35 protein-coding genes and 1 pseudogene (1 of these 36 running past the window's edge) are annotated in these 46,334 nt (G+C 61.3%); 29 read left to right on the top strand and 7 right to left on the bottom strand.

Features of this window, described 5'->3' with window-relative positions:
* Nucleotides 1–1,494: retention module-containing protein (locus AC1DIG_RS15335; RefSeq protein ID WP_477767973.1), on the bottom strand; the 1,494-nt coding region annotated here is incomplete at its 3' end.
* Between the two features lie 356 nt (nucleotides 1,495–1,850).
* Here AC1DIG_RS15335 and AC1DIG_RS15330 point away from each other — a divergent pair.
* From AC1DIG_RS15330 to AC1DIG_RS15300, 7 genes are all read left to right on the top strand, one after another.
* On the top strand, nucleotides 1,851–3,203 hold the full coding sequence (locus tag AC1DIG_RS15330; RefSeq protein ID WP_477767972.1) for a TolC family outer membrane protein: 1,353 nt from the start codon (nucleotides 1,851–1,853) through the stop codon (nucleotides 3,201–3,203).
* Nucleotides 3,204–3,240: 37 nt separating this feature from the next.
* On the top strand, nucleotides 3,241–5,397 hold the full coding sequence (locus tag AC1DIG_RS15325) for a type I secretion system permease/ATPase (RefSeq protein WP_477767971.1): 2,157 nt from the start codon (nucleotides 3,241–3,243) through the stop codon (nucleotides 5,395–5,397).
* On the top strand, nucleotides 5,387–6,754 hold the full coding sequence (locus AC1DIG_RS15320) for an HlyD family type I secretion periplasmic adaptor subunit (protein ID WP_477767970.1): 1,368 nt from the start codon (nucleotides 5,387–5,389) through the stop codon (nucleotides 6,752–6,754). Before AC1DIG_RS15325 ends, AC1DIG_RS15320 begins: the two co-directional genes overlap by 11 nt.
* A gap of 318 nt (nucleotides 6,755–7,072) precedes the next feature.
* Nucleotides 7,073–7,969, top strand: coding sequence for a TauD/TfdA dioxygenase family protein (locus AC1DIG_RS15315; protein ID WP_477767969.1), 897 nt, complete (start codon nucleotides 7,073–7,075; stop codon nucleotides 7,967–7,969).
* Nucleotides 7,970–7,995: 26 nt separating this feature from the next.
* Entirely contained in the window at nucleotides 7,996–9,021 is a 1,026-nt protein-coding gene (locus AC1DIG_RS15310) for an ABC transporter substrate-binding protein (protein ID WP_477767968.1), read from the top strand.
* 5 nt (nucleotides 9,022–9,026) lie between these two features.
* Complete coding sequence (locus tag AC1DIG_RS15305) at nucleotides 9,027–9,887, top strand: ABC transporter ATP-binding protein (protein ID WP_477767967.1); 861 nt, start codon at nucleotides 9,027–9,029, stop codon at nucleotides 9,885–9,887.
* Nucleotides 9,888–9,906: 19 nt separating this feature from the next.
* Nucleotides 9,907–10,773, top strand: a complete 867-nt coding sequence (locus tag AC1DIG_RS15300; RefSeq protein ID WP_477767966.1) for an ABC transporter permease — start codon at nucleotides 9,907–9,909, stop codon at nucleotides 10,771–10,773.
* 1 nt (nucleotide 10,774) lies between these two features.
* Here AC1DIG_RS15300 and AC1DIG_RS15295 read toward each other — a convergent pair.
* Together AC1DIG_RS15295 and AC1DIG_RS15290 are read right to left on the bottom strand one after the other, a co-directional pair.
* Nucleotides 10,775–11,479: pseudogene (locus AC1DIG_RS15295) on the bottom strand (DUF3142 domain-containing protein); the annotation flags it as partial.
* Between the two features lie 15 nt (nucleotides 11,480–11,494).
* Entirely contained in the window at nucleotides 11,495–13,663 is a 2,169-nt protein-coding gene (locus tag AC1DIG_RS15290; RefSeq protein WP_477767965.1) for a PA5441 family protein, read from the bottom strand.
* A gap of 163 nt (nucleotides 13,664–13,826) precedes the next feature.
* On the opposite strand from AC1DIG_RS15290, the gene AC1DIG_RS15285 reads away from it, so the two are divergent.
* From AC1DIG_RS15285 to AC1DIG_RS15270, 4 genes are read left to right on the top strand one after another with little or no spacing between them, the layout of a single operon-like run.
* On the top strand, nucleotides 13,827–14,609 hold the full coding sequence (locus AC1DIG_RS15285) for an efflux RND transporter periplasmic adaptor subunit (RefSeq protein WP_477767964.1): 783 nt from the start codon (nucleotides 13,827–13,829) through the stop codon (nucleotides 14,607–14,609).
* On the top strand, nucleotides 14,606–15,925 hold the full coding sequence (locus tag AC1DIG_RS15280; RefSeq protein WP_477767963.1) for an efflux RND transporter periplasmic adaptor subunit: 1,320 nt from the start codon (nucleotides 14,606–14,608) through the stop codon (nucleotides 15,923–15,925). The genes AC1DIG_RS15285 and AC1DIG_RS15280 overlap by 4 nt, the downstream gene beginning before the upstream one ends.
* A complete protein-coding gene (locus tag AC1DIG_RS15275) occupies nucleotides 15,926–18,022 on the top strand; it encodes an efflux RND transporter periplasmic adaptor subunit (protein WP_477767962.1) in 2,097 nt (698 codons plus the stop codon). It begins immediately after the preceding gene.
* A gap of 16 nt (nucleotides 18,023–18,038) precedes the next feature.
* A complete protein-coding gene (locus AC1DIG_RS15270) occupies nucleotides 18,039–18,554 on the top strand; it encodes a GNAT family N-acetyltransferase (RefSeq protein WP_477767961.1) in 516 nt (171 codons plus the stop codon).
* Here the strand turns inward: AC1DIG_RS15270 and AC1DIG_RS15265 are convergent.
* Together AC1DIG_RS15265 and AC1DIG_RS15260 are read right to left on the bottom strand one after the other, a co-directional pair.
* Entirely contained in the window at nucleotides 18,547–18,858 is a 312-nt protein-coding gene (locus tag AC1DIG_RS15265) for a DUF6916 family protein (protein WP_477767960.1), read from the bottom strand. The two genes, AC1DIG_RS15270 and AC1DIG_RS15265, sit on opposite strands and share 8 nt — an antisense overlap.
* Nucleotides 18,859–18,910: 52 nt before the next feature.
* Complete coding sequence (locus AC1DIG_RS15260; protein ID WP_477767959.1) at nucleotides 18,911–19,531, bottom strand: phage tail protein; 621 nt, start codon at nucleotides 19,529–19,531, stop codon at nucleotides 18,911–18,913.
* Nucleotides 19,532–19,703: 172 nt separating this feature from the next.
* Between AC1DIG_RS15260 and AC1DIG_RS15255 the strand changes: the two genes are divergently transcribed.
* From AC1DIG_RS15255 to AC1DIG_RS15225, 7 genes are all read left to right on the top strand, one after another.
* Nucleotides 19,704–21,296, top strand: coding sequence for a glycosyltransferase family 39 protein (locus AC1DIG_RS15255; RefSeq protein ID WP_477767958.1), 1,593 nt, complete (start codon nucleotides 19,704–19,706; stop codon nucleotides 21,294–21,296).
* 437 nt (nucleotides 21,297–21,733) lie between these two features.
* Nucleotides 21,734–22,579, top strand: a complete 846-nt coding sequence (locus tag AC1DIG_RS15250) for a sulfotransferase family protein (RefSeq protein WP_477767957.1) — start codon at nucleotides 21,734–21,736, stop codon at nucleotides 22,577–22,579.
* Nucleotides 22,580–22,632: 53 nt separating this feature from the next.
* Complete coding sequence (locus AC1DIG_RS15245; RefSeq protein ID WP_477767956.1) at nucleotides 22,633–30,840, top strand: Ig-like domain-containing protein; 8,208 nt, start codon at nucleotides 22,633–22,635, stop codon at nucleotides 30,838–30,840.
* Nucleotides 30,841–30,882: 42 nt separating this feature from the next.
* Nucleotides 30,883–32,397, top strand: a complete 1,515-nt coding sequence (locus AC1DIG_RS15240) for a TolC family protein (protein WP_477767955.1) — start codon at nucleotides 30,883–30,885, stop codon at nucleotides 32,395–32,397.
* Nucleotides 32,381–32,986: an adenylyl-sulfate kinase gene (gene cysC / locus AC1DIG_RS15235; RefSeq protein ID WP_477767954.1), complete on the top strand. Its 606-nt coding sequence runs from the start codon at nucleotides 32,381–32,383 to the stop codon at nucleotides 32,984–32,986. The genes AC1DIG_RS15240 and cysC overlap by 17 nt, the downstream gene beginning before the upstream one ends.
* A complete protein-coding gene (locus AC1DIG_RS15230; RefSeq protein ID WP_477767953.1) occupies nucleotides 32,983–33,774 on the top strand; it encodes an aspartyl/asparaginyl beta-hydroxylase domain-containing protein in 792 nt (263 codons plus the stop codon). The genes cysC and AC1DIG_RS15230 overlap by 4 nt, the downstream gene beginning before the upstream one ends.
* The gene (locus AC1DIG_RS15225) at nucleotides 33,762–34,718 is read left to right on the top strand and encodes a sulfotransferase family protein (RefSeq protein ID WP_477767952.1); all 957 of its coding nucleotides are present in this window, start codon (nucleotides 33,762–33,764) and stop codon (nucleotides 34,716–34,718) included. Before AC1DIG_RS15230 ends, AC1DIG_RS15225 begins: the two co-directional genes overlap by 13 nt.
* 150 nt (nucleotides 34,719–34,868) lie before the next feature.
* On the opposite strand, the gene AC1DIG_RS15220 is transcribed toward AC1DIG_RS15225, so the two are convergent.
* On the bottom strand, nucleotides 34,869–35,627 hold the full coding sequence (locus AC1DIG_RS15220; RefSeq protein WP_019691145.1) for a slipin family protein: 759 nt from the start codon (nucleotides 35,625–35,627) through the stop codon (nucleotides 34,869–34,871).
* A gap of 2 nt (nucleotides 35,628–35,629) precedes the next feature.
* Nucleotides 35,630–36,166, bottom strand: a complete 537-nt coding sequence (locus tag AC1DIG_RS15215) for an NfeD family protein (protein WP_477767951.1) — start codon at nucleotides 36,164–36,166, stop codon at nucleotides 35,630–35,632.
* 214 nt (nucleotides 36,167–36,380) lie between these two features.
* On the opposite strand from AC1DIG_RS15215, the gene AC1DIG_RS15210 reads away from it, so the two are divergent.
* From AC1DIG_RS15210 to pgaA, 11 genes are all read left to right on the top strand, one after another.
* Nucleotides 36,381–36,842: an aminoacyl-tRNA deacylase gene (locus tag AC1DIG_RS15210; RefSeq protein ID WP_054595018.1), complete on the top strand. Its 462-nt coding sequence runs from the start codon at nucleotides 36,381–36,383 to the stop codon at nucleotides 36,840–36,842.
* A 143-nt stretch (nucleotides 36,843–36,985) separates the two neighbouring features.
* On the top strand, nucleotides 36,986–37,231 hold the full coding sequence (locus AC1DIG_RS15205) for a DUF2789 domain-containing protein (RefSeq protein ID WP_477767950.1): 246 nt from the start codon (nucleotides 36,986–36,988) through the stop codon (nucleotides 37,229–37,231).
* A gap of 224 nt (nucleotides 37,232–37,455) precedes the next feature.
* Complete coding sequence (locus tag AC1DIG_RS15200; RefSeq protein WP_477767949.1) at nucleotides 37,456–37,716, top strand: hypothetical protein; 261 nt, start codon at nucleotides 37,456–37,458, stop codon at nucleotides 37,714–37,716.
* Between the two features lie 543 nt (nucleotides 37,717–38,259).
* Complete coding sequence (locus AC1DIG_RS15195) at nucleotides 38,260–38,691, top strand: MarR family winged helix-turn-helix transcriptional regulator (RefSeq protein WP_477767978.1); 432 nt, start codon at nucleotides 38,260–38,262, stop codon at nucleotides 38,689–38,691.
* Nucleotides 38,688–40,769: an FUSC family protein gene (locus tag AC1DIG_RS15190; protein WP_477767948.1), complete on the top strand. Its 2,082-nt coding sequence runs from the start codon at nucleotides 38,688–38,690 to the stop codon at nucleotides 40,767–40,769. The genes AC1DIG_RS15195 and AC1DIG_RS15190 overlap by 4 nt, the downstream gene beginning before the upstream one ends.
* Nucleotides 40,766–40,975, top strand: a complete 210-nt coding sequence (locus AC1DIG_RS15185; RefSeq protein ID WP_017478036.1) for a DUF1656 domain-containing protein — start codon at nucleotides 40,766–40,768, stop codon at nucleotides 40,973–40,975. Before AC1DIG_RS15190 ends, AC1DIG_RS15185 begins: the two co-directional genes overlap by 4 nt.
* Nucleotides 40,972–41,862 (top strand): efflux RND transporter periplasmic adaptor subunit, encoded by an 891-nt coding sequence (locus AC1DIG_RS15180; protein ID WP_477767947.1) that lies wholly within the window; start codon nucleotides 40,972–40,974, stop codon nucleotides 41,860–41,862. The genes AC1DIG_RS15185 and AC1DIG_RS15180 overlap by 4 nt, the downstream gene beginning before the upstream one ends.
* Entirely contained in the window at nucleotides 41,859–43,307 is a 1,449-nt protein-coding gene (locus tag AC1DIG_RS15175) for an efflux transporter outer membrane subunit (RefSeq protein WP_477767946.1), read from the top strand. Before AC1DIG_RS15180 ends, AC1DIG_RS15175 begins: the two co-directional genes overlap by 4 nt.
* 83 nt (nucleotides 43,308–43,390) lie before the next feature.
* On the top strand, nucleotides 43,391–44,026 hold the full coding sequence (locus AC1DIG_RS15170) for an NADH:ubiquinone oxidoreductase subunit N (RefSeq protein WP_477767945.1): 636 nt from the start codon (nucleotides 43,391–43,393) through the stop codon (nucleotides 44,024–44,026).
* A gap of 286 nt (nucleotides 44,027–44,312) precedes the next feature.
* Nucleotides 44,313–45,824 (top strand): YdgA family protein, encoded by a 1,512-nt coding sequence (locus tag AC1DIG_RS15165; protein ID WP_477767944.1) that lies wholly within the window; start codon nucleotides 44,313–44,315, stop codon nucleotides 45,822–45,824.
* Between the two features lie 259 nt (nucleotides 45,825–46,083).
* A protein-coding gene (gene pgaA / locus AC1DIG_RS15160) for a poly-beta-1,6 N-acetyl-D-glucosamine export porin PgaA (protein WP_477767943.1) crosses the window boundary here: on the top strand, nucleotides 46,084–46,334 show its start. The gene runs 2,218 nt beyond the window's last position; only the first 251 of its 2,469 coding nucleotides appear in the window; its start codon is at nucleotides 46,084–46,086; the stop codon falls past the right edge of the window.

Raw genomic sequence — 46,334 nt, 5'->3', positions numbered from 1 at the left:
GCTCAGGGTGGCGGTGTAGGTAATCTGCCCACCTTCAACCACCGAACCCGTCGCGGTCAGGCTCAACCCAGTGTTATCGATCGAGTCGGTGATCGTCGTAACGGCCGGGGTGCTGCTTGGAGTCAGCTGCTCGAAGTTGCCACCGGTGGTGCTTTCGATGGTGGTGCTGACGGTGCTGCCGTTTTTGTAAACGTCATTGGCCGGGGTGTCGACCACCACCGAGCCGGAAGTCTTGCCAGCTTCGATGTTGATCACCGCGCCGTTGCTCAGCGTCACGCTCATGGCGGTGCCGGCTGGATTGGTCAGGGTCGCGGTGTAAGTGATCTGCCCACCTTCAACCGCCGAACCCGTCGCCGTCAGGCTCAGGCCGGTGTTATCGATCGAATCGGTAATCGTCGTAACGGCTGGCGTGGTGCTTGGTACCAGGTTTTCAAAGTTGCCACCGGTAGCCCCGGTGATGGTGGTGCTGACCGTACTGCCGTTTTTGTAAACATCGTTCGCTGGGGTGTCGACGTTCACCGTACCGGTGGTTTTGCCGGCTTCGATGGTGATGGTCGAGCCGTTGGACAGGGTCACGGTGACCGGCGTTTGTGCTGGGTTGGTCAAGGTGGCGGTGTAGGTAATCTGACCGCCTTCGGTGACGGTCGAGCCCGCCGTCAGGGTGACGGTGGTGGTATCAATCGTGTCAGTGACCTGTGTGACGGCGGGCGTCGGGTCAACGGTCAGCACCAGACCGGCACCCCCGGTGGTGCCGGTGACATTGACGGTGATCTGGTGCGGGTCGTTGTAGACGCTGTCATTCGGTGCCAACGGAACATTGACGCTGCCACTGACCTGGCCGGCCGGAATGACGATGACCGAGCCATTGGACAGGGTGATGCTCAGGTCTGTCAGCGGTGCCCGGGTGACGTTCGCGGTGTAAACCAGCACACCACCGGCTTCGGTGATGGTCGATGTAGCGCTCAAGCTCAGGGTCGAGCCAACCAGCACGTTGGTGCCGTTATTGGTGTTCTGGCCACCCGTAGTGACGTCGGTGGCAGAAGTACTTATGCCAATGCCTGCGGTCGGGAAACCAATGGTCGGGGCTACGCGGGCAGCTGTTTCGTCCAGAGCCACGAAACTGTGGCCTCCGCCAGCAGCACCGCCCGAGCCTGTTGCAGTAGGGCCCGCAGCGGCGGCTTCCATATCAGTGGTCGGGTCGGCGCCCGCGAGGATGGCTTGTTGCAGTTCTGCTACCGAAGGTGCGGCTTGCGCAGTGGCCTCAGCCAGGTCAGTACTGGAGTCCGGAGCGCTGCCGCTCCACTGGGTATCGCGGCCCAGGTCCAGCGTGCGGCCGTCGGCCAGTTCAAGCGTCACCGCGCCCGCCGGTCCGGTATCGAGCTGGTCGCCCGTGAACAGTCGGTCACCCTCAATCAGCACACGTCTGATGCCCTCCGGGGACACCGCGAAAACTTGACCAACAATGCTTTTGACGATGGCAACAACACTGCTCATTGAGGACTCTCCAGGTGTTCCGTTCAGTAGGCTTCCATAGACCTGAAGAGGCTGTCTGCCAATTCAGTCTGGACGTACTTTCAAAGTGGGGGCACATTAACTTGACGCTAGCTCGTCAATAATTTGGCTGATTTTTTTCGCTATTAACTTTATGCCAAACTATTGACCTTCTGGGTGCCATCCTAAACAATCGTCCCAGTAATGTCACATTGATATTTGTGTGGCGACCTGCCGGCAGTGTGTGACCCAGTTCTGGTTTTTAACTTTCCGACATACGGTCATTCCGGTTGCCATTTTTCCGTCGCAGCACTGCGATCTGCTGTGATTTGAGACAAGAAGTCCAGGGAAATTCTTATATGCGCTCACACCTGTTCAAGGCTCTACCCTTTGTCCTTGCCGCCAGTTTTGTACAAGCCCAAACCCTGCCCCAAGCCATGCAACAAGCACTGGATGTCCACCCGGAAGTCCAGGCTGGCGTGAACAGTCGTCTTTCTGCGGATTACCAGTTAAGAGCCGCGCAAGGCGGCTACTTGCCAAAGGTCGATCTGCTAGGGGGGTATGGTCGTGAAGGCACTGACAACCCGAGCACTCGTGCTGGCGCCGGCAACAATCATTGGGAGACCTTGAACCGCGGCGAGTCGAGCGTGCGCTTGCAGCAGATGGTGTTTGACGGTTTTGCGACATCCAGCGAAGTCGGGCGTCAACAAGCCACCGTCAACTCCCGCGCCTACTCGTTGCTGGGGACTTCCGAGCGCACCGCGCTGACCGTGGCCCAAGTTTACCTCGACGTGCTGACCCGTCGCGAGTTCGTGCACCTGGCCGAAGAGAACCTGAAGAGCCACGAACGGATCTTTGACCAGATCAAACTGCGCACCTCGCGTGGCGTGGGCAGCGGTGCTGACCTCGATCAGGCCGAAGCGCGTATGGCCCAGGCCCGCAACAACCTGATCACCGAGCAGACCAATCTTGCGGACGCCGAGACCAACTTCCTCAGCGCAGTGGGTCAGATGCCGGATCAACTGGAGCGTCCGGCACCCTTCCTTGCGCTGCTGCCGGCGAACCTGAATGAAGCCCGCCAGCAAATGCTTGAGAACAGCCCGGTGCTGCGTTCTGCAGAGTCTGATATTGCCGCGGCCGAGAAACAGTACGATGCTGCCAAGTCGACGTTCTACCCACGTTTCGATGCCGAACTGGGCCGCACCGCCGACAATAATCTGGATGGCATGGCCGGTCATAACAATGAATGGCAGGCCATGCTGCGCATGCGCTTCAACCTGTATTCCGGCGGCAGCAACAAAGCTGATCTGGAATCCAAGTCTTATCTGTCGAACCAGGCGCTGGATATCCGCAACAACGCCTTGCGCGTGTTGAACGAAGAGTTGGGACTGGCATGGAATGCGCTGAATAACGCGAACGCCCAAGTGCCGATCGCCCAGCAATATGTCGATCGCAGCAGTGCCGTACGCACCGCGTATCAGCAGCAGTTCAGCTTGGGTCAACGTACTTTGCTCGACTTGCTCGACAGCGAGAACGAACTGTTTACGGCTTCCCGTCGTCTGGCGGAAATCAAAAATATTCAGTTATTTACTCAATATCGAATCAAGGCGACCATGGGCGAATTGCTCAAAAGTCAGGGCGTGGTTGCACCCATGGCCTCCGTCGTGTCGAACGATGTGAAGCCCAAGGTCCAACTGCCCGGCATGAATTGAGCAGATCCTTCTAGTTAGTTAGCCAAGAGTGCCAAGCGTGGAATCAGAAGCCAGTCGAGTTCATCTCCGTCATGATCCACGCGCGTTGCACGACGATCCGTTACTGGACGGCCTGCTAGCCCTCTGCATGCTGCACCAGAAACCGGCGAGCGCGGCGATGCTGACCACCGGTCTGCCATTGCCCAAGCAGCGCCTGAGCGTCGAGTTGCTGCCGCGTGCTGCGGCCCGCGCCGGCCTGCAAGGGCGGGTGCTGCAACGCAAGCTGGCGCAAATTCCGGCGATTGCCATGCCGGCACTGTTGCTGCTCAAGGACGGTCGCAGTGCCGTGCTGCTGGGCTGGCTCGGCGATGACCAGGCGCGTCTGCTGCTCAGTGAAAGCGATGGCGGTGAAGTTCACGTCAACCGCGAACTGCTGGATGACGATTACACCGGGCAAGCATTTTTCGCCCAGCCTCAACATAAATTCGATGTGAACCACGGCACGCTGATCCCGCGTGCGCGTTCCTGGTTCCGCGACACCCTCAAGCGCTCGCGCTGGTTGTACGCCGACGCCATCGCCGCGAGTTTCCTGATCAACATCATCGCTATGGCCGCGCCGCTGTTCGTGATGAACGTCTACGACCGCGTGGTACCGAACCAGGCCGAAGCGACCCTGTGGGTGCTGGCTCTCGGCATCACCGGGGCTTACCTGTTCGACCTGATCCTAAAAAGCCTGCGCAGTCTGTGCCTGGACCTGGCCGGCAAAAAAACCGACCTGATTATCTCCGCGACGCTGTTCGAGCGGATCGTCGGCATGGCCATGAAGTACCGCCCGGCGCGGGTCGGCAGCTTTGCCCAGAACATCCACGAGTTTCAAAGCCTGCGTGACTTCCTCGCCTCGCTGACCCTGACCAGCCTGATCGACCTGCCGTTCACTTTGCTGATTTTCCTGGTGATCGCCCTGCTGGGCGGGCACCTGGTGTGGATTCCGGTGTTGGCGTTCCCGATTGCCCTGCTGATCGGCTACGCGTTGCAGAAGCCGCTGGTGGCGACCATGGAACGAACCATGGCGCTGGGGGCCGAGCGGCAGTCGAGCCTGATCGAAACCCTCGCCGGGCTTGATGCGGTAAAGGTCAACAACGCTGAAAGCGAGCGTCAGTATCAGTGGGAGCAGACCATTGGCACCCTCAGCCGCCTCGAGCTGCGGGTGAAAATGCTCTCCGGCCTTGCGATGAACATCACCCTGCTGATCCAGCAACTGGCCGGGGTGATCATGATCGTCTTCGGCGTTTACCAGATCATTGCCGGCAACCTCAGCATGGGCGGCCTGATCGCCTGCTACATGCTCAGTGGTCGGGCCCTCAGCCCGCTGGCGTCGTTGTCCGGCCTGCTGACCCGTTATCAGCAGGCGCGGGTCACCATGACCTCGGTCGACCAGATGATGGAGCTGCCGCAAGAGCGCAACTTCGAAGAGCGCCCGCTGAGCCGTAAAGTCCTGCAGGGTGGCATCGAGTGCCGTCAGTTGAACTTCACCTACCCGGGTCAGCAGAACCCGGCGCTGAAGAACATCAACCTGATCATCAAGCCGGGTGAAAAGATCGGCATCATCGGCCGTAGCGGCTCGGGCAAGAGCTCGCTGGCCAAACTGCTGGTCGGCCTGTATCAGCCGGACGATGGTGCGTTGCTGGTGGATGGTGTGGATATTCGTCAGATCGACGTCAGTGAATTGCGCCACAACATCGGTTATGTGCCGCAAGACATCCAGTTGCTCGCCGGTACGTTGCGCGACAACCTGGTGTCCGGTGCCCGCTACATGGAAGACGAACTGGTACTGCAATCCGCCGAACTGGCCGGCGTGCACGAATTCGCCCGTTTGCACCCGCAAGGCTACGAATTGCAAGTCGGCGAGCGCGGGCAAAATCTCTCGGGCGGTCAGCGTCAGAACGTGGCCCTGGCGCGCGCCCTGCTGCTCAATCCGCCGATCCTGCTGCTCGACGAACCGACCAGCGCCATGGATAACACCGGTGAAGAACGCTTGAAACAACGCCTGCAAGCCGTCGTAGAAAACAAGACCGTGGTGCTGGTGACGCACCGGGCATCGTTGTTGTCGCTGGTCGATCGGTTGCTGGTGATCGATCGCGGGCAAATATTGGCTGATGGTCCAAAAGCCTCGGTGATGGAAGCGTTGAAAAAGGGGCAGATCAGTGTTGCTTAAGTCCGGAATGCGCGACTCGATCCGCCGCTACTTCAAAGGCTCCGACTCGCTGCAAGGCCAGCCCTTGCCCGAGGTGAACAAGGCGTTGATCGAAGACGCCCCGCGGGTGGTTCGCTTGACCATCTGGGCCATCATCGGCTTCTTCCTGTTCCTGCTGTTGTGGGCCAACTTTGCGGTGATCGATGAGGTCACCAAAGGCGATGGCAAGGCGATTCCATCCTCCAAACTTCAGAAAATCCAGAACCTGGAGGGCGGTATCGTCGCTGAACTCTTCGTTCGCGAAGGGCAAATCGTCGAAGCCGGTGCGCCGTTGATTCGTCTGGACGACACACGCTTTCAGTCCAACGTCGGCGAAACCGAAGCCGACCGTTTGTCGATGTTGCTGCGTGTAGAACGCTTGAGCGCGGAAGTCGACGACCGCCCGCTGAGCTTTCCTGACGACGCAATGAAAGCTGTGCCCGGTCAGGCCGCCAGCGAAAAATCACTCTATGAGAGCCGTCGCCAGCAATTGCACGATGAAGTCGGCGGCCTGCAGGAGCAACTCATCCAGAAACAACAGGAGCTGCGCGAATTCACCTCCAAGCAGGCGCAGTACCGCAGCGGTCTGGCGTTGCAACGTCAGGAAATCAACATGTCGGAGCCGCTGGTGGCTCAAGGCGCGGTGTCGCCGGTGGAAGTGCTGCGACTCAAGCGCGCCGAAGTCGAAACCCGTGGCCAACTGGACGCTACTACCCTGGCAATCCCCCGTGCCGAATCGGCGATCAAGGAAGTGCAGCGCAAGATCGACGAAACCCGTGGCAAGTTCCGCAGTGAGGCGCTGACCCAGCTCAACGAGGCTCGCACGGACCTGAACAAGGCGAAGGCGACCGGCAAGGCCCTGGAAGACCGCGTCAGCCGGACGCTGGTGACCTCGCCGGTACGCGGCATCGTCAAGCAGTTGCTGGTCAACACCATCGGTGGCGTGATCCAGCCCGGCAGTGACATGGTCGAAATCGTGCCGCTGGACGACACCTTGTTGGTGGAAGCGAAGATCCGTCCGCAAGACATCGCGTTTTTGCACCCGGGCCAGGAAGCCATCGTCAAGTTCACGGCCTATGACTACACCATCTATGGCGGGCTGAAAGCCAAGCTCGAACAGATCGGCGCCGACACCATCACCGACGAAGACAAGAAAACCACCTACTACATGATCAAACTGCGCACTGACCGCAGCCACTTGGGCACCGATGAGAAGCCCTTGCTGATCATTCCGGGCATGGTCGCCTCGGTGGACATCATTACCGGCAAGAAGACCATCCTCAGCTACCTGCTCAAGCCGATCATCAAGGCGCGGGCAGAGGCGTTGCACGAGCGCTAGTTTTCGGGTGGAACAGATGGCCTCATCGCGAGCAAGCTCGCTCCCACAGGGGATCTGCTGCGCACACAACATATGTGCCTGGCACGATCCAGTGTGGGAGCGAGCTTGCTCGCGATGACGGCCTCAGAAGCACAGCATTTCAAAAGCCATATCGTTATTCACTAACGGTATTTAAATTCGTGTTCTTATATCTATAAAGTCAAACCCTGCGTACCCACCGACCAATCGGCGTGCCGCACGAAATGAACCCACACGGGACCTCCGTGAGTTTCTGATCGACGCGCACGCCATTGAGCGTGCTCTGCGTGGGAGTGATGTATGCCTGTACTGTCCGCTTCGCCCAGCGCCGCGACCCTCGCGCCGCAATCCTTCGAGATCCGCCCGTTCAGCGGTGCTGTTGGCGCCGAAATCATCGGCCTGAACCTGGCCTTGCCCATCAACGACCAGGACTTCGCACGGATCCACCGCGCGCACCTGGACCACCACGTCGTGGTGTTTCGCGACCAGCGCATCAGCCCCGAACAACAGATCGCCTTCAGCCGCCGTTTTGGCGTGTTGCAGATCCATGTGCTCAAGCAATTTCTGTTGGCCCATCACCCGGAAATCCTCATCGTTTCCAACATCATCGAGAACGGCCAGGCCATCGGCCTCGGTGACGCCGGCAAGTTCTGGCACTCCGACCTGTCCTATAAAGAACTGCCGAGCCTGGGCTCGATGCTCCATGCCCAGGAGCTGCCATCCGAAGGTGGCGACACGCTATTCGCCGACCAGCACAAAGCCTGGGACACCCTGCCCGAAGCGTTGCGTAAAGCGGTCGAAGGACGCTCTGCCGCGCACTCCTATACCGCGCGTTACAGCGAGAACAAATTCGAAGGCAACTGGCGCCCGACCCTGACCCCGGAGCAACTGGCTCAGGTCAATGAAGTGGTGCACCCAGTGGTTCGCACTCACCCGGAGAACGGCCGCAAGGCGCTGTTCGTCAGCGAAGGCTTCACCACCCGCATTGTCGGTCTGCCGGAAGACGAAAGCCGGCAACTGCTGGCCGAACTCTACGCCCACAGCGTGTTGCCGGAAAACATCTACCGCCATCAATGGCAGCCCCACGACCTGGTGTTCTGGGACAACCGCTCGCTGATTCACCTGGCCGCCGGTTGCCCGAGCCATCTGCGCCGCAAGCTCTACCGCACCACCATCCAGGGCGACGCGCCTTTCTGATCGGCTGCATTTCGGAGATACCTGCCATGTCCAAACGTATTTCATTCGCGCCGCTGGCTGCTGCCATCGGTCTGGGGTTCAGCCTGCTCGCCGGGAGTCTGCTCGCACCGACTGTGGCGCACGCCGAAGGCGAAATCCGCATCGCCGAACAGTTCGGCATCGTTTACCTGCTGCTCAATGTGGTCCGCGACCAGAACCTGATCGAGAAGCACGGCAAAGAAGAGGGCATCGACATCAAGGTCGACTGGACCCAGCTCTCCGGTGGTGCGGCAGTCAACGACGCGTTGCTCTCGGGCTCCATCGATATTGCGGGTGCTGGTGTTGGCCCGTTACTGACCATCTGGGACCGCACTCACGGCAAGCAGAACGTCAAGGCCGTGGCCTCGCTCGGCAACTTCCCGTACTACCTGGTGAGCAACAATCCGAAGGTCAAAACCATCGCCGATTTCACCGAGCAGGACCGTATTGCGGTGCCGGCGGTCGGGGTTTCCGTGCAGTCACGGTTCCTCCAGTACGCCGCCGCCAAGCAGTGGGGCGACAAGGAATTCAATCGCCTCGACAAGTACACCATCGCCGTCCCGCACCCGGATGCCACGGCGGCGTTGATCGCCGGTGGCACTGAATTGACCGGGCACTTCTCCAACCCGCCGTTCCAGGATCAGGCGCTGGAAAACCCCAACGTCCATGTCGTGCTCAACACCTATGACCTACTGGGCCCGAACTCGCCGACCGTGCTGTTCGCCACCGAGAAATTCCGCAACGAGAACCCGAAAACCTACAAAGCCTTCATTGAAGCCCTGACCGAAGCCGCCGCGTTCGCTCAGAACGACAAGGGCGCGGCGGCGGACACTTACCTGCGGGTGACCAAAGCGAAAATCGACCGCGCCGCGTTGCTGAAAATCATCGACAACCCGCAGTTCGAGTTCAGCGTCACGCCGAAAAACACGTATCCATTGGCCGAATTCCTCTACCGCGTCGGCGCGATCAAAAACAAACCGGACTCGTGGAAGGACTACTTCTTCCAGGACGCCAAACCGCTGCAAGGGAGCTGATTGCCATGAACGCTCTCTTGCAAGGCCACGCGGCCAGCAATCCGATCGCCAGCACACAGGCGTTGCTGGCGGTCGATCACGTCAGCCTCGAATACCGCACGCCGCAACGAGTGGTGCGGGCAACGCATCAGGTCAGCTTCGAGGTCGACCCCGCCGATCGTTTTGTGCTGCTTGGCCCGTCCGGCTGTGGAAAATCGACCTTGCTCAAGGCCGTCGCGGGGTTCATTGCACCCTGTGAAGGGCAGATCCGCCTGCAAGGGCAGGCCGTCAGTGCGCCGGGGCCTGACCGGATTGTGGTGTTTCAGGAGTTCGATCAACTGCCACCGTGGAAAACCGTCAAACAGAACGTGATGTTCCCGCTGCTGGCTTCGAAAACCCTCAAGCGTCGCGAGGCTGAAGAACGGGCGTTGCACTACCTCGACAAGGTCGGGCTGGCGGCATTTGCCGATGCCTATCCACACACCTTGTCCGGTGGCATGAAGGCGCGGGTGGCGATTGCCCGGGCCTTGGCCATGCAGCCGAAAATTTTGCTGATGGATGAGCCATTCGCCGCGCTCGACGCGCTGACCCGACGCAAGATGCAGGAGGAATTATTGCTGCTCTGGGAGGAGGTGCGTTTCACCCTGTTGTTCGTCACCCACTCCATCGAAGAGGCGCTGGTGGTGGGGAACCGGATCCTGTTGCTGTCACCTCATCCTGGTCGGGTGCGGGCGGAAATCCACAGCCATCAATACGATTTGCAGAGCCTTGGCGGCGTGGCGTTTCAACAGTCGGCACGACGTATTCATCGGCTGTTGTTCGATGAAGGCCAGTCTGCCGAGAGCGATCTCGAACTGGATTTTAACGATATCCGCATCGCTTATTGAGCGGCTGGAGGAGTGCCCGATGAGCCATTCATCGACTGTACGTCAAGAATACGAAGTTGAGTTGCAACCCCTGTCGAGCGTTGCGCTGGAGCGCGAATTGCCCCTTGGCCAGCGTCTCTGGCAGCAGGGCTGGTTGCGTAAGAGCCTGATCCTGATTCTGCTGGCGGTATTGTGGGAAGCCGTCGCCCGCTATCAGAACAATGACCTGTTGCTGCCGAGCTTCCTGCAAACCAGCAGTGCGCTGTATGACGGACTGCTCAGCGGAGAGTTGTTGGGCAAGGTCGGGATTTCGCTGGTGGTGCTGCTCAAGGGGTATCTGATCGGTATCGTCCTGGCGTTTGCCTTGACCACGCTGGCCGTGTCGACCCAGTTCGGCCGCGACTTGCTGAGCACCCTGACCTCGATGTTCAACCCATTGCCGGCGATTGCCTTGTTGCCGTTGGCACTGCTGTGGTTCGGGTTGGGGCAGAACAGTCTGATTTTCGTGCTGGTGCATTCGGTGCTCTGGGCCTTGGCCCTGAACACTTATGCGGGGTTTCTCGGGGTCTCGGAAACCCTGCGTATGGCCGGCCGCAACTACGGCCTGAAGGGCATCCGGTTTGTGCTGTTCATCCTGATTCCCGCCGCGTTGCCGTCGATCCTCGCCGGGCTGAAAATCGGCTGGGCCTTCGCCTGGCGCACGCTGATCGCCGCCGAGCTGGTGTTCGGCGCCACCAGCGGCAAGGGCGGCCTGGGCTGGTACATCTTCCAGAACCGCAACGAGCTGTACACCGACAAGGTGTTCGCCGGGCTGGCGGTGGTGATCCTTATCGGTTTGCTGGTGGAGAACCTGGTGTTCGACACTCTGGAGCGAGTGACGGTGAAGCGCTGGGGGATGCAGCGTTAGGCTACCGATTCTGCAAAAACACCACATACCCACGAAACCACTCACTGTCCTTCAAATACCCCGGTTCCTCCCATTCGCCGCCCTGAATCAGTCCGACCTTGAACGGCAAGCCGAGTCTGTTCAGCCTCGGCAGGTAGGCGGCGTAGTTGGGGATGCTGTGGCGGCCCTGGTAGGTTTGCACCACCACTTCGTCGACCACGCCTTTGAGTTGGCCGATCACCTGCGGATCGGCGTGGCTGCTCCAGTCCATCAGGCCGGTGATGCTCAGGCGATACTGGGCGGGCAGGCGTTGGCGCAGGTCTTTGAGGAAGCTGACGTATTCGTCGAGATAGCGGGTGCGGGCGTCGAAGTCGATCTGGATGCCGACCACCGGGTTACCCGCTTGCTGCCAGCGCTGCACCTGTCCCAGCAATTGCTGATAGACCGGCTCCGGCCAGTGCAGGGTGTGGGCGCGGTAGGTGACCCAGACTTCGCCCTGGGTCAGGCGCGGGATGGCGATGCCTTGGGCGATGAAGCGCACGCCGCGCTGTGGCGTGCGGCGTGATTCGCTGATCTGCCCTTGCAGGACGTACAGGGTTTTGGCCTGGGCCAGCACTGGTTGCGTGTTGACCCCGCTCCACAGCCAAAAAGCGTCGTACTCGCGGGCGTCGACGGCCGCAAAGGCCGGGGCGCTGACCAGCAGTGCGAGCAGCGCCAGGCCTTTGAGGAAATCCCTCATGGCTTACCAGTAGTACTGCAGCGACTTGCCCCACTGGGTGTCGGCAAAACCGCTTTTCAACTGGCGGAACCAGGCCTTGCGCACAGCCGGTTCGACATCCTTGCCGCCACAGCTGTTATTGCCCGAGGGCGCATAGCAGTTGATGGCGCGGAACAGAGCGTAAGCGCGGTCTTCCTTCGGCGCTTTGGCGTTGTCGATGACTTGGCGATAACCTTCGTGCCGAGAGTAGATCTCGCCTTTGAATGCCGACCCCGTGGCGCCGAGTTCGGATTTGTTGGGTTTGGCTTCCAGCGGTGAACTGTCGAGGTCATTGCGCAGGATGAACTCACCCAGGCAGTTCAGGCCTTTGGGGTTCTTGCCGTCCGCCTGAAGGGTCGCGGCAATCTCGGCGATGCTCGGGCAGTGGTAACCCGACTCAGCCTTGTCACCCTGCCAGCGGAACATCGTCAGCGGCTGACCGGTGCGGTAGAAATAGCCAATGCTCACACCGAGTTTGTCCGTCGACGGCTCGGCCGGCAGGTGTTTGAAGTCTTCGGCAAACTCGGCGTATTGATTGCGCAGCAACTCTTTGTAGAGCAGCACGAACAGCGCGCTGTTGCGCTCGGTGGCGTCTGCGCCCTGGCTGAATTGCTGACGCAGCAGTGGGGCGTCGGCCACTAGCCGTTGCAGGCGATAACGCACGGCAGGTGTCTTGATCGGTGAGTCGGCGGCGAACACTTTGCCCAGCCGCTGGCTGAGCTCGTAGTTGAAGGCCAGCGCCAGTTCGACCTGCTCACGCTGCAACGGCTGTTTGACCTTGCCCAGCAACTCCAGCCACAGTGCTTCGGCTTCCGACCATTTGTGCTGTTCATGCAGGGCAATGCCGCGCAGTACTTGCTGGCTGAAGGCAAGGTAATCGAGCTTGTCCGGGACGCTGCCCGGGAGGATGTTCAGTGCCTGCTCGGGACTTTTCTCGAGGTACACCAGCACCGCGGCTTGCAGGTAGTCGTAGAGCGCCGGTTGCTCGGCGAACGAGGCTTTCTGCGCTTGCAGAGCCTTGAGGTTGAAAGGCGTCTGGTAGGTGCCGATGCTCAGCAAGTCTTTGACCGCCAACAGCAGTGGCGCCTGAATACCGTTATCCGGCTGGGTCAGCAGTTTACTGTCGACCTCTTCCACCAGTTCCGGCAGGGTTTTGTTGCGCTGGGCGTCAGTGGCCTGGGTGAGTTGCCAGGCGTAGTCATCGGCGAGTTTCTGATCTTCGCCAGCCAGCCAGTGCACGCGGCGGATCAGGCCTTTGGCCGACGCGCTGTATTCGCCCTGTGGATAAGTTTTCAGATAGGTCTCGAAACCGCTTTCGGCCAATTGCAGGTTCGCGTTATCCACATGCTCGAGCGTCGGCAGGCCCATCTCGTCGAAAGCGTTTTGCTGGGCCGCGTTGAGCGCAATGCGCGCGGCCATGTACAGCGCGGTTTCCTTGAGCCAAGGCTGTTCGCTGGTGTTCAGGCTGGCGAAGGTTTGTGTGGCCTCGGCGAACTGGCCGCCATAGAACTGCGCCGCGCCGCGCAGGTACGTGAGGAAGGCTTTACCCGGTTCCGAAGTGATTGAAGCGGGCAGCAGGCTGTTCAGTTGATCGGCTTCCCAACTGCATGCGGCGAGCATCTGGAGGCGGCTTTGCGCCAGGCTTTGGCGTTCTTCGGCCGGCAGTTGAGTGGTTTTCAGCAGTTGTGTGAGGAACGCGGCGGCGCTCTCTTCACTGTTGCTGCGGCAGCGGCTGCCTTCGCCTTCGATGAACTGATTGCCGGCAATGGTCGAGGCTTCGTGGCTGATGCCGAGTTGGCGCAGTGGCTCATCGAGCACTGAAACCGGGGCCGATTCAGGGGGTGGCGTCGGTGCAGGAGCTGACGGTGAGTCGAGACGTCCGAGATCGAACGGCACCAGGCCGTAGCCGGCCTCGCGGTCAAAATCACTCAATGGCGCCGGGTTCAGCGCTAGCGCGCCCTGATCGGAGAGCAACAAGCGCAAATTGGCGCGGCTGTCGTTGCCAGGGTTGAGGAAAGCCACATTGTTGCAGCGCCCATCACCGCCGAGCGACAGTTCAGGCGTGCAGGCGTCCTGATCGTAGCTGGCGTGGGCCGGGAGTGCGCAGGTTGTGGCAAGTGCCAGAGCGAGGGGCGACAGAAGACCGATACGCATGAATTGTCCTTAATCCGCAAACGCTGAAATCGAGGCCGCGATCATACCTCGCGCTGATCTCGATTTAGCAGTGCCGAGCCGCAATTTCGGGCAGTGATGGCTAATTGCTTGACGCTTGTTGAAGCTGTCGTAGACTCCGACCATCTGTCAGGGAGACACGGCTATGCAGCGTTTTCGTGGTTTGGCGTTAGGTTTGATCGGGCTGGCAGGCGTGGCACAGGCGCAAACGCCCGTGCCAGACGATCCGCTGCTGGAAAACAGCAGCACAGGCAGTCATGCCACAACCAGCAGCGAAGCTCGCGGTGTGTTGCGCGCTCGCGATCAAGCGGTGCTTGCCAGTGAACTGCCCGGCAGAATTGTCGAGTTGCCGTTCAGTGAAGGCGAGTCCTTCAAGAAGGGTGACACCCTGGCGCGTTTCGACTGCTCGGCCTTTCAGGCGCAGCTCAACGCCGCGCAGGCCGCCAGCCGTGGTGCCGGCGAAGAGTTGGCGCACAACAAACAACTCGCTTCGCTGAACTCGGTCGGACGTTTCGAAGTGGCGCGAGCCGAAGCCAAACTCAGCGAAACCCAGGCGCAATCTCAGGTTTATCAGGTTCAGGTCAAACGCTGCAGCGTCGTTGCGCCGTTTGACGGCCAGGTCGTCGAACGCAAGGTTCAGCGTTATGAAAGCGTCGCTGCCGGTGCGCCGCTGCTGGACATCGTCGACAACCGCAGCCTGGAAATCCACCTGCTGGTGCCGTCGCGCTGGATGGGCAAACTCAAGCCCGGACAGACCTTCAGCTTCGTTCCCGATGAAACCGGCCAGCCCATCGACGCCACGGTGAAACGCCTCGGTGCGCGAATCGACGAAGGTAGTCAGACCTTGCTGCTGGTCGCAACGGTGCCCAACGCCAGCGGCTTGCTGGCCGGGATGAGCGGCACGGCGCGCTTCGCGGAGCTCAAATGAACGCGCCCGTCACGGGTGGCGCCGAGCAGGTCTTCGCGCGCTTTCTGGAGCTGGAGCGCCAGACCCGCGCCGCGCGCACTACTGAACAACTGGCTTACAGCCTGGCCAATGACGGTCAATCCTTGTTCGGTTTTCGTCACGCGGCGCTGATGATTGCCGGCAAGGTGCGGGCGATCACCGGTGTCAGTGCCGTGGAGCCGAATGCGCCGTTTGTAGCGTTCGTCGAGCAAGCGGTGGCGCAGTTGTTCAAGCTCGAGCTGGTGAAACAGGCGCGGGTTATACCGGCCTCTGCGTTAAGCGGTCCGATTCAGGCTGACTGGCAAAGCCTTTCTGCCGCACAAGTTTTTTGGCTGCCGCTGATTGATCGCCAGGGCCAGGTATTCGGCGGTGTGTGGCTGGCTCGCGATGTGCCGTGGAATCCGTCCGAGCAAGTGCTGTTGTCGCAACTGGGCGACACCTACAGTCACGCCTGGCTGGCGCTGCAACCGCGTCAACCGTGGCGCTTGCGCTGGACTCGCAAGCGTCAGGTTGCCTTGGCGGCGGTGCTGGTGCTGGGGTTGTTGATTCCGGTACGCCAGTCGGTGCTGGCGCCGGCCGAAGTCGTGCCGCTCGGCGGTCGAGTGGTGGCGGCACCGTTGGACGGGGTGATCGCCGAGTTCCTGGTCAAACCCAACCAGAATGTTAAAACTGGCGACCTGTTGCTGCGCTTCGAAGGCACCACGCTCAAAGCCCAGGCCGATGTCGCCGACCGGGCCTTGGGCGTGGCGGAAGCCGAGCTCAAGGCCAACGCCCAGCGCGCCTTTGCCGACGCCGAATCGAGTTCGAAAATTGATTTGCTGGCCGCGCGGGTCGAGCAGAAACGCGCTGAACGCGATTACGCCCGTGAACTGCTCAAACGCAGTGAAGTACGTGCCGAGCGCGACGGCATTGCAGTGTTCGCCGACGCCGAACGCTGGACCGGCAAACCGGTGCAGACCGGCGAACGACTGATGGAAATCGCCGACCCGAGCCAGGCGGAATTGCGCATCGAACTGGCGGTCGGTGATGCGATTGCACTGGAACCGGGGGCGCAGGTGGCGCTGTTTCTCGACAGTGATCCGTTGCAACGGCATTCGGCCAGGCTCGAACGCTCGGCCTATGAAGCGCAACCGACGGCCGGCGGCCAGTTGGCGTATCGGCTCGATGCCAGTTTCGAGGCCGCGCCGCCGCGTATCGGCTTGCGCGGTACGGCGAAAATCTTCGGCGATCGCGCGCCGCTGGCGCTGTACCTGTTGCGCAAGCCGCTGGCCGGCTTGCGCCAAAGCGTAGGTCTCTAGATGACATTACCCAGCCTACGCGCCGATTTACAGTTGCAGATGGCCGCCCCGGCGCTGGACGGGTCGCCGCGCTGGACCTTGGCCGACCCGCTGCGCGGGCGCTACTTCAAGCTCGGTGCCGCGGCCATGCGCTTGCTGCGTCATTGGTCGTTGGGCGATCCCGAGCAAGTGCTGCGCGCCGCCAATCGCGAACCGGGTTTACCGCTGGACGTCACGGAGCTTGAGCAGTTGCTGAGTTTTCTGCGCGCCCACGACCTGATTTCCGCCCTCGACCCGCAACAGCGCGACAGTTATGGCCTCAAGGCCGCGGCGCAACGTCAGAGTGTGTGGCAGATCTTGCTGCACCAATACCTGTTCTTCCGGATTCCACTGTGGCGCCCTGACGCGTTCCTCAATCGCGCCTGGCCGTGGCTTGCGCGCTTTGGCCCCGGGGCGCTGCGCTATGGCTTGCCGCTGACCCTGGGCCTGGGGGTATTTCTGGTGTCGCGGGACTGGCAGCGCTTTATCGCGACCTTCCCGCACTTGTTCAGTCTCGGCGGTGCGTTGGCGTTCGGGGTGGCGTTGTTCTTCGCCAAGCTCTGTCACGAGTTTGGCCATGCCTTCATGGCCAAACGCGCTGGTTGTCGGGTGCAGAGCATGGGGGTGGCGTTCATGGTGCTGCTGCCGATGTTTTACACCGACGTCAGTGACGCCTGGCGGGTCAATGATCGGCGCGCGCGGTTGCTGATCGGCGCGGGTGGGGTGCTCGCCGAGTTGTTGCTGGCGTGTATCGCGTTGCTCGCCTGGTCGCTGTTGCCGGACGGGCCGGCGCGGACGGCGGCGTTCATGCTCGCCAGCGCCACCTGGCTCACCACGCTTGCGGTCAACCTGAACCCGTTCATGCGCTTCGATGGTTATTTTTTGCTCAGCGACTTCTGGGAAGTGGACAACCTTCAGGGCCGGGCATTTGCCTTGTGTCGTTGGCGATTGCGCGAGGTGCTGTTCGGTTATGGCGCGCCGGCACCGGAGCCTTGGTCGCCATCGATGCAGCGGCGTTTGCTGTGGTGGGGATACGGCTCGTGGCTGTGGCGCGCGGTGCTGTTTTTCGGGATTGCGCTGGCGGTGTATCACCTGTTCTTCAAATTGTTGGGGATCTTCCTGATGATGGTCGAGCTGGTGTGGTTCATCTTCTTGCCGATTGCGCGTGAATGGCGCGAATGGTGGAGCCGCCGCGAACAGGCCCATGCACCGCGGGCGTTACTCAGCGGTTTGGGATTGTTGGCGGTGATTGCCGTGCTGGTGCTGCCGTGGCGCAGCGCGGTGGAATTGCCGAGCATGCTGGAAGCTGGCCGGGTCAGTGCCTTGCATGCGCCGGTGGCGGCACGGGTCAAGCAGTTGAATGTTCGCGACGGGCAGATCGTCGCCCAGGGCGATGTGTTGATTGAGCTGGAGTCGCCGGACCTGGATTCGCGTCAGGCCATCGCGCGCCGGGAAATCGAGATCCAGCAATTGCAGATGCGCCGTCAGGCCGGACGTAGCGAAACCGCCGCCGATGCCGGCATCGTCGAACAGCGGCTGGCAGAGGCGGTGGCCGAGTATCGCGGTTTGGCGGCGCAGCGCGAACGCCTGCTGCTGCGGGCGCCCCAGGCCGGTCAGGTGCGCGATCTGCTGCCGCAATTGGCCGTTGGCCGCTGGTTGTCGCCCAAGGAGACGCTGGCCCGGGTTGTCGAAGAGGGCGCGCGACTGCGCGGTTATCTGGTCGAAGCCGAGCTGTGGCGGGTTGCACCCGGTGCGACGGGACGGTTTATTGCCGAGGACCCGATGCACCCGGCGGTGACGGTCGAGTTGACTGAAATCGATACCAACGGCGCGGCGGTTGTCGATCAGGAAGCGCTGACCTCCGACCACCACGGGCCGATCGCCGTGCGCCGCGATCAGAGCCAGCGCGCCGAGCCTGTGCAAGCGCAATACGCGGTGCGGCTCAAGGTGCTCGACGGCATTGTCACTCCGGTGCAGCCATTGCGCGGCGTGGTGGTGTTACAGGGTCGCAGTGAATCATTGCTGGGCACCGCCTGGCGCCGATTGGCGGCGTTGGGCGTGAGGGAGAGTGGTTTTTAGCGCAAGGAGAATCACGATGCTGAACAACAATGCCAATGCCGCAGACGGTTTGGTGGTGCGCCCGTCGCGGGCGACCGACGGGCCGTTTCTGGAAAGCCTCTATCACGCGGCGCGCCCCGATCTGCAATGGATCGATGGCGAACGCGAGCTGGTCGAGGAGGTCATCGCCCAGCAGTTTCGGGTGCAGGAGCAGGGGACCGGGGAGCGTTTCCCCAACGCGATGCACTATGTGGTCGAGAAGCTCGACACTCCGATTGGCGCATTGACTACCGAGTTTGGCAGCAACGAAATCCGCGTTCTGTACCTGGCATTCATTCCAGCGGCCCGTGGCAAGGGCTATGGCCGCACGGTGTTGCAAGGTGTGCAAAAAGCCGCCGAACAGGTCCGCTGCCCGGTGAGCACGGTGGTCTGGGCCAGCAACCCCCATGCGCGCCAGCATTACCTGGCGTTGGGCTTTCAGGTAGAAGAACAAAATCCGGCGGCCGAGCGGCTGGTCTGGTATCCCGGCCAGCCGCAGATTCTGGTCAGTTGAAGGTAATGTAGAAATACGCCCGGCTTGCGTCGCGCCCCAGGGCCAGGGTGCGCGATACGAATATGCCTTCGATACGACCCAGCTCAGGCAAGTCGATGGCACAGAGTCCATCGACGAACGAGGTGGGCTGCCCACTGCTCAAGGTCACGCCAAAAGGCATTCGGCTGCCCTCTGACAAGCGTGCCCTTGGTACGTCCTCTACCGATTCGACGATCACCGGCAGTTCGCTGCCGTCCTCCAGATACAACGTGCTGGGTTTTTCCACCAGCTGTCGAAAATGATCGCTGTTGATCTGTTGCTGCATGGCCTGGCTCCAGAAAAGTAAAGAGCCGGGGCCTTGGGCCCCGGCAGCACATTCAGTTGCGAGACGGGAAAAGACCGTTGAGGCACATGCTGAAATTCAGCACCAGGAACGGGTTCATCGTGTCCATGGGCACGCCACCGCCGATGGGCGCCACGGAGACGGCGACGTTGACTGAGCCGCCAACGCTGGTGCTGACACCTTGCAGTGGCACGGGCGCAGTGCCCTGTGCGGTGGAGTAAATATTGGCCGTGCCCGGGCCGCCGCTGGAGGCACCGATAAAGGCATTGGTTGTTGAGGGCACGCTCGCGGGGGTGGCAGCGACACTGGCCAGGTTGACGGTCGTGGTGGCGGTCAGGTTCGGGGTGCCGACGGCGGTCGCCGTGGGTGTGTGGATGGGCAGGTTGCTCACCGTGGCGGCGGTTTTTTCGGCGCCGGAGGCGGTGCCGATCACCCGTGGGGTGAGGTTCAGGCCCAAGCCCTGACACAGGGGCAGGCGCCCGCGCAGGTCCGGCAGCATGAAATTTGTCGTGCCGTTGCCGCCGTAATTGGTGCCGAGCAAGGCGAACAGCGCCTGGAACTGGCCGACTTGCATGGTCTGCCCGTTACACAGCGCCCAGCCGCTGGGTGGATAGTTGAAAGCAAAGGTCTGGATGGTTCCGGTAAACACTTCCATGGTTGTTATCCCTGTGTTTTTTGGAGGAGGCCGGCGTGTCCGCCGACCACCGATCAGCGTAGCCGCTAAGACGAATGCCGCTACATTGCGTGCGTGCAGGGAATGGGGCAGCATCCACACCCAAATCAAGGTCCAAGCCTTATAGGACCTTTTCGATCACCCAGGGGGACAGATGGAATACCGAAGAGAAACAGAGCTTGCCGGCAAGCCTGATGCGTGTGCTGCGCGCACTCGGCTGACGGCCTCGGCGCGTCTGTTTCAATGGCTGACCGATTACGGGATCTGGCCAATTTTGCTGTTGGCGGCGTTCGTGCGGTTTTACGACCTGACAGCGGCCGCGATTTGGGGCGATGAAGGCTCCAGCCTGCTGATGAGCCAGTACGACCTGGCCGGGATCTGGTTTCACGCGGCCCGTGATGTGCATCCACCGCTCTACTTCATGGTGCTGCACGGCTGGATCGAATTGTTTGGCGACAGCATGCTCTCGATCCGCGGCCTCAGTGCCCTGCCGGGGATCGCCACGGTCGCAATGGGTGTCTGGTTGGTACGGTTGATCGCCAACCCGCGGGTGGCGTTGCTGGCCGGGTTGTTGCTGGCGCTATTCCCCTCGGCGGTGCGTTACAGCCAGGAAGTGCGGATGTATTCGCTGCTGGGCGTGTTGCTGCTCGGCGCAACGATTGCACTGGTGTATTGGATCAAGCAGCCCCAGCGCGCACGGTATCTGGTGATCTATGCGCTGTTGATGGCGGCGGCGTTTTACACCCACTACTTCACGGCCCTGTGCGTGATTGCCCATTGGTTGTACCTGCTGGTACTGCGGGTGCAGCCAGGTGAGCGGTTGCGGCACATCAACCGCCCGGGCTGGTGGCTGACGAATGCGGCGATCGTGCTGCTGTTTCTGCCGTGGGTCCCGCAGTTGCTGAGCCTGGTTCAGCACATGCCGGAACTCAAGGCCAGCGGCGATGTGGGCTGGGAAGATCCGGTCACTCTCAGCTCCCTGCCGTCCATGGTCTGGACCTTCATGATCCAGAGCGATGATGACTTCCTGCCCAGGTCGGTGTTTTTCGCACTGCCGGTGCTGTTGCTGGCTGTGATCGTGTTGACGGTGCTGCGTGATCGTAGCGTCTACCGCTGGAGTGCCTTGCTGGCGATTTATGCGGTGGTGCCGCTGGTGCTGGTTTTCCTGGTGTCGTTCATTTCGCCGGTGTTTATCGAACGCTACGTGACAGCCTTCGCGCTGGGGTTGCCATTGATCATGGCCCTGAGCGTCGATGGCCTGAAAAAAGGGGCTCGGATGCTGGCCCTGGCATTTCTCATGCTGTTTATCGGTATTGAAGGGGTGGGCCTGAAAAACAACGCGACGGCCGATCCAAATGACCAGCTCAATCTGACGGTGGAGTTCATCAATCAGCATTACGAGCAGGGTGATCAGGTCGTCATCAGTGATCTGCTCTGGTACATGCCGTACGTCTACTACGATCGCACCGTCGTCCAGCCACGGCTCTTTACTCCGCCCTTGGCCAACGGCACGTCCAGCCGCCCGAATGCCTACGGTTTCGGTACGCTGGTAGAGGAAGCCGCCGACAAGATTTACCTCGATCGGCTCACCGACCTGCCGCCCGAAACGCACCGTGTGTGGTTGTTCAGCACCGCTGACCAACCTGATGAATTCGCACCATTGCCCGCCGATTGGCAGAAGATCAGCGAAAAAGTCGCCGGAAATGCGCGGGCGCGGTTGTTTGTCATCAACAGCCCTAAAAAATAACGGGTTAGAGCACGCTTATAGCTGAAGACCATACTCGATCGGCTAGATCAGGTATTTGTTGTCCAGCGCCAGGTTGCGATGCTTGCGCCCACGTCCGTAGCAGCTGCCGAGCCTGCGAGGCTGCGTTCGAGGACGAAGTCCTCGCAAATCCTGCATATGTGGTTTGCTGGAAGGAACGCATTGCCTGATTCACGACCGCTTCGCGGCCGAACGCAGCCTCGCAGGCTCGACAGCTGCTACGGGCGTGGTGATACCCACGGTCATCGCCGGTAAGGCGGCATTTGCAAGGCAGTTACCAGCTTAAACGTTTCACTCTGTCCGCTTTCGTTACAACCACACCTTCCACAAGGTTTTAGTTCCAATTTGATATCAAAACACCACTAGTCGGATCCAAAATCGTAGGCTACGCTTTGTCCTACAAAGGACTGACGACTACGGTGAAGGGATTGCAAAAGTTCCACTTTATCTCCGGTTTGCCCCGCTCAGGCTCGACCCTGCTTTCTGCGATTCTGTTGCAGAACCCGCGTTTTCATGCCGGCATGACCAGCCCCGTCGGATCGCTGTTCACCAGCGTTCTGGAGCAATGCAGTGCCGGCAGCGAATTTGGCGCGGTGATCGATACCCCGCTCCGCCGTCGTCTATTGCGCGGTCTGTTCGACTCCTTCTATGCCGATCAGGCAGATACACCCGTTATCTTCGATACCAATCGCCAATGGTGCTCGCGTCAGCCTGCGCTACGGGAGCTGTTTCCCGAGGCCAAAACCATTGCCTGTGTGCGCAATGTCGCCTGGGTGATGGACAGCCTCGAGCGTCTGTACCGCGCCAATCCGTTCGAGAACACCAAGCTGTTCAATGACGAAATCGAGCGCAATACCGTTTACAGCCGTTGCGAAACCCTGGCGCAGCGCAATCGTCTGGTGGGGTTTGCCTGGACGGCGTTGAAAGAGGCTTATTACGGCGAAAACGCCGACTCGCTGCTGATCGTCGATTACGACCTGCTGAGCCAGGCCCCTGACCGGGTCATGCGGTTGATCTACGACTTCATCGGTGAACCCTGGTTCGAGCACGATTTCAACAACCTCGCCTATGACGCGCCGGAATTCGATCAGGCGCTCGGGGTATCGGGGCTGCACAAGGTCAAGCGCACCGTCGCACTGGAGCCTCGGCGCACGATCCTGCCGCCGGACCTGTTCGAAAAATACGCAGAATTGTCCTTTTGGCACGATGGCTCAGCCAGTGCTGCCAATGTTATTCGCATGAAAGCCGACGCCGCGATCAGTTGATCACGGCGTTTTTTATTTGCGCGGTAATAAAAGTTCGAGTCCGGGTGAGCAGCATGTGGTGGAGCAAAGGCAAGTCGCAGGTCACGGAGGGCGTACGCGTCCTGGCATCGCCAATGATCATGTCCCTGGAACCGCGAATGCTGTTCGACGGCGCAGTGGCGGCCACGGTTGCCGATACCGCCGCCCAAGCTGACAGCCACGCCACGGCGGACGCTGCCAAGGCACCGGTTGCCGACCACCCGGTGGCCAGCAAGGACACCCACGGCCAGGCCGACAACACGTCAGCGGCCACGCCCGCGCCCGCTGCAACGCCCACCGCCGTGCCCGGTCAGAGCGTGGTGTTCGTCGATTCGCGCATCAAGGACGCCGATAGCCTGCTCAAAGGCGTGGCGCCCGGCACCCAGGTGGTCCAGCTCGACGCAACCAAGGACGGCTTGCAACAGATCGCCGATTATCTGGATACCCACCACGGCGTGAGTACCGTGGAAATCATCGCCCACGGCAATAGCGGCGACTTGTGGCTGGGCGACACTTACCTGTCGGCCGATAACGTGGCGGCTCGCAGCGCGGTGCTGGCGCGCATCGGCAATGACATGAACGTCGGCGGCGACATTCTGATCTACGCCTGCAACACCGCCGCAGGTGACAAGGGCATCAGCTTTGTCGACTCGCTGGCGCAACTTACCGGGCGCGATATCGCCGCGTCGAACAACCGTACCGGCGTGAGCGGTGACTGGGATCTGGAAATCGCCACCGGAACCATCGAGAGCCATAACGTGCTGTCGGCCCAGTCCATGGCTGCGTATCAGTACAGCCTGGCGACCCTGACGGTCACCAACAACGGTGACAGTGGGGTCGGCTCATTGCGTCAGGCGCTGAGCGATGCCACGGGGGGTGACACGGTGACGTTCAGCACCACCATGACGGTCAATCTGAATTCGCAACTGACCATCACCAAGAACGTCACGCTGGAAGGTGACCTGAACCACGACGGCATTGCCGATGTGACCCTCAACGGTCAGTACAAGACCCGGGTGGTTCAGGTCGCTTCCGGGGTCACTGCGACCTTCGACGGGCTGATCATCAAGCAAGGCCTGGTGACCGGCAATGGTGCTGCCGCCGGTACGGACGGCACGGCGTCCATGGGCGGCGGTATTTTCAACTCCGGCAACCTGACTCTCAAGAATGTCACCGTGACCAGCAACGCCGCTTCGGGCGGCGGTGGCGGTGGCGGGGTTACCTCACCTTACGTCGGTGGCGCGGTCGGTGGCGGTGGCGGCGGTGGCGGTGCATTGGGCGGGCAATCCGGCGGTCATGGTGGCACCTCCGGTTTCGGCACGGGTGTGTACGGCGGTACGAGCGGTAGTGCCAACACGGGCGGTAACGGTGGCGGCTACAACCCCAACTACATGGGCGGTCGCGGCGGCAGCAGCAGCGGTGGCGCGGGCGGCGTGGGAGCTGCCAACTACAGCAGCGGTGGTGCGGGCGGTACGGCGAACAACGGCACGATTTCCATCGGCGGTGGCGGTGGCGGCTCCGGTTGGGACAAGCCCGGCAGGGCCGGGGCTTCGGCTGCCGGTGGTATTTACAACGCCAGTAGCGGCACCCTGACGGTCATCGGCACCTCGGTGATTTCCGGCAACATCGCCGCCGGTGGTGGCGGTGGTGGCGGTGGTGGCCTGGGCGGTTCCGCCGACTCCGGTGGTGCGGCCGGTAAAGGCGTCGGTGCGATCTGGAACAAAGGTACGGTATTGATGACCGCCGCCAACTTCGCGGCGCTGTCCGGTAACGTCGGTGGCAGTGGCTCCGGCGGTCCGGCGCTGGGCGGCGGTAGTACCGGTGCCAGCGTGGCGGCCGTGAACAATATCTTCAACGACGGCGGCACCGTGAACACCGCCTATGCACCGGCACCGAGCGCTACCATCGTGGTGGCGAACAGCGCCCTGCACATCGGCCAGACTTCGCTGGTGACCATTACCTTCACTGAGGCGGTGACCGGTTTCACCAACGCCGACCTGACGATTGCCAACGGCACGCTGAGCGCGGTGAGCAGCAGCGATGGCGGGGTGACCTGGACGGCGACTCTCACCCCGACCAACGCCATTACTGACACCACTAACCTGATCACCCTGGATAACACCGGGGTCCAGAGTGTGTCGCTGGGCACAGCCGGGGTTGGCACCAGCACGTCCAACAATTACACCATCGACACCGTACGGCCGACGGCGACCATTGCGTTCACCGACACCGCACTGAAAATCGGCGACACCTCACTGGTCACCTTCACGTTCTCTGAAGCTGTGAGCGGTTTCACCAACGCCGACCTGACGATTGCCAACGGCACGCTGACGGCAGTCAGCAGCAGTGATGGCGGCATCACCTGGACCGGGACTTTCACCCCGACCGCGAGCATCACCGACACCACTAACCTGATCACGCTCGACAACACAGGGATCGCCGATCTGGCCGGTAATACGGGCAGCGGCACCACCGATTCGAACAACTATGCCATCGACACCGTGCGCCCGACCGCGACCATCGTGGTCGCCGACAGCACCCTCACGGCCGGTGAAACGTCGTTGGTGACCATCACCTTCAGCGAGGCGGTGACCGGCTTCACCAACGCCGACCTGAGCATCGCCAATGGCACCTTGAGCGCGGTGAGCAGCAGTGACGGCGGGATCACCTGGACCGCAACGTTCACCCCGACTGACGGAGTGTCGGATGCCACCAACCTGATCACCCTGACCAACTCGGGTGTCAGTGACCTGGCGGGCAACGCCGGCAGCGGCACCACCGATTCGGGCAATTACGTGATCAACACCGCGCACCCGACGGCGACCATCGTGGTCGCCGACAATGCCTTGAAAATCGGTGAAACGTCGCTGGTGACCATCACCTTTACCGAGGCGGTGACCGGTTTCACCAACGCCGACCTGACGATTGCCAACGGCACCCTGACCGCCGTGAGCAGCAGCGATGGCGGTGTGACCTGGACGGCGACTTTTACCCCGACCAACGCCATTACCGACGCGACGAACCTGATTACCCTGGACAACACCGGTGTGCAAAACACGGTGGGCAATATTGGCCTGGGTACGTCCAGTTCCAATAACTATGCGATCGACACTGTTCGGCCGACGGCGACTATCGTGGTCGCGGACAACGCCCTGAAAATTGGTGATACCTCGCTGGTGACCATCACCTTCAGCGAGGCGGTGACCGGCTTCACCAACGCCGATTTGACGATTGCCAACGGCACCTTGACCGCGGTCAGCAGCAGTGATGGCGGGATCACCTGGACGGCGACCTTTACGCCGAGCGCCAGCACCACCGACGCCACTAACCTGATTACCCTGGACAACACCGGGATCGCCGATCTGGCCGGCAACGCCGGCAGCGGGACCACCGACTCCAACAACTACGCCATCGACACTGTGCGGCCAACGGCTACCATTGTGGTCGCTGACAACGCCTTGAAAATCGGTGAAACCTCGTTGGTGACCATCACCTTCTCCGAGGCGGTGACCGGTTTCACCAATGCCGACCTGACGGTCGCCGACGGCACATTGAGCGCGGTCAGCAGCAGCGACGGTGGCATCACCTGGACCGCAACCCTGACCCCGACTTCGTCGATTTCCAACACCGGTGACGTGATTACCCTGGCCAACGCCGGCGTGGCTGACCTGGCGGGCAATGCCGGTAGTGGCACGACCAGCTCGAATACCTATAGCGTCGACACCGAGCGTCCGACCGCGACCATCATCGTTGCCACGACCACCTTGGGCATCGGCCAGACCGCCCCCGTGACGATTACCTTCAGCGAAGCGGTGACCGGTTTCACCAACGCCGACCTGACCGTTACCAACGGCACCCTGAGCGCGGTCAGCAGCAGCGATGGCGGCATCACCTGGACGGCGACCTTTACCCCGACCAGCGCCATTACCGACGCGACCAACCTGATCACCCTGGACAACACCGGCGTACAGGACCTGGCGGGCAACGCCGGCAGCGGCACCACCGACTCCAACAACTATGCCATCGACACCCAGCGCCCGACCGCGACCATCGTAGTCGCGGACACGACTTTAGCCATCGGCCAAACCTCGCTGGTGACCATCACCTTCAGCGAGGCCGTGACCGGTTTCACCAACGCCGACCTGACGATTGCCAATGGCACACTGACCGCCGTCAGCAGCAGCGATGGCGGGATCACCTGGACCGCGACCTTTACCCCTAGCGCCAGCACCGCCGACGCGACCAACCTGATCACCCTGGACAACACCGGGATCGCCGATCTGACCGGCAACGCCGGTAGCGGGACCACCGACTCGAACAACTTTGCCATCGACACCCAGCGCCCGACCGCCACCATTGTGCTGGCCGACTCGACGCTGGCCGCCGGTGAAACCTCGCTGGTGACCATCACCTTCAGCGAGGCGGTGACCGGTTTCACCAACGCCGACCTGACGATTCCCAACGGCACGCTGACCGCGGTCAGCAGCAGTGACGGCGGCATCACCTGGACCGCCACGTTCACCCCGACTGCGGGCATCCACGACACGACCAACCTGATCAGCCTGGCCAACGCCGGCGTGGCTGACCTGGCCGGCAACGCGGGCAGCGGCACCACCAGCTCCGCCAACTTCACCATCGATACCGTGCGGCCGACGGCGACCATCATCGTTGCCGACAACGCACTGAAGATCGGCGACACCTCACTGGTGACCATTACCTTCAGCGAGGCCGTGACCGGCTTTACCAACGCCGACCTGACGATTGCCAACGGCACGCTGACGGCGGTCAGCAGCAGCGATGGCGGTGTGACCTGGACAGCGACCTTCACCCCGACCAGCGCCATTACCGATGCCACCAACCTGATCACCCTGGACAACACCGGCGTGCAGAACGGTTCCGGCAACGTCGGCGCGGGCACCACCGACTCGAACAACTTCGCCATCGACACCCAGCGTCCGACGGCAACCATCGTGGTGACGGACACTGCGCTGGGGATCGGCCAAACCTCGCTGGTGACCATCACTTTCAGCGAGGCGGTGACCGGTTTCACCAACGCCGATCTGACGATCGACAACGGTACGCTGAGCGCGGTGAGCAGCAGCGATGGCGGCATCACCTGGACCGCCACACTGACGCCGGTGAACGGCGTCACCCACAGCGGCAACGTGATCACCTTGGACAACACCGGGATTGCCGACCTGGCCGGTAATGCCGGTGCCGCGACCACCGATTCCAATACTTACGCTATCGATAGTCAGCGCCCGACCGCCAGCATCGTGTTTGCCGACCCGACGCTGGCCGCCGGTGAAACCTCTTTGGTGACCTTCACCTTCAGCGAGGCGGTGACCGGCTTCACCAACGCCGACCTGACGATCCCCAACGGCACGCTGACCGCGGTCAGCAGCAGCGATGGCGGCATCACCTGGACGGCCACCTTCACCCCGACTGCCGGCATAAAAGACACCACCAACCTGATCACCCTGGCCAACACCGGCGTGGCCGACCTGGCCGGCAACGCGGGCAGCGGCACCACCGATTCCGCCAACTTCACCATCGACACCGTGCGTCCAACGGCGACGATCGTGGTGGCGGACAATGCCTTGAAAATCGGTGACACCTCGCTGGTGACCATCACCTTCAGCGAGGCGGTGACCGGCTTCACCAACGCCGACCTGACGATTGCCAACGGCACGCTGAGCGCGGTGAGCAGCAGCGATGGCGGCATCACCTGGACGGCGACCTTTACCCCGACCAGCGCCATTACCGACGCGACCAACCTGATCACTCTGGACAATACCGGCGTGCAGAACGGCTCCGGTAACATCGGCAGCGGCACCACCGACTCGAACAACTACGCGATCGACACCCAGCGCCCGACCGCGACTATCGTGGTCGCCGACAACGCCTTGAAAATCGGTGACACCTCGCTGGTGACCATCACCTTCAGCGAGGCGGTGACCGGTTTCACCAACGCCGACCTGACGATCGCCAACGGCACCCTCAGCGCCGTGAGCAGCAGTGACGGTGGGATCACCTGGACGGCGACCTTTACGCCGAGCGCCAGCATCACCGACGCGACGAACCTGATCACTCTGGACAACACCGGCGTGGCCGACCTGTCTGGCAACGCCGGGAGCGGAAGCACCGACTCGAACAACTTCACCATCGACACCCAGCGGCCGACCGCGACCATCGTCATCGCCGATCCGACCCTGGTCGTGGGCGAGACTTCGCTGGTGACCATTACCTTCTCCGAAGCGGTGACGGGGTTCGACAACAGCGACCTGAGCGTGCCCAACGGCACCCTGACCAACGTCAGCAGCAGCGACGGCGGCATCACCTGGACCGCTACGTTCACCCCGACCGATGGCATAAAAGACACCACCAACCTGATCACCCTGGCCAACACCGGCGTGGCTGACCTGGCCGGCAACGCGGGCAGCGGCACCACCGACTCGGGCAACTTCACCATCGACACCCAGCGTCCGACTGCAACCATCGTCGTCGCCGACAACGCCTTGAAAATCGGTGAGACCTCGCTGGTGACCATCACCTTCAGCGAGGCGGTGAGCGGTTTCACCAACGCCGACCTGACCATTGCCAACGGTACATTGAGCGCGGTCAGTTCAAGCGATGGTGGCATTACCTGGACAGCGACCTTCACCCCGACCAATGCGATCACCGACACCACCAACCTGATCACCCTGGACAACACGGGGGTGCAGAACGCCTCTGGCAACGTTGGTGTGGGCACCACGGACTCGAACAACTACGCCATCGACACGCAACGTCCAACGGCAAGCATTGTGGTGGCCAACCCGCTACTGGGCATTGGCCAGACCTCGCAGGTGACTATCACCTTCAGTGAGGCGGTCAGTGGTTTCGATCTGTCCGACCTCAGCGTGGCCAATGGCACGCTGTCCAATCTGCTGAGCGGCGACGGTGGCAAGACCTGGACCGCGACCCTGACGCCGACCGCGAATATCAACGATGCCACCAACCAGATCGTGCTCGATACCGCCAATGTGCAGGACAGCGCCGGTAACGCAGGCAGTACCGTCACCCTGTCCAACAACTACGTGCTCGATGCCGATCGGCCCACCGGGACCATTGTTGTTGCCAAGCCGCTGCTGGGCATCGGCCAGACCTCGCTGGTGACCATCACCTTCAGCGAAGCGGTAAGCGGTTTTGACCTGTCCGATCTGAGCGTGACCAACGGCACGTTGTCCCACCTGGCCAGCAGTGACGGCGGCAAGACCTGGACCGCGACGTTCACGCCGACGGCGAATGTGACCGACCCCACCAACCTGATTGTGCTCGACAACAGTAATGTCAACGACGCTGCAGGCAATGCCGGGACGGGGCTGGCCATCTCCAACAACTACGCCCTGGACAGTGATCGTCCCACCGCGACCATCGTCATCGCCAACCCGAACCTGGGCGTTGGCCAGACCTCGCAGGTGACCTTCGCCTTCAGCGAGGCGGTGAAGCATTTCGATTTGTCCGACCTCAGCGTGGCCAATGGCACCCTCACCAACCTGAGCAGCAGCAATGGCGGCAAGACCTGGACCGCCACCCTGACCCCGGCGGCCAACATCAACGATGCGACCAACTTCATCGGGCTGGACACCCGCAACGTGACCGACCGCGCCGGGAACGCGGGCGCTAGTGTCGCGATCTCCAACAATTTCACCATCAACACGGTGCCGGCTGTCGTGGTCTCGGTCAGCGACCCGGCACTGCCGCAAAGTACTCCGAACCTGCCGTTGCAACCGATTGTCTTCGCACCGCCGACCGGAAATCTCGGCTCACCGCTGACCTTTGCGCCGCTGTTTGAACAGCGGGTATTGGGCGACGGCATTCGTCCACTGGGGGATATTTTCATCAACCGCGGGGCACTGAGCCCAAGCTATATCGCTCAGGTGTTCACTAGTAGCGACAGCGGCGGGAAGGGTTCCGCTCACGGCTTCCTGGGTTTTGGCGGGGGTGATGGCGGGGTGTTTGGCAGCAGCACGCTGTCGAGTCTGTTCAGCCATGAGTCGAGCAATAGCGACAGTTCGTTCAATGCGTTCGGCGACAAGTCGATCCAGCACAGCGGCAATACCGCTCAAGGCCTGCACGGTGTCTATGGCGCACTGACCTTGGGCGAACAACTTCAACAACTTGAAAACGTCGAGAAGCAACAGATCCAGGCGTTGGCTGCAGCGTTGCAACAGGTCGGCATCAGCGAAATGCAGGCCTGATTAAAAACCTGAAATTGTGCAGTACCTAGGGGCGGTCCAAGGATGAAGAAAAGTCAGAAACTATTCGGCGCCAGCCTGCTGGCGCTTGCAATCAGCGGATGTGCGGTGACCAGTGAGCCGATTGAACGCAGTGTCAGCGAGCAGCGCGCCAGAAGCGATTTGGCGAGCATGTACAAGGATCAGGAGCCCCTTAGCGGCCCACTGACACTGCATCAAGCCATGGCCCGTGCGGTGAAATACAACCTTGAAGGCCGGTTGAAAATCATGGAAGAGGCGTTGGCCAAGCGCCAGCTCGACCTCGCCAGCTTCGACATGCTGCCGCGCATGGCCCTGGACGCCGGTTACGTGGGGCGCAACAACACCAGCGGCTCCAGCAGCCAGAGCGTGCGCACCGGCACTCAATCCCTCGAACCCTCGACCTCCCAGGACCGCGATCGCAGAGTCGCCGACCTGACCATGGTCTGGAACGTCCTCGACTTCGGCGTCAGCTACATCAATGCCAAGCAGCAGGGCGATCAACGGCTGATCGTTCAGGAACGCCGGCGCAAGGTCATCAACACCATCGTTCAGGACGTGCGCTCGGCTTATTGGCGAGCGGTGGCCGCTGAACGCCTGCTCAAGCAGATCGACAGCCTGATGGCGCGGGTCGATGCCGCGCGCAACAACAGCCAGAGCATGAGCGAACAGCGCATTGGTGACCCGGTGCAGGCCTTGGGGTACCAACGTTCGCTGATCGAAGCCACGCGCCAGCTCGAAGAGCAGCGACGGGCACTGTCGCTGGCGAAAACCGAACTGGCGACTCTGATCAACCTGCCGATGGGCACCGAGTTGACGCTGGCGACGCCAGAGGATTATCCGGTCCCGGAGCTCAAGGTCGACATGGCCAGCCTTGAGCAAGAGGCACTGGCCAGCCGTCCGGAACTGCGCGAGCAGGATTATCAGACGCGCATCAGCACCGCCGAAACCCGCAAAGCCATGCTGCGGCTGCTGCCGGGGCTGGAACTCTCGGCTGGCGGGCATTACGACAGCAACTCGTTTCTGGTCAACGACAAGTGGGCCGACTACGGGGTAAAAATCACCTGGAACCTGTTCAACGTGATTTCCGCCCCGGCGGCCATCGACGTGGCCAAGGCCGGTGAAGAAGTGGCCAAGGCACGCCGTCAGGCGATGTCGATCGCGGTGCTGGCGCAGCTCTACGTGGCCAACGCCAACTACCGCGAAGCGCTGCGCCAGTTCGAGACCAACCAGCAGTTGTCGGATATCGACGGGCAGATTCTTGGCCAGTTGCGTAATCGTCATCAGGCAGCGGGCATCGGCGAACTGGAGCTGATCCAGGGCGAACTGAACACCCTGCAAGCCGACCTGCGCCGCGACCTGTCGTACGCCGATTTGCGTAACGCTTACGGGCAGATCTTCGCCAGTGCCGGGCTCGACCCGCTGCCGGACCAGGTGCAATCGACCCAGGTGCAGTCGATCGCCACCGCACTGGCCAGCCGCGAGGATGCGTGGGCCGCCGGTAATATTACGGTGCCGCCAGCCCATGCCCAGACCAAGTGATCTGCTGGCGCCCACGGCCAGCGTCAGTCGGGCGCAACGCGAGGAGCGCCACGGCCATCGCGGAGCGGCGATCCTGCTGACCGGTTTACCGGCGGCAGGCAAGTCGACCTTGGCCCAGGCGCTGCACGCCGCCTTGTTCGAGCGCGGCGTGCACAGCCTGGTGCTTGATGGCGATGGACTGCGGGTCGGGCTCAATCGCGACCTCGGGTTTGCCGACAAGGATCGTCAGGAAAACATCCGCCGCGCCAGCGAGGTCGCAGCGTTGCTGGTGGAGAATGGGCAGATCGTGATTTTGGCGATGATTGCGCCGTTGGTTGAACTGCGAGAAGTCTTCGCCCAGCGCTTGGGTGAGGACTACCGCGAAGTCTGGTGCAGCGCTTCGCTCAACGTTTGCGAGCAGCGTGATCCGAAAGGTCATTACGCCCGTGCGCGCAGCGGTGAACTGCCGGGCTTCACCGGTATCTCCGCACCTTACGAGCCACCCGCGTCGGCGGCATTGGTGCTCGACACCGGCGTGCTGTCGGTGGACGCCTGCCTCGACCGCTTACTGACCTGGCTCGGCGAATCCGCGGTGCTTGCGAACCGATGACTCGACCGGCGTTTTCCCGCCTGCCGGTGACGGTGCCTCTGCCGTTGCTGTTGCAGGCATTGGCGCAAATCAAGGACAGCGACTGGCACAGCCATTTCAACAGCGACTATTTCAGCGGCGACTGGAGCGGAGTGGCGCTGATCAGCGCGGTTGATGCGCTGACGGAGTTATCCCCTGGCCATGGAAAACCGGTGTTGCGTGCGCCATGGCTGCTCGATGGTCGGTGGCAGCATGCATTGCAGGATTTACCGTTGGACATCGTCTCGGCAAGGCTGCTGAAACTGGGGCCCGGCAGTCGGATTCACGAGCACCGCGACTACGATCTTGAGGGACCAGAGGCCGATCTGCGGCTGCACATTCCGTTGCTCAGCCCGCCCAACGTCGACTTTCTGCTCGACGGTTCACGGATGCCGATGGAGGCCGGCGAATGCTGGTTTCTCGACTTGTCGCGGCCCCACAGTGTCGACAATCGCGACCGCTGCGAGCGGGTGCATCTGGTGATCGATTGCAGGCCAAACCCTTGGTTGGAACTGGCGATTGTCGAGGGCGTTTCAACCACGCCGGCGCCTGGTGTCGGTCATGCAGCGCAAGCTCTGGCACAGTTTCGACGGCTGCTGGAAAGCGATCCGCAGCTCTGCAAGACCTTGCAGGGTGTGACCGACAACGAAGCCTTTATCGCCACCACCCTGAGGCTGGCTGCCGAGCGCGGCCTGGCGTTCTCTCGTGAAGAGTTGCGTGCGGCGATGCGCAATGGCCGTCGTCAGTGGAATGAACAATGGAGCGCCTGAACTTCGACGGCTGGTTGCCGATCCGCGTCTGGCAACAGGCCGGGGAGTGGCGGGTCGATTGGTGCTGGTTCGGTGATCAGCCGTTGCGTCAGCCGTTTTTCCGCGATGCGGTGGAGGAGGCGCTGCGCCTGCCGTTCAACCAGGCCTTCCGCCGTCAAACACCGCTGAGCACGCTGAGTGATTGGCAGACGATCAGCCCGGGACTGGCGCCGAGTGCGTTCATTTTTCACGCCTCGCGCTGCGGCTCGACGCTGATCAGCCAGATGCTGGCGCAACTCGACAACTACATCGTCATTTCCGAACCGCCACCGCTGGATACCTTGCTGCGCAGCGCGCTGCCGCCTGCAGAACGCAACGCGGCGATTCGCGGATTGCTCTCGGCCTACGGCCAGCCGCGCCGAGGTGTGGAACAACGGCTGGTGATCAAGCTGGACGCCTGGAATATTGGCGAACTGGAGCGGTTGCGCGCGTGTTTTCCTGAAACGCCCTGGCTGTTTGTCTACCGAGATCCGCTGGAAATCGCCGTGTCTCACCTGCGCCGGCCGGGTATGCACATGGTGCCGGGGATGATTGGCGTCAGCGCGCTGGACGATGGGGCAGCATTCGATGGACAAGAAAGCTTCATCGCCCGACGCGTGGGCCGGTTGCTGCACTTGGGCGCTGAACATTGCCGCGAATTTAACGGGCTGGCGGTCAATTACCGTGAGTTGCCGGGCGCCATGGAGGGGCGTTTGGCCAGGTTTTTTGCGCTGAGTGCCGAGCAACAGACGCTGGTGTTCGGCGCCGTAAACCAGTACGCCAAACAACCGAGCGAGACGTTCGTGGCTGACGGCGAAGGCAAGCAACGAGAAGCCTCGACACTGCTCAGAGAACGCGTTGAGTGTTGGGCGCATGGGCCTTACGAGACGCTGGAGAAATCAAGGCTCACCGCCTATCCCCTGTAGCAGCTGCCGCAGGCTGCGTTCGGCCGCGCAGCGGTCGTAAACGTTCGTTCAGGTAGACCGAGTACATCGGATTGCGAGCGCTGCGCACTCGAACGCAGCCTGCGGCAGCTGCTACAGGGATGAGCGTCATTTTCCTTCAGCATCATTCGCTCAGCTCTTCGACGACAAATCCGCCATGCCCTTGAGCAACTCGATCGGCAACGGAAAGACAATGGTCGAACTCTTGTCGCCGGCAATCAAACTCAAGGTCTGCATGTAACGCAACTGCATGGCGCCGGGTTGGCGACCGAGCATTTCGGCGGCTTGCATGAGTTTTTCCGAGGCCTGCAATTCACCTTCCGCGTGGATCACTTTCGCCCGCCGTTCACGTTCGGCTTCGGCCTGTTTGGCGATCGCGCGGATCATCGACTCATTGAGGTCGACATGCTTGATCTCGACGTTGGCGACCTTGATCCCCCAGGCATCCGTCTGGGCGTCCAGCACTTGCTGGATGTCGAAGTTCAAGCGTTCGCGTTCGGCCAGCAATTCGTCCAGTTCATGTTTACCGAGCACTGCCCGCAAGGTGGTTTGCGCCAGTTGGCTGGTGGCCATGAGGAAGTCTTCGACCTGGATGATCGCTTTCTGCGAGTCGAGCACGCGGAAGTACAGCACCGCGTTGACCTTCACCGAGACGTTGTCGCGGGTGATCACGTCTTGCGGCGGTACGTCGAGCACCACGGTCCGCAGATCGACCCGAACCATTTGCTGCACCACCGGAATCAACAGGATCAGCCCCGGGCCCTTGACCTGCCAGAAGCGTCCGAGCTGGAACACCACCCCGCGCTCATATTCGCGCAGGATGCGGAAGGTCGACCCTGCCAGTGCAATCAGCAACACCAACAGCGCGGCAAAACCCAGTTGCAGACCCATGATCATTCTCCTTGCGGCGCCGCGTCAGTCGCGGCCACTTCCAGCAGCGTTCCCTTGCGTGCCACCACTCGCACCCGTTGCCCGGAATGCAAGGGTGTCTTGCAGTGCACTTGCCAGCGTTCACCTTGCAAATGCACCCAGCCCTTGTGCGTGTTGTGACCCTGCAACGCGGTCACCTGCGTGATGCTGCCCAGCAGCCCGGCATCGCCACTGACAATATGGCGCGGTCGGGTTTTCAGCGCGTGGAACAGCAGGGCGATCAACAGCAGGGCGCTGATCAGTCCAAGACCGATGATCAGGGGCGTAGGGACATCGGCATTGCTCACCATCACCGCGCCGATCACGAACATCGTGATGCCGCCCAGTCCGACCACACCGTAATTGGGCAGCACCACCTCCGCCACCAGCAGCGCGATACCCACCATCATCAGCCAGACGCCAAGCGGGTTGGGGACGACCACCACAACCGTGTCTGTCGCGAAAGCCGATCCGCTCAAACCCAACAACAACGCAACTGCACACCACCAGCGAGTGTTCACTTGACCCTCCAGGAGAGTCATCCGTCTGCGAGCCACACGGTGGCCCTGCTTATAGTCTAGTTGAGCCTTTGGCTGGATGATTCTTGATCAATTTTTGCGAGTTTCCAGTGAGCAGATTTATCAACGGGTACCGGCAGCAGGCCTAGACTTTAGAGGAGACGCCAACCTGTTTAATTATCGTCCGCCCGCCTTGCGACGGACACCGAGGTGCATCATGCGTATGGCAAGAACCGTGCAGCGCAGCCTGGAAGAGGCGCACTGCGAATTTGACGTAGTCTCTCACCCGCATTCGGCCAGCAGCCTGGAAACCGCCCGGGTGGCGGGCATTCCCGCTGAGCGCGTGGCGAAATCGGTGATCCTCGACGACCACCACGGCCACTACCTGATGGCTGTGTTGCCAGCCAGCCGACATCTGGACCTGACCAAAGTGCGTGGCAGCGGTGAATGGCAAGTCACCCGCGAAAGCACCCTAGCCCACCTGTTCAACGACTGTGAACGCGGCGCCGTTCCGGCTCTGGGCGAATCCTATGGCCTGGACATGGTCATCGACCCGATGCTGACCCGTCAGAAAGAGATCTATGTCGAAGCCGGCAACCACAACAACCTCGTGCACTTGAGCATGGACCAGTACCTGAAAATGGTGCCCCACGCCGAGGTCTGCGAGCTGAGTCAGTAGCCACTATTGGCGGTGAAGGCACCGCCGCCATCGCGGGCAAGCCGCGCTCCCACAGGAAACCGCCGTGTTGTGGGAGCGTGGCTTGCCCGCGATGGACTGCGAAGCAGTCCCCCCGACCCTCTAGAATTCAGGAGCCAATTCCCATGGAATCACCTACCCACAGCCTCCCCAACCTGTTCAAACAACTCGGCCTGCCCGACGACGCCGAAAGCATCGACAAATTCATCGCCACCCACTCACCGCTCAAACCCGAACTGCATCTGGCCGACGCGTTTTTCTGGACCAAGAGTCAGGCGGATTTCCTGCGCGAGGACATCCTCGATGATTCCGACTGGGCGGAGGTGGTGGATCAGCTGGATGTGCTGCTGAGGAAGGGGCGGAGGGTGTAAAAATTCTGACAGTTCGCAGAATGCCTGAATCCTTCGTACCCAAGGCTATCCAGGCTTTCGGCGTACGAATGGGCTAATAGGCCTGAAGAAAATTCCGAAGCTCGTCCGCTCGGTTGCGAACACCGAAACGCCCCCCTATAGTTCGACACGTCGCCGCACATCGGCGACAGGATTTGGCGATCCTAATCACGACCCAAAAAAACTATTTTTTGAGAGCGATCGCTATGACTCCTTATCGACCACTGAGCACCAACCCAACCCCCGTCTGCGTTCTGGCCTACAACATCCTCGCACCCACCCATTTTCTCCATGAAACCGCCTGTCGCCGAATCCGCATCGGCACCGATCTGCTGGAAACCCTCACCTCGATCACCCTGCGCGATCTCAACGACAAAGACTTCTATCGCTTGATCAACGCCGCCTACGTGTCATTGCGCGATGGGCTGGATTTGATGGAAGAGCTGCAACACCGCTTGGCCGCATAGGCGGCGCAAGCGAGCTAATGCGATAACGATGCTCCGCGTCAGCTTCAGACTGAACGTGGAGCATCCGACGTTGAAATGCGTTTCAGTGCTACTTCCGTAGCAGCTGCCGAGCCCGCGAGGCTGCGTTCGGCTGCGAAGCAGTCGTCGAATCAGGCAACGCATTCCTCCAGGTAAATCGAGGGTTTAGGATTTGCGAGGACTTCGTCCTCGAACGCAGCCTCGCGAGCTCGGCAGCTGCTACGGATCAACGCCACGTATGTGTCATTGCGCGATGGGCTGGAAAGGTGGTTCTAAGGCAAGCGCAAAACCTGTGGTTGCCCGCAATCAATGTGGGAGCGAGCTTGCTCGCGATAGCGGTGGGTCAGTCAACGTTGATGTTGAATGGACTGCCGTCATCGCGAGCAGGCTCGCTCCCACAGATGTCATGTACCGCACCAATTTGTTTCAAAACTTGACTGAATTTCCCCTCCAATGCGATATTGATAGTTAGCAAACTAACAGTGTGCGAATTGACCTGTGTCCCAAACCCTCGACGCCCTTCAGATGAACATCAGCAGTGCCATGGTGGTGGCCGCGCGGCATTGGCGGAAAATCTGCCAGACCACGCTGGTCAACTACGGCATCTCCGAAGCCTGCGCGGTCCCGTTGTTGATGATCGGGCGGCTGGGCGAGGGGGTGCGGCAGGTGACGGTGGCGCAGGCGGCGGGGATGGAAAGCCCGTCGCTGGTGCGTTTGCTCGATCAGTTGTGCCAGTCCGGGTATGTCTGCCGCACCGAAGATCCCCTTGATCGTCGCGCCAAGTGCCTGAGCCTGACCGATGCTGGCCGTGAGTTGGTGCAAGCGGTGGAAGCCGAGTTGGTGCGCTTGCGTCGTGTGGTGCTTGAAGGCATCGATCCGGCGGATCTTGAAGCCGCGCTGCGGGTGATTCGCGCGTTCGAGGTGGCAGAGCAGCAATTACCGGTGACCCCCTCGTGAACGGATTTTTTAGCGGCATACCGCCGGCCCGCGACTGGTTTTACGGCGTACGCACCTTCGCCGCGTCGATGATCGCGTTGTACATCGCCATGCTCATGCAAATGCCGCGTCCGTATTGGGCGATGGCCACGGTGTACATCGTTTCCAGCCCGTTCGTCGGGCCGACCAGCTCCAAGGCCCTGTACCGTGCCGTCGGCACCTTGACCGGTGCGGCAGCGGCGTTGCTGTTTGTGCCGATGTTCGTCCAGAGCCCGTATGTGCTGGTGCTGGTCATTGCGCTGTGGACCGGCACCCTGTTGTTTCTGTCGATGCATTTGCGCACCGCCAATAACTACGCGCTGATGCTTGCCGGTTACACCTTGCCGCTGATCTCCCTGCCGGTGGTGGATAACCCGTTAGCGATATGGGATGTGGCGGAAGCGCGGACCGAAGAGATCTTCCTCGGCATTGTCTGCGCGGCGGTGGTCGGCAGTATGTTCTGGCCACGGCGGCTGGCGCCGGTGTTCGATGGTGCGGTGAGCAAGTGGTTCAGCGACGCGGTGACCTACAGTCAGCGCTTCCTGACCCGTAATGTGCTGCCCGAAGAGGTCAGCACCCTGCGCGCCTCGATGGTGGCCACGTTCAACTCCCTCGAATTGATGATCGGCCAGTTGCCCCACGAAGGTGCGCGGCCGCAAACCGTGCGCAACATCAAAGAACTGCGCGGGCGGATGATTCACCTGCTGCCGGTGGTGGATGCGCTGGACGATGCGCTGTATGCCCTGCACCGGCGCACTCCCGAGCTTGTGGACAAGTTCGCGCCGCTGCTGGCCGCGACCGTTGAATGGCTCGACCGCACAGACGCTTCGGTCGAGCACTGGCAAGCCCTGCGCGCTCAACTTGAAGCCCTGCAACCGAGTGCCGAAGCGCTGGATGATCGCAAGCAACTGCTGTTTTCCAACGCCCTGTATCGCCTGGGTGAATGGATCGATTTGTGGCAAGACCTGCGCAGCCTGCAAGAGGCGATTCGCTGCGAAAGCCAGGACAACTGGCGTGCGGTCTACCGTCATTGGCGGCTGGGTCGGCTGACACCATTTCTCGACCGTGGGCTGATGCTCTATTCAGCGGCATCGACGGTGCTGGCGATCATCGTCGCCTCTGTGCTGTGGATTCTGCTCGGCTGGACCGACGGCGGCAGCGCGGTGATTCTGGCGGCGGTGGCGTGCAGCTTTTTCGCCGCGATGGACGACCCGGCGCCACAGATTTACCGGTTCTTTTTCTGGACCGCGATGTCGGTGCTGTTCGCCAGCCTCTACCTGTTTTTGATCTTGCCGAACCTGCATGACTTTCCGATGCTGGTGCTGGCGTTCGCCGTGCCGTTTATCTGCGTCGGCACCCTGACCGTACAGCCGCGCTTCTACCTCGGCATGCTACTGACCATCGTCAACACCTCGTCGTTTATCAGCATCCAGGGCGCCTACGACGCGGACTTTTTGAGCTTCGCCAACTCCAACCTCGCCGGGCCCATCGGCTTGTTGTTTGCCTTCATCTGGACCCTGGTGGCGCGGCCCTTCGGTTCGGAGCTGGCGGCCAAGCGCCTGACCCGTTTCAGCTGGCGCGACATCGTTGGCATGACCGAGCCGGCGAACCTCGCCGAACACCGGCATTTGGGTGTACAGATGCTCGATCGGCTGATGCAGCATTTGCCGCGTCTGGCGATGACCGGTCAGGACACCGGCGTGGCGCTACGCGAAGTGCGTGTGGCGCTGAACCTGCTGGACTTGCTGGCGTACGCGCCACGGGTGCAAGGGGTACCGAACGTCTTGCTGCGTCAGGTGGTGGCCGAGGTCGGCGAGTACTTCAAGGCTTGCCTCAAGGCTGGTGAACGCTTGCCGGCACCGGCGCCGTTGCTGATGACCCTGGATCGCACCCGGCGCGCCCTCAATGGCCAAGGCCTGCAAGGGGACGGCGAAACCCGTCTGCACCTGCTGCATGCTCTCGCCGGTCTGCGTCTGGCGCTGTTGCCGGGCGTGGAGTTCATCGGCGGCAGCGAGACCGATGAACCGTTTCCCCAAGGTATCGATGGAGCGCCTTTATGATCGGTGATCTGGACATCAGCGGGGTATTCCTGCCCACGTTGCTGGTGCTGATGGGTATTACGTATGTGCTGTATCTGGTGGTGCACGGGTTACTGACGCGCCTGCACTTTTATCGTCTGGTCTGGCACCGGGCATTGTTCAACGTTGGTCTTTACGCCTTGCTGCTCGGCGCCGTGGACTCACTCAGTCGATACCTGATGACATGAAAAAACCTATTTTGACCCTTGGCCGTGTGGGGTTGACCCTGTTGGTGGTGGCCTTCGCGGTCGTCGTCGTTTGGCGCATGGTGATGTATTACATGTTCGCTCCGTGGACCCGTGACGGGCACATTCGTGCGGATATCGTGCAGATCGCCCCGGACGTTTCCGGGCTGATCCAGCAAGTGGAAGTGCGCGACAACCAATTGGTGAAACGTGGCCAGGTGCTGTTCAGCATCGACCAGGACCGTTTCAAACTGGCGCTGCGCCAGGCCAAGGCCGCGGTCGCCGACCGTCAGGAAACCCTGGCCCAGGCGCAACGTGAAGCCAAGCGCAACCGTGGCCTGGGCAATCTGGTGCCGGGCGAGCAACTGGAAGAAAGCCAGTCCCGCGTGGCCCGCGCCGAGGTGGCGTTGTCCGAGGCCCAGGTATCGGTGGACAGCGCTCAGCTGAACCTCGACCGCTCGGTAATTCGCAGCCCGGTGGATGGCTACGTCAACGACCGCGCACCGCGTACTCAGGAGTTCGTCACCGCCGGGCGTCCGGTGCTGTCGGTGGTGGACAGCAATTCCTTCCACATCGATGGCTATTTCGAAGAAACCAAACTCGACGGCATTCATGTCGGCCAAGGTGTCGATATCCGCGTGATTGGCGACCGTGCGCGGTTGCGCGGGCATGTCGAAAGCATCGTCGCCGGTATCGAAGACCGTGACCGCAGCAGCGGTTCGAACCTGCTGCCCAACGTTAACCCCGCGTTCAGCTGGGTGCGATTGGCACAGCGGATTCCGGTGCGGATTGCCTTCGATGATGTGCCGGCAGATTTCCGCATGATCGCCGGGCGTACCGCGACCGTGTCGATCATCGGCGACAAACCCGAGCAGGAGTCGGCGCAATGAAAGCGGCCGCCTGTTTAGCGACGGCCGGTCTCGGCTTGTTGCTGTCGGCCTGTCAGGTCGTGGGCCCGGATTACCATTTGCCTGAAGAGGCAGCGGTGCACCGCGCGGACTTTCAGGGCGATCTGACGGCGCATGGACAAAACGTGGTCTCGGCGCCAGTACCGGGCGACTGGTGGCGGTTGTACCAGGACCCGCGTCTGGATGAGCTGGTGCGTCAGGCCATGGCCACCAACACCGATTTGCGAGTGGCGGCAGCCAACCTGTCGCGCGCCCGTGCGCGGGTCGAACAAGCCGAGTCGGCGGGCGGCTGGAGCGGTGGCGTGAAGGTGGGTGCCCAGCGCTTGCAGGAATCTGGCGAGGCGTTTCTGATACCGGAAAAGGTTCCAGTGGCCAATGTCGGTGACATCGGCATCACCACGTCTTATCAGTTCGATCTGTTTGGCACGTTGCAGCGCGGCATCGAAGCGGCGAAGGCCAATGCCGATGCGACGCAAGCCGCGGCGGACACTGCGCGCATCACCTTGGTCGCCGACGTCGTGCGTGCCTATACCCAAGTCTGCGCGGCCAACGAAGAGCGTGAAATTGCTGAGCACTCGCTGGACCTGCAAGGCCAGAGCACCGCGTTGATTCAGCGACTGCGCGATGCCGGGCGCGGTGACGAAACCCAGGTCACCCGTTCGCAAACCCAGTTCAAATCCTTGCGCGCCGATATGCCGCGCTATGAAGCCGCTCGTCAGGCCGGGCTGTTCCGTTTGTCGATGCTGTTGGCCAAGCCGGTGGATCAATTGCCCGCCGGGACCAGCAGTTGTCATGAGCTGCCAAAGATTGCGCAATTGTTGCCGGTCGGTGACGGTGCCACCTTGCTCAAGCGGCGACCGGATGTGCGCCAGGCCGAACGTCAGCTGGCGGCCGCGACGGCGGACATCGGGGTTGCGACCGGTGCGCTTTACCCGGATATCAGCATTGGGGCGACCGTCGGTACCGTGGGTATTCTCGATCACCTTGGCCAACCGCAAACCAATCGCTGGGGTTTCGGCCCGTTGCTGACCTGGACAGTGCCGTCCAATGGCTCCCGGGCACGGGTGCGTGAGGCTGAAGCGGCGACCCAAGGCGCGCTGGCGCACTTTGACGGGGTGGTGTTGAACGCGATCCGCGAAACCCAGACCGGTCTGGCGCAGTATTCCGCGTTGTTACAGCGCCGTGACGCATTGACCGATGCCGAGCAGTCGGCGCAACAGGCGGCGGACCAGACGCACCGCTTCTTCCAGGCCGGCCGGGCGTCGTTCCTCGCCGATTTGCAGGCGACCCGCACCTACACCGACGTGCGTGCCCAGGTGGCGGCCGCCAATACTCAGGTTGCCATGAGCCAGATCGATTTGTTCCTGGCGCTGGGCGGTGGTTGGGAAAGCGGACGAACGCAAGGTTCACAGCCAACGAAACCCTGAGGCCGTTGCTATGCTTTTACATGTCGGGTTCGCGCGGGCGGATCCGGCGGTCAAGGCTCGCATTGGTCATGGGGATTCCAATAATGAAAAACCCTTATGCTCCCGGCTTCTGGTGCGCAATTGTCGCGCTGGTGCTGCTCTCGGCTACGTATTTTTATGGCGTGATGATGGCGCACCAGATTGATAAGGCCTTGATCTTTCTCGACAGTGCCAGTGCGCTGATCGGGGTGATGTCGATCGCGGTCGTCGCCTGGGCTTCGCTGCAAACCCGGCGGATCAAGAAAAAACAACTCGAACAAGGCAAGACCCTGGTGCTGATCTGGGACACCAAGGTGGCGTTGCGCCGGGTTGAAACGGTATTCGACCGGTATTTCTGGGGAAGTTACTGGCAACCGGGGCGCACTTTTCAGGAAGTCATGGGCGAACTCACCGGCACCCCGCTGGAAAAAAGCCTCGAAGCGCTCAAGACCCAATGCCTGGCCCTCGACAAACAGGTCACCGATGAAGGCTGGCACTGGCTGAACAATGCCCGCGAACTGTCTGACGTGGCCAACGCCATGGCCCGCGAACGCTATCAACTGGATTTTTGCGACCCGCGCTCGGACTCACCGAATGGCGCGGTGATCAATCGGGATTTCGAAGTGCTGGTCTACACGTGGACGGCGCGGCTGAAAAGCTTTGATCATCAGCTGGATGAGATCGAAGTGCAGTATTCCTGAACCGATGTTGGCAGGACCGCCGCCATCGCGAGCAAGCTCGCTCCCACATTGGAACTGTGATCAACGCAAATCCCCTGTGGGAGCGAGCTTGCTCGCGATGGCGATCGAGTGATCAACAAAAATCCCGCCCCCGCGCTCCATAGACACTCTTTCACCTTTAATCATTGGGCCGTTCCACGGCACAAATGCTAATCTCATCGCACTTTTAGCGGAGTCGAGCCGCAACCCGTCGAGGGTTCAGGGAAGACGACCACATTTTCAACAACGGACATTGATCGGGTCATTCATGAATAAATCAGCAGGCGTGCTTCTGGGAATTGTTGTCGCCATCGGTGCAATCAGCGCTGGCGGCGCCTGGTACACCGGCACGAAACTGGAAGGTGTGCTGCAAACCTCGATTGCCGACGCCAACAAAGAGCTGCAAACGGCGATGGTCGGTTCCAAAGGCACCGCGACCCTGGAGCTGGTGTCGCTGGATCGTCAATTGTTCAGCAGCACTGCCCACTACCGCCTCAAGGGCCAGGGTGAAATGTTCGGCGAGAACCCTGACGGCGTAGAGCTGTTGTTCGTTGACCATATCGAACACGGCCCGCTGCCATTCTCGCGCCTGGTGTCGCTGAAATGGCTGCCGGTCATGGCCACCAGTCACTACTCGCTGGAGAAGACCCCGACCACCGAAAAGTGGTTCGCGGCCACCAAGGACCTGTCTCCCCTCAAGGGTGTGGTCAACATCGGCTATGACCGTGCCACCAGCGGCAACCTTGAACTGCTGCCACTCGAAACGGCACTTGACGACAAGTCCACGTTGAAGTTTTCCGGTCTGAACATCGACGTGTCGGCCAGCGCCCTGGCACAGAAGGTCAAGGCTGACGGTTACATGGACAGCCTCACGCTGACCAGCGTTGCCGAAGATCAGTCCCCGGTGAAAGTCGAGTTGAATGGCCTGACCCTGGCCAGCAACCTCAGCAAAAGCAGCTATGGCTACTACCTGGGGGAAAACGTCGTCGAGCTGACCAGCACCAAGACTACCTTTGGCGACAAACAGTCGGTGATGACCTTCAAGAACACTGAAATGAAGAGCTCCACCACCGAGTCCGGGACCAACGCAGCCGGTCGTGCCGATTACAAGATTGGCGAAATCGCCCTCAACGACAAGGCCCTCGGCTCGGCGCAAATGGCCTGGAGCATGAAAAACCTCGATATCCCGTCGACGCTGTCGCTGGTGCAGATCTACCAGAACAAACTGCAGCCGTACGAAGCGGCCGCCGCCGCTGCTGCCGCTGCGGGTGAACCGGCGCCCGAGCTGAACCTGACCGACGCCGAACAGGCACAGGTCAAGGCGGGTCTGGAGACGTTGCTGGCCGCCCAGCCACAAGTCGCGCTGGAGAACTTCTCGTTCACCACCCCGAACGGTGTCAGCCGCACCAGCCTGGTCATTGACCTGACCAAGCCGACATCGCTGGACCTGCCACCCGACCAGTTGGGCAAGCAAATGATTGCCCTGCTGGACTTCAATCTGAAGCTATCCAAGCCGATGATCACTGACCTGGTGACGGTGCAGGCGCAGATGCAAGGCCAGACCGATACCAAAGCGGTTGCCGAGCAAGCCGCCGCGACCAGCGACATGTTCAGCAGCATGGCCGTCGGCACGCAATTGGCGACGCTGGACGGCAACGACATCGTCTCCAAGCTGCACTACGCCAATAATCAGGTGGACTTCAACGGCCAGAAGATGACCGTCGAACAGTTCGTCGGGTTCGTGATGAGCAAGCTCAGAACCACTGGCACTGTCCAGTAAACACCACGCACCACACAACACCGTCGGCGGCCAGTCTGGCCGCCTCTGCAAAACGCCCGGCCTTCGCTTTCGCGGAGGACTGGGCGTTTTGCTTTGTAGGACGATTCTGAAGAAATATGCGGATTCGTCTTTTGCCAAGCGTCGCCATGGAAGACTGCATCGCAGGATAGCTTGGCTGTGTCATAAGGCACCGGCCGCCTGAGGAGTAGCGCTCAGGGGAACCCATCGCTCCAGCTCTCCTCGTACAGGAAGCTTGCGAATGTTGCGTACCCTACATCCCCACCTGCGCCCGATGATTCGCGTGGCGCTGTGCAGCCAATTGCTCTGGCCAACGCTGGCCTTTGCCGATACCGCTTACGACGGCCTGATCCGTCAGGCGCGAGCCGGTAGTTACCGCCCGGTACTGAGCGTGCTGCGCGAGGTTCCCGACAGCCAGTTGACGACGGGCCAGGTCAGCGATCATTTGCAGATCGCCAGCTGGGCCGGTCTCGATAGCGAAGTGGTCGAAGT

This window comes from Pseudomonas sp. 05N431, assembly GCF_056397005.1.
Note: the sequence above shows the minus strand (reverse complement) of the source record. Positions and strands in the feature narration are given on the sequence as shown.

What these genes read in the sequence shown, in the direction of transcription:
- AC1DIG_RS15260 (WP_477767959.1), bottom strand. Translation starts at nt 19,531, where the DNA reads ATGGAAGTGTTTACCGGAACCATCCAGACCTTTGCTTTCAACTATCCA.
- AC1DIG_RS15265 (WP_477767960.1), bottom strand. Translation starts at nt 18,858, where the DNA reads ATGCAGCAACAGATCAACAGCGATCATTTTCGACAGCTGGTGGAAAAA.
- AC1DIG_RS15205 (WP_477767950.1), top strand. Translation starts at nt 36,986, where the DNA reads ATGGAATCACCTACCCACAGCCTCCCCAACCTGTTCAAACAACTCGGC.
- AC1DIG_RS15245 (WP_477767956.1), top strand. Translation starts at nt 22,633, where the DNA reads ATGTGGTGGAGCAAAGGCAAGTCGCAGGTCACGGAGGGCGTACGCGTC.
- AC1DIG_RS15195 (WP_477767978.1), top strand. Translation starts at nt 38,260, where the DNA reads ATGAACATCAGCAGTGCCATGGTGGTGGCCGCGCGGCATTGGCGGAAA.
- AC1DIG_RS15330 (WP_477767972.1), top strand. Translation starts at nt 1,851, where the DNA reads ATGCGCTCACACCTGTTCAAGGCTCTACCCTTTGTCCTTGCCGCCAGT.
- AC1DIG_RS15305 (WP_477767967.1), top strand. Translation starts at nt 9,027, where the DNA reads ATGAACGCTCTCTTGCAAGGCCACGCGGCCAGCAATCCGATCGCCAGC.
- AC1DIG_RS15290 (WP_477767965.1), bottom strand. Translation starts at nt 13,663, where the DNA reads ATGCGTATCGGTCTTCTGTCGCCCCTCGCTCTGGCACTTGCCACAACC.
- AC1DIG_RS15180 (WP_477767947.1), top strand. Translation starts at nt 40,972, where the DNA reads ATGAAAAAACCTATTTTGACCCTTGGCCGTGTGGGGTTGACCCTGTTG.
- AC1DIG_RS15175 (WP_477767946.1), top strand. Translation starts at nt 41,859, where the DNA reads ATGAAAGCGGCCGCCTGTTTAGCGACGGCCGGTCTCGGCTTGTTGCTG.
- cysC (WP_477767954.1), top strand. Translation starts at nt 32,381, where the DNA reads ATGCCCAGACCAAGTGATCTGCTGGCGCCCACGGCCAGCGTCAGTCGG.
- AC1DIG_RS15230 (WP_477767953.1), top strand. Translation starts at nt 32,983, where the DNA reads ATGACTCGACCGGCGTTTTCCCGCCTGCCGGTGACGGTGCCTCTGCCG.
- AC1DIG_RS15270 (WP_477767961.1), top strand. Translation starts at nt 18,039, where the DNA reads ATGCTGAACAACAATGCCAATGCCGCAGACGGTTTGGTGGTGCGCCCG.
- AC1DIG_RS15225 (WP_477767952.1), top strand. Translation starts at nt 33,762, where the DNA reads ATGGAGCGCCTGAACTTCGACGGCTGGTTGCCGATCCGCGTCTGGCAA.
- AC1DIG_RS15275 (WP_477767962.1), top strand. Translation starts at nt 15,926, where the DNA reads ATGACATTACCCAGCCTACGCGCCGATTTACAGTTGCAGATGGCCGCC.
- AC1DIG_RS15300 (WP_477767966.1), top strand. Translation starts at nt 9,907, where the DNA reads ATGAGCCATTCATCGACTGTACGTCAAGAATACGAAGTTGAGTTGCAA.
- AC1DIG_RS15315 (WP_477767969.1), top strand. Translation starts at nt 7,073, where the DNA reads ATGCCTGTACTGTCCGCTTCGCCCAGCGCCGCGACCCTCGCGCCGCAA.
- AC1DIG_RS15310 (WP_477767968.1), top strand. Translation starts at nt 7,996, where the DNA reads ATGTCCAAACGTATTTCATTCGCGCCGCTGGCTGCTGCCATCGGTCTG.
- AC1DIG_RS15200 (WP_477767949.1), top strand. Translation starts at nt 37,456, where the DNA reads ATGACTCCTTATCGACCACTGAGCACCAACCCAACCCCCGTCTGCGTT.
- AC1DIG_RS15240 (WP_477767955.1), top strand. Translation starts at nt 30,883, where the DNA reads ATGAAGAAAAGTCAGAAACTATTCGGCGCCAGCCTGCTGGCGCTTGCA.
- AC1DIG_RS15280 (WP_477767963.1), top strand. Translation starts at nt 14,606, where the DNA reads ATGAACGCGCCCGTCACGGGTGGCGCCGAGCAGGTCTTCGCGCGCTTT.
- AC1DIG_RS15255 (WP_477767958.1), top strand. Translation starts at nt 19,704, where the DNA reads ATGGAATACCGAAGAGAAACAGAGCTTGCCGGCAAGCCTGATGCGTGT.
- AC1DIG_RS15170 (WP_477767945.1), top strand. Translation starts at nt 43,391, where the DNA reads ATGAAAAACCCTTATGCTCCCGGCTTCTGGTGCGCAATTGTCGCGCTG.
- AC1DIG_RS15185 (WP_017478036.1), top strand. Translation starts at nt 40,766, where the DNA reads ATGATCGGTGATCTGGACATCAGCGGGGTATTCCTGCCCACGTTGCTG.
- AC1DIG_RS15220 (WP_019691145.1), bottom strand. Translation starts at nt 35,627, where the DNA reads ATGGGTCTGCAACTGGGTTTTGCCGCGCTGTTGGTGTTGCTGATTGCA.
- AC1DIG_RS15285 (WP_477767964.1), top strand. Translation starts at nt 13,827, where the DNA reads ATGCAGCGTTTTCGTGGTTTGGCGTTAGGTTTGATCGGGCTGGCAGGC.
- AC1DIG_RS15210 (WP_054595018.1), top strand. Translation starts at nt 36,381, where the DNA reads ATGCGTATGGCAAGAACCGTGCAGCGCAGCCTGGAAGAGGCGCACTGC.
- AC1DIG_RS15165 (WP_477767944.1), top strand. Translation starts at nt 44,313, where the DNA reads ATGAATAAATCAGCAGGCGTGCTTCTGGGAATTGTTGTCGCCATCGGT.